The 47,910-nt window shown below is 31.9% G+C and carries 48 protein-coding genes, 2 pseudogenes and 1 riboswitch; of the genes and pseudogenes, 25 read left to right on the top strand and 25 right to left on the bottom strand.

Annotated features, from left to right (window positions below):
• Nucleotides 1-223: 223 nt before the first annotated feature.
• Complete coding sequence (locus ACFX4R_RS27665; RefSeq protein ID WP_377559295.1) at nt 224-379, bottom strand: aureocin A53 family class IId bacteriocin; 156 nt, start codon at nt 377-379, stop codon at nt 224-226.
• A gap of 287 nt (nt 380-666) precedes the next feature.
• Between ACFX4R_RS27665 and ACFX4R_RS27660 the strand changes: the two genes are divergently transcribed.
• The 3 genes from ACFX4R_RS27660 to ACFX4R_RS27650 are packed head-to-tail and all read left to right on the top strand — an operon-like array spanning nt 667 to nt 2,881.
• Complete coding sequence (locus tag ACFX4R_RS27660; protein WP_377571347.1) at nt 667-1,164, top strand: PH domain-containing protein; 498 nt, start codon at nt 667-669, stop codon at nt 1,162-1,164.
• Nucleotides 1,165-2,601 carry a PH domain-containing protein gene (locus ACFX4R_RS27655; protein ID WP_377571344.1) on the top strand — a complete coding sequence of 479 codons (1,437 nt, stop codon included), beginning with the start codon at nt 1,165-1,167 and terminating at the stop codon, nt 2,599-2,601. It abuts the gene before it with no gap.
• A complete protein-coding gene (locus ACFX4R_RS27650; RefSeq protein WP_377571340.1) occupies nt 2,564-2,881 on the top strand; it encodes a hypothetical protein in 318 nt (105 codons plus the stop codon). The genes ACFX4R_RS27655 and ACFX4R_RS27650 overlap by 38 nt, the downstream gene beginning before the upstream one ends.
• A gap of 258 nt (nt 2,882-3,139) precedes the next feature.
• On the opposite strand, the gene ACFX4R_RS27645 is transcribed toward ACFX4R_RS27650, so the two are convergent.
• Together ACFX4R_RS27645 and ACFX4R_RS27640 are read right to left on the bottom strand one after the other, a co-directional pair.
• Complete coding sequence (locus ACFX4R_RS27645; protein ID WP_377571337.1) at nt 3,140-3,697, bottom strand: L,D-transpeptidase; 558 nt, start codon at nt 3,695-3,697, stop codon at nt 3,140-3,142.
• Between the two features lie 347 nt (nt 3,698-4,044).
• A complete protein-coding gene (locus tag ACFX4R_RS27640; RefSeq protein ID WP_377571334.1) occupies nt 4,045-4,740 on the bottom strand; it encodes an AbrB/MazE/SpoVT family DNA-binding domain-containing protein in 696 nt (231 codons plus the stop codon).
• Between the two features lie 247 nt (nt 4,741-4,987).
• On the opposite strand from ACFX4R_RS27640, the gene ACFX4R_RS27635 reads away from it, so the two are divergent.
• A complete protein-coding gene (locus tag ACFX4R_RS27635) occupies nt 4,988-5,134 on the top strand; it encodes an anti-repressor SinI family protein (protein ID WP_377571331.1) in 147 nt (48 codons plus the stop codon).
• Nucleotides 5,135-5,165: 31 nt separating this feature from the next.
• Here ACFX4R_RS27635 and ACFX4R_RS27630 read toward each other — a convergent pair whose 3' ends face one another.
• Both ACFX4R_RS27630 and ACFX4R_RS27625 read right to left on the bottom strand, forming a co-directional pair.
• Nucleotides 5,166-5,288 carry an anti-repressor SinI family protein gene (locus tag ACFX4R_RS27630; RefSeq protein WP_274589226.1) on the bottom strand — a complete coding sequence of 41 codons (123 nt, stop codon included), beginning with the start codon at nt 5,286-5,288 and terminating at the stop codon, nt 5,166-5,168.
• A 19-nt stretch (nt 5,289-5,307) separates the two neighbouring features.
• A riboswitch (cyclic di-GMP riboswitch) is annotated at nt 5,308-5,392 on the bottom strand.
• Between the two features lie 141 nt (nt 5,393-5,533).
• A pseudogene (locus ACFX4R_RS27625) lies at nt 5,534-5,875 on the bottom strand (RNA polymerase sigma factor); the annotation flags it as partial.
• Nucleotides 5,876-6,066: 191 nt separating this feature from the next.
• Between ACFX4R_RS27625 and ACFX4R_RS27620 the strand changes: the two are divergent.
• The 4 genes from ACFX4R_RS27620 (at nt 6,067) to ACFX4R_RS27605 (ending at nt 7,696) form a co-directional block, all read left to right on the top strand.
• Nucleotides 6,067-6,225, top strand: coding sequence for a hypothetical protein (locus ACFX4R_RS27620; protein ID WP_155404447.1), 159 nt, complete (start codon nt 6,067-6,069; stop codon nt 6,223-6,225).
• A gap of 137 nt (nt 6,226-6,362) precedes the next feature.
• On the top strand, nt 6,363-6,698 hold the full coding sequence (locus ACFX4R_RS27615) for a helix-turn-helix transcriptional regulator (protein ID WP_377571327.1): 336 nt from the start codon (nt 6,363-6,365) through the stop codon (nt 6,696-6,698).
• Nucleotides 6,699-6,947: 249 nt separating this feature from the next.
• The gene (locus ACFX4R_RS27610) at nt 6,948-7,205 is read left to right on the top strand and encodes a hypothetical protein (RefSeq protein ID WP_377571324.1); all 258 of its coding nucleotides are present in this window, start codon (nt 6,948-6,950) and stop codon (nt 7,203-7,205) included.
• Nucleotides 7,205-7,696 carry a hypothetical protein gene (locus ACFX4R_RS27605; RefSeq protein ID WP_377571321.1) on the top strand — a complete coding sequence of 164 codons (492 nt, stop codon included), beginning with the start codon at nt 7,205-7,207 and terminating at the stop codon, nt 7,694-7,696. Before ACFX4R_RS27610 ends, ACFX4R_RS27605 begins: the two co-directional genes overlap by 1 nt.
• Before the next feature lie 803 nt (nt 7,697-8,499).
• Here ACFX4R_RS27605 and ACFX4R_RS27600 read toward each other — a convergent pair.
• The 4 genes from ACFX4R_RS27600 to ACFX4R_RS27585 all read right to left on the bottom strand — a co-directional run bounded on the left by ACFX4R_RS27600 (nt 8,500) and on the right by ACFX4R_RS27585 (nt 11,899).
• Nucleotides 8,500-8,985, bottom strand: a complete 486-nt coding sequence (locus ACFX4R_RS27600) for a hypothetical protein (RefSeq protein ID WP_377571318.1) — start codon at nt 8,983-8,985, stop codon at nt 8,500-8,502.
• A 248-nt stretch (nt 8,986-9,233) separates the two neighbouring features.
• Nucleotides 9,234-9,890 carry a DNA-binding response regulator gene (locus ACFX4R_RS27595; protein ID WP_098598711.1) on the bottom strand — a complete coding sequence of 219 codons (657 nt, stop codon included), beginning with the start codon at nt 9,888-9,890 and terminating at the stop codon, nt 9,234-9,236.
• Nucleotides 9,891-9,893: 3 nt separating this feature from the next.
• Entirely contained in the window at nt 9,894-11,267 is a 1,374-nt protein-coding gene (locus ACFX4R_RS27590; RefSeq protein WP_377571315.1) for an ATP-binding protein, read from the bottom strand.
• Nucleotides 11,267-11,899 (bottom strand): HAD hydrolase-like protein, encoded by a 633-nt coding sequence (locus ACFX4R_RS27585; RefSeq protein ID WP_071277399.1) that lies wholly within the window; start codon nt 11,897-11,899, stop codon nt 11,267-11,269. Before ACFX4R_RS27585 ends, ACFX4R_RS27590 begins: the two co-directional genes overlap by 1 nt.
• A gap of 928 nt (nt 11,900-12,827) precedes the next feature.
• On the opposite strand from ACFX4R_RS27585, the gene ACFX4R_RS27580 reads away from it, so the two are divergent.
• The 3 genes from ACFX4R_RS27580 to ACFX4R_RS27570 all read left to right on the top strand — a co-directional run bounded on the left by ACFX4R_RS27580 (nt 12,828) and on the right by ACFX4R_RS27570 (nt 15,845).
• A complete protein-coding gene (locus ACFX4R_RS27580; protein WP_377571312.1) occupies nt 12,828-14,111 on the top strand; it encodes a replication protein in 1,284 nt (427 codons plus the stop codon).
• Nucleotides 14,112-14,218: 107 nt separating this feature from the next.
• Nucleotides 14,219-14,953 (top strand): plasmid stabilization protein, encoded by a 735-nt coding sequence (locus ACFX4R_RS27575; RefSeq protein WP_377571310.1) that lies wholly within the window; start codon nt 14,219-14,221, stop codon nt 14,951-14,953.
• Between the two features lie 22 nt (nt 14,954-14,975).
• Complete coding sequence (locus ACFX4R_RS27570) at nt 14,976-15,845, top strand: hypothetical protein (protein WP_377571307.1); 870 nt, start codon at nt 14,976-14,978, stop codon at nt 15,843-15,845.
• A gap of 141 nt (nt 15,846-15,986) precedes the next feature.
• On the opposite strand, the gene ACFX4R_RS27565 is transcribed toward ACFX4R_RS27570, so the two are convergent.
• Nucleotides 15,987-16,688, bottom strand: a complete 702-nt coding sequence (locus ACFX4R_RS27565) for a MerR family transcriptional regulator (RefSeq protein WP_221779117.1) — start codon at nt 16,686-16,688, stop codon at nt 15,987-15,989.
• Nucleotides 16,689-17,705: 1,017 nt separating this feature from the next.
• Here ACFX4R_RS27565 and ACFX4R_RS27560 point away from each other — a divergent pair.
• Nucleotides 17,706-17,930: a helix-turn-helix domain-containing protein gene (locus ACFX4R_RS27560; RefSeq protein ID WP_221779116.1), complete on the top strand. Its 225-nt coding sequence runs from the start codon at nt 17,706-17,708 to the stop codon at nt 17,928-17,930.
• Nucleotides 17,931-17,971: 41 nt separating this feature from the next.
• Here the strand turns inward: ACFX4R_RS27560 and ACFX4R_RS27555 are convergent, their stop codons facing one another.
• The 4 genes from ACFX4R_RS27555 to ACFX4R_RS27540 all read right to left on the bottom strand — a co-directional run bounded on the left by ACFX4R_RS27555 (nt 17,972) and on the right by ACFX4R_RS27540 (nt 21,723).
• Nucleotides 17,972-19,126: a hypothetical protein gene (locus tag ACFX4R_RS27555; RefSeq protein ID WP_377571304.1), complete on the bottom strand. Its 1,155-nt coding sequence runs from the start codon at nt 19,124-19,126 to the stop codon at nt 17,972-17,974.
• A 459-nt stretch (nt 19,127-19,585) separates the two neighbouring features.
• Nucleotides 19,586-20,281: a hypothetical protein gene (locus ACFX4R_RS27550; RefSeq protein WP_377571301.1), complete on the bottom strand. Its 696-nt coding sequence runs from the start codon at nt 20,279-20,281 to the stop codon at nt 19,586-19,588.
• Complete coding sequence (locus tag ACFX4R_RS27545) at nt 20,278-21,411, bottom strand: FtsK/SpoIIIE domain-containing protein (protein WP_377571298.1); 1,134 nt, start codon at nt 21,409-21,411, stop codon at nt 20,278-20,280. Before ACFX4R_RS27545 ends, ACFX4R_RS27550 begins: the two co-directional genes overlap by 4 nt.
• Nucleotides 21,412-21,423: 12 nt before the next feature.
• The gene (locus ACFX4R_RS27540; RefSeq protein WP_377571295.1) at nt 21,424-21,723 is read right to left on the bottom strand and encodes a hypothetical protein; all 300 of its coding nucleotides are present in this window, start codon (nt 21,721-21,723) and stop codon (nt 21,424-21,426) included.
• A gap of 515 nt (nt 21,724-22,238) precedes the next feature.
• Here ACFX4R_RS27540 and ACFX4R_RS27535 point away from each other — a divergent pair.
• Nucleotides 22,239-22,781 carry a sigma-70 family RNA polymerase sigma factor gene (locus ACFX4R_RS27535; RefSeq protein WP_377571292.1) on the top strand — a complete coding sequence of 181 codons (543 nt, stop codon included), beginning with the start codon at nt 22,239-22,241 and terminating at the stop codon, nt 22,779-22,781.
• Nucleotides 22,765-23,856 (top strand): DUF4179 domain-containing protein, encoded by a 1,092-nt coding sequence (locus tag ACFX4R_RS27530; RefSeq protein WP_377571289.1) that lies wholly within the window; start codon nt 22,765-22,767, stop codon nt 23,854-23,856. Before ACFX4R_RS27535 ends, ACFX4R_RS27530 begins: the two co-directional genes overlap by 17 nt.
• Before the next feature lie 69 nt (nt 23,857-23,925).
• Here the strand turns inward: ACFX4R_RS27530 and ACFX4R_RS29465 are convergent.
• Nucleotides 23,926-24,101 (bottom strand): annotated as a pseudogene (locus tag ACFX4R_RS29465) (DUF8096 family protein).
• Between the two features lie 395 nt (nt 24,102-24,496).
• Here ACFX4R_RS29465 and ACFX4R_RS27525 point away from each other — a divergent pair.
• Complete coding sequence (locus ACFX4R_RS27525) at nt 24,497-25,345, top strand: ComEC/Rec2 family competence protein (RefSeq protein ID WP_483879962.1); 849 nt, start codon at nt 24,497-24,499, stop codon at nt 25,343-25,345.
• Between the two features lie 2 nt (nt 25,346-25,347).
• Nucleotides 25,348-25,569: a DUF3006 domain-containing protein gene (locus tag ACFX4R_RS27520; RefSeq protein ID WP_377559177.1), complete on the top strand. Its 222-nt coding sequence runs from the start codon at nt 25,348-25,350 to the stop codon at nt 25,567-25,569.
• 760 nt (nt 25,570-26,329) lie between these two features.
• Here ACFX4R_RS27520 and ACFX4R_RS27515 read toward each other — a convergent pair.
• The gene (locus ACFX4R_RS27515; protein WP_377559178.1) at nt 26,330-27,403 is read right to left on the bottom strand and encodes a SagB family peptide dehydrogenase; all 1,074 of its coding nucleotides are present in this window, start codon (nt 27,401-27,403) and stop codon (nt 26,330-26,332) included.
• Nucleotides 27,404-28,062: 659 nt separating this feature from the next.
• On the opposite strand from ACFX4R_RS27515, the gene ACFX4R_RS27510 reads away from it, so the two are divergent.
• The 3 genes from ACFX4R_RS27510 to ACFX4R_RS27500 all read left to right on the top strand — a co-directional run bounded on the left by ACFX4R_RS27510 (nt 28,063) and on the right by ACFX4R_RS27500 (nt 31,805).
• On the top strand, nt 28,063-29,256 hold the full coding sequence (locus ACFX4R_RS27510) for a MalY/PatB family protein (protein WP_377559179.1): 1,194 nt from the start codon (nt 28,063-28,065) through the stop codon (nt 29,254-29,256).
• A 15-nt stretch (nt 29,257-29,271) separates the two neighbouring features.
• Complete coding sequence (locus ACFX4R_RS27505) at nt 29,272-30,534, top strand: MFS transporter (RefSeq protein ID WP_377559180.1); 1,263 nt, start codon at nt 29,272-29,274, stop codon at nt 30,532-30,534.
• A gap of 62 nt (nt 30,535-30,596) precedes the next feature.
• Nucleotides 30,597-31,805, top strand: a complete 1,209-nt coding sequence (locus ACFX4R_RS27500; RefSeq protein ID WP_377559181.1) for an ATP-grasp domain-containing protein — start codon at nt 30,597-30,599, stop codon at nt 31,803-31,805.
• A 295-nt stretch (nt 31,806-32,100) separates the two neighbouring features.
• Here ACFX4R_RS27500 and epsC read toward each other — a convergent pair whose 3' ends face one another.
• The 4 genes from epsC to ACFX4R_RS27480 form a co-directional block, all read right to left on the bottom strand.
• Nucleotides 32,101-33,015 (bottom strand): serine O-acetyltransferase EpsC, encoded by a 915-nt coding sequence (gene epsC / locus ACFX4R_RS27495; protein WP_377571286.1) that lies wholly within the window; start codon nt 33,013-33,015, stop codon nt 32,101-32,103.
• A gap of 155 nt (nt 33,016-33,170) precedes the next feature.
• A complete protein-coding gene (locus ACFX4R_RS27490) occupies nt 33,171-34,208 on the bottom strand; it encodes a cysteine synthase family protein (RefSeq protein WP_377559183.1) in 1,038 nt (345 codons plus the stop codon).
• 468 nt (nt 34,209-34,676) lie between these two features.
• Complete coding sequence (locus ACFX4R_RS27485) at nt 34,677-35,375, bottom strand: alanyl-tRNA editing protein (protein ID WP_377559184.1); 699 nt, start codon at nt 35,373-35,375, stop codon at nt 34,677-34,679.
• 19 nt (nt 35,376-35,394) lie between these two features.
• A complete protein-coding gene (locus ACFX4R_RS27480) occupies nt 35,395-36,297 on the bottom strand; it encodes a GHMP family kinase ATP-binding protein (RefSeq protein WP_377559185.1) in 903 nt (300 codons plus the stop codon).
• 569 nt (nt 36,298-36,866) lie between these two features.
• Here ACFX4R_RS27480 and ACFX4R_RS27475 point away from each other — a divergent pair.
• The 4 genes from ACFX4R_RS27475 (at nt 36,867) to ACFX4R_RS27460 (ending at nt 43,531) form a co-directional block, all read left to right on the top strand.
• Entirely contained in the window at nt 36,867-38,255 is a 1,389-nt protein-coding gene (locus ACFX4R_RS27475) for an aminotransferase-like domain-containing protein (protein WP_377559186.1), read from the top strand.
• Between the two features lie 139 nt (nt 38,256-38,394).
• Nucleotides 38,395-39,708, top strand: coding sequence for an MFS transporter (locus ACFX4R_RS27470; RefSeq protein WP_377559187.1), 1,314 nt, complete (start codon nt 38,395-38,397; stop codon nt 39,706-39,708).
• A gap of 1,345 nt (nt 39,709-41,053) precedes the next feature.
• Complete coding sequence (locus tag ACFX4R_RS27465; protein WP_377571283.1) at nt 41,054-42,214, top strand: hypothetical protein; 1,161 nt, start codon at nt 41,054-41,056, stop codon at nt 42,212-42,214.
• Nucleotides 42,215-43,531 carry a hypothetical protein gene (locus ACFX4R_RS27460; RefSeq protein ID WP_377571281.1) on the top strand — a complete coding sequence of 439 codons (1,317 nt, stop codon included), beginning with the start codon at nt 42,215-42,217 and terminating at the stop codon, nt 43,529-43,531.
• Nucleotides 43,532-44,266: 735 nt separating this feature from the next.
• Here the strand turns inward: ACFX4R_RS27460 and ACFX4R_RS27455 are convergent.
• From ACFX4R_RS27455 to ACFX4R_RS27445, 3 genes are read right to left on the bottom strand one after another with little or no spacing between them, the layout of a single operon-like run.
• On the bottom strand, nt 44,267-44,728 hold the full coding sequence (locus tag ACFX4R_RS27455) for a hypothetical protein (RefSeq protein ID WP_377559289.1): 462 nt from the start codon (nt 44,726-44,728) through the stop codon (nt 44,267-44,269).
• 38 nt (nt 44,729-44,766) lie between these two features.
• Entirely contained in the window at nt 44,767-45,684 is a 918-nt protein-coding gene (locus ACFX4R_RS27450) for an ABC transporter ATP-binding protein (RefSeq protein WP_377571278.1), read from the bottom strand.
• Nucleotide 45,685: 1 nt separating this feature from the next.
• A complete protein-coding gene (locus ACFX4R_RS27445) occupies nt 45,686-46,372 on the bottom strand; it encodes an ABC transporter permease subunit (RefSeq protein WP_377559291.1) in 687 nt (228 codons plus the stop codon).
• A gap of 202 nt (nt 46,373-46,574) precedes the next feature.
• On the opposite strand from ACFX4R_RS27445, the gene ACFX4R_RS27440 reads away from it, so the two are divergent.
• Complete coding sequence (locus tag ACFX4R_RS27440; RefSeq protein WP_377559292.1) at nt 46,575-46,886, top strand: DUF2089 family protein; 312 nt, start codon at nt 46,575-46,577, stop codon at nt 46,884-46,886.
• Nucleotides 46,879-47,166: a hypothetical protein gene (locus ACFX4R_RS27435; RefSeq protein WP_377559293.1), complete on the top strand. Its 288-nt coding sequence runs from the start codon at nt 46,879-46,881 to the stop codon at nt 47,164-47,166. Before ACFX4R_RS27440 ends, ACFX4R_RS27435 begins: the two co-directional genes overlap by 8 nt.
• A 168-nt stretch (nt 47,167-47,334) precedes the next feature.
• On the opposite strand, the gene ACFX4R_RS27430 is transcribed toward ACFX4R_RS27435, so the two are convergent.
• Together ACFX4R_RS27430 and ACFX4R_RS27425 are read right to left on the bottom strand one after the other, a co-directional pair.
• Complete coding sequence (locus ACFX4R_RS27430; protein WP_377559294.1) at nt 47,335-47,490, bottom strand: aureocin A53 family class IId bacteriocin; 156 nt, start codon at nt 47,488-47,490, stop codon at nt 47,335-47,337.
• Between the two features lie 152 nt (nt 47,491-47,642).
• Nucleotides 47,643-47,798 carry an aureocin A53 family class IId bacteriocin gene (locus tag ACFX4R_RS27425; RefSeq protein ID WP_377559294.1) on the bottom strand — a complete coding sequence of 52 codons (156 nt, stop codon included), beginning with the start codon at nt 47,796-47,798 and terminating at the stop codon, nt 47,643-47,645.
• Between the last annotated feature and the right edge of the window lie 112 nt (nt 47,799-47,910).

Genomic DNA, 47,910 nt, shown 5'->3' with positions numbered 1-47,910 from the left:
TCCCAAGCCCATTTTACGTATTTTGAGCCTTTAGAAGCTAACCATCCTACAAATTTCAAGAATAATGACATTTGAAAAACCTCGCTCTAGTATAAGATTTATGTTTATTGATGTACTGTAACCCTTGCAGCTATTATTGGGGTAATAACTGCAAGAGTTATTTGCATAGAAATAGATTACTAACAAGTAACGCTGTCCTATGTAAAGTTAGAAATAAATACTATTATCCAAATCTTTTTTTAATTTCTTCGTAGATCCATGTAAAAGAATAACCAATGTTCAGCCAATCGTTAATTTGGCTTTTGTGGTCCCAAGCCCATTTTACGTATTTTGAACCTTTAGAAGCTAACCATCCTACAAATTTCAAGAATAATGACATTTGGAAAAAACCTCCTCTCTACAAAACTATTATTACCATATTACAAGAAAACTTCCAAGTCAACTCCATAAATGTAATTTTATATAATTATTTGTCTTTTTTAATCGTTTTTACATATATTTAACATGGTAATATGTTGTATTTATTTGTTTTTTTATGTAAAATCATGAGTGGCTATATATATCTAATATGTAAAAAGCCATTCTATAGAGAATGGCTTAAAGGCTATTGGTGGAGATATATAATTCATCAAAAAATAGATTAAGTTAAACAGGAGATTCAGCAAAATGTTAAAAATTAAAGGAAATAAAGTATCCCCTTACTCAATTAAAATATGGAAATATCATGTCTGGATAATGTATCTTATTCTTTATATCATTGGTTTACTTGTTCTTTCACTATCCCTATATAGAGAGTGGGGGAATTTGGTGTTTTGGTTAACCACGTTATTAATAATAGTTCTATTAGTTGTGAATCTTTTAGAAATAAAATTTATAGTTCCTTTAAGGTTTAAGAACTTTAGTTATGTTATACAAGGGGAGTATATATCTATAAGGCAGGGTGGTATTTTTAAAAAAAATACCATTATTCCAGTTAATAAAATATATTATGTTAATAGAAAAAGCGGTCCTTTATTAGAGAAATACTCTTTAGAAAATATCGTTGTAGGAACATTAGCAGGTGAACATGTTATTCCATGTCTTACAGAAGAAAAATCTAATGAATTACAACAAAAAATAATCGATATTTGTGAAATAGTAGAGTATGAGGAGGAAAAAAATTAATTGAATAATATCTCTTTTAGACGTAATAGTATATTTCTCCTTCCTTACTCATTATTTGTACTTACTCGACAATATATTATTTTTTTTGCTATGCTTTTTTCTATTGGAAGTCAATATAGAGAAAATATTATTTTTAAAATCATATTTATATTTTCTATATGCATGATTATTGTTAATATTTTTAGGATTTTTATAGATTGGATAACTTTCAAATACCTTGTAGATGGTAAAGCTATTTATATTGAAAGTGGACTTTTTTTCAAAAAAAAGATTAAGTTATCATTTGATAAGATACAAAATGTCATGGAAAAAACTCCATTTACTTTTAAAGTATTAAAAATGACTTCTTTGAAGATAGATTCAGGAGTTGATACTGACGATGGCAAAATTGAATTAAAAATGATAAAAAAAAGTGAATGTAATGACATCCTAGAAAAGGTTACATTACTTTCAAAAAAAGAAGAATACAATATTCATGATAAATGTGAAGAAAATGATATGATATATCAAATTAATAATAAAGAAATTTTCATAATGTCTATTACGTCATTGAAATTAATTTTATTTATTCCTTTTTTGATGTCAATTTATCATCAGATTTCTGAATACTTTACTACTACATTGATCGATAAATATATAGACAGTTTAAAAGATTTAGCTAATTTGACGACCTTATCAATTATATTGTTAATATTAATATTCCTTTTATCTCTAATATATGGATATGTAGTAACCTATATTAAATTTGGTAAGTTTTCAGTATCTAGAGGATATGATAGCTTATACATAAAAAGTGGATTTATCAATTTAAAATTCAATTCAATTCCAATAGATAAGATTATATCTTTAAATTTCACTACAAATATCTTCTTTAATTGGTTAAAATATCATAAAGTTAAAGCAATTACATTAGGTGAAACATTTAATACAGAAGCAAATAACGCTTTGTTATTTCCATTTATTAAGAAAGAAAAAACAAAATCTTTATTAGAAAATATTACTCCTGATTTGTTAGATACAATTCTTTTAAAAAAACTTTCGTGGAAATCTGGGTTTTTAAATTTAATTTCTTATTGTCCTTTCATCATTATTTTGACTGCTTTACTTATTTTACAAAACTCTTTAAGTTTATTATTTATATCCATTATAATTATTCTACTATATCAATACTTTAAACAAACAAAAAAAAAATATGGGTTTAATTATAATAAGAAGATTATAAAATTACAATTTGGATTTTTTGTAAAGAAAACTTATATAACAAGCTTTGATAATATAGAGCAAATAGTGATTAAACAAGGTATTTTACAAAAGTGTTTTGGTACTTGTAGTTTAATCATATTTATAAAAACTAATCAAACTAAATGTTTTAGGATTCAAAATATACTGTATAGCGATTGTGAAAAAATTTATAACTTATTCACCAACAAGGATTAATAAATTTATCCTTGTATTTATAGAGTTAAAAGAAGAAGAGAAAGAAAGTGTTATTTCATCTTATTCTTCATCGTCAATTACTGCTGTTGCTTATCATGCGGAAAAGTGTGTAGAGGAATGGTATAGGAAACAATATGGTGATGTAGAACCCCAAAATGACTGGAAGGAATCGTATTACGATTTCCTTGTTACTCCAAAAGACGGAAAACAGATTACAGTAACTATTAAATATAAAAGAGAGTTCTATCCAAAACAAGTAAGATCTCCCCTAAAAGATTAACATACTTTTGGAAGGAGTCTGATATTTACGAAAAACATGTTGTATTTGTGATAGATGATTTAAAAAATAATTTCCTTTCCAAAAGCATGGACTTAGAGTTTAATATTAATAAGAATACTAAAGTAATATTAGGGTATATTGGACCTGCAAACAGTTTTGTTCCTGTAAGTGAATATTAAGGTTAGTTCTAGCATAATACTGAAAATAACTAAAAAAAGAACAGAAACTCTATAAACTAATGTAGAGTTTCTGTTCTTTCTAATTCCTTTTTAAATGATAACCTTTAAACTTATAACCATATACGCTCGTAAGATCAACAAAGCTCTTATAGGAATACGTAATAGCAACCGGTGTGCCTATTTGGACTTTGTCATAAAGCTTTTCAATGTCTGCATTATGCATTCTCACGCAACCTTGACTCACATACTTCCCAATGCTACTTTCATTGTTGTTTCCATAAATGTCGTATGTATCACCATACGTACCATTTGCATTTAACCCTAACCAACGTTTTCCTAATGGATTGCGAGGATCGCCTCTAGGAATATGACCTGTATAATAAGGACGATTTTTAATCTTGTTCACGACTTTAAAAAAGCCAACAGGCGTTTTATCCCATGTTTTCGTTGCCACTGGATCAACGATTTCAATATAACCATTATGAAAATATGCAAGCTTGTTGTAGTACTTGTTAATGATGATTAAATCTTGATTCGCTGGTTTACTTGCAGCTTCTGTTTTCCTCTGATTTACTCCACATAATGCGACCATTAATAAGGTAAGAACGATCATTGATTTAATAAGAATGTCCTTCATAAAAACTCTCCTCTTTTTTATATTTTTATAAGAAACGAAAAAAGCACCTTCCAATTAGAAAGTGCTTTTTCGTCACAATCATTTATAAATAAAAACCTAGTTAATTTGCGACTTTGACATGCAGAGAAACGCTCTCTGACGAAATTAACTTTTGTTTTACGTGTAATTTCCCATTCGATGCAATTTTCAGGACTCTAGACAAATGCTCATTTTCTTACTTTTATTGGCTCCTGTTGAAAAAGCAAAGTAGTTTTCCTTCTATTACAAAATTATTAGTAACCTGAATTCAAATCATAAAAGAAGACCTCTATTTCTTCTGGATATAAGTTTTTAACTCTTATTTCGTTCTAAATAGCTTTCTTTATAACTAACTTATCTCCTATTATTTTAACTTCCAGAATGTCACCGTTATTAATGTTTAAGTAATCCCTTAGCTTTTTAGGTATGTTTAAACATTTATCTTTGTTTACTACGCGTGATTGCCCAGTAGAAAAAAGATTTCCTTCTGTAAAAAACTCATATTGGTGTTTTTTTGCAACAATGGTGTCTTGGTCTTTAGTAAAGAACTGTAATTGCATATTTACTTCTAAATTTAAAGATTTTAATAAAAAATTAGGAATCCTTATCTTTCCTTCCTTTATTTCAAGTAAAGATAACTTATTTAATTCAGGTTCCATAGATTCCTTTAGTACACTCGTGGATTTATTCGGTTTTCTTTTTTTGTAGAAAATAATACTCTTGTTAATTAATTTAACTCCTATTTTTTCACATAAGTTCATATCATGTATTTCGCGGAGTATCTTTGGAATTACAATGTAGCCTAAATGATCAATAGTTCTAATTAAATTGTTTAACTTCATTTTTTTCTTCAAAAATACTGGTGAAGCTTCAATCTGCTTTATAACAAAATAATTTTTGTAGTTAAAGAATTGTATTGTAGCAGATGGCTGAATATTAGCATGCTTTAAAAACAGGGGTGATATCTTCACCCTCCCCGTATTATCGATTATTAGGTAATCTTTAGGTAATTTGTTCTCTTTCACTAATAAAATTCCTTTCAAATGTAATTCTATAAACGAGGGTTAACTTTGAATCCACTTACCATTCATTTTTTATGTATTTATTAGCCTACATATGTTATTAAATGTTGATTTTTCATAAGCTAAATAACTAAATTAAGTCCCAAATATAAGAAACCGGTAAGCTAAAAGTAATAATTTTGTCATTATGGGTTATATCGGAAATTGATTTGTTTTATAATAGGACAAGTTATGAAGGAGGAATATTACAATGAATAATTTAAATCATGATACTACCCTTTGCCAGGAATGGCTAGCTTTAGTTAAAGAAGCGATGAATTCTAACGTTACTCAAGAGGAATTTAAGGAGTTTTTGAATAGAAAATCCCAAGAATTAAATGCCCATAAACAACATTAATTATAATTAATGTTGTTTATGGGCAAGGTATCTATTTGCTTTCTAAGAACTTCTTAATTTCCTCAATGGTTAATCCCAATTCCCTAGCTTCCTTTATAAGTTTGATCCATTCTTGATTTAGTTCTTGTGCTACTAATTGTCCTTTACTGTCCATAAAAATTACCTCCAGATATTCAGGGGGTTCAGCTTCCATAGCCACTTGACCTTAGACCTGTAGCTTTGCATCCTAACCTTTCAACTAGTTTGCCTTTATCTCAATATGTAAATTTATAAATATCTTACTATATAATGGGTGTCGAATTATGTCAAAATAAGTCTCGTCATTTATTTTTAAAAACCCTTTATAACATATTTTTAATTAATATAAACCGCATTACAGAAACTAAATAAAGAATCTAACTAACTATTGCCGTGCTTCGCATACATCTTTCCTAACAAAAATTTTTCTCGATGAAGCCTCGCCTTAACTGTTCCCACGCTAATATTTAAGGTGGTAGCAATCTCTCCATATGGTAAGTCTTTAAAATAAAAATAAGAAATAACATACTGGTATTTATCTGGTAAATACTTTATTCTTTTACAAAGCTCTTCATTTTCCAACCTCTCTATTATAAATTGTTCCAAAATGATTGTATTGTTGCTCTGTACGTATTGGGCCCTCTCTATATAGTTAGAGGATGCTATTGGTTTATTCTTTACTCTTCTTAAAAAATCAATACTCTGATTAACGGTAACACGATATAACCATGCATACGCTGAATTTTACTGTCTTTTCCTTCTATCTGTAGAAGCTGATAATACTTAATCCACACCTGCTGTACAATATCTTCGGCTATATGGGTGAATTTTATTGACTATGGAATTATTATCCTTTAAACTAAATACAAGTCACTCATTTGAGTGACTTGTATTTAAAGAGTGTGAGGGATTATATGACTAAAACACCGTCTGGATTTAAGCGTTTGAATGCTGATATTCCCGAAGAATTGTTCAAGGAATTTGCAAAGAGATGTATTGAAGAAGGTGTGAGCAAAAAAGAATTTCTTGTTCAACTTTTGGAGAAAGAACTCTTTAAAGATTCAAAGAAGTAAGGGGAAAAACAAAATAAAAGGGCACTTTCCCTGCCAGGAAAGCACCCCATGTAGAACTCGTAAGGACTTCTATTATAACATGGGTTTCCCTCAAAAAACAGGAGGCTCTTATCATCGATCAAAGTGAAAAACTTTTAATGGGAATTGAACATATTTTGAGTATGGCATGTGATTTAGTGGATGAAGTTGCTCAACTAAAACGTGTAGAAGAAGAATGCAAAATCCTGAAAGAAAAAGTATTTCTCAATCAATTTACCGTTGCTGAACAACAAGTTTTTGAGCTTGCTTTAGATGGATATTCTGGACGAGAAATGCAGTTAATTCCGTCTAAAGAAGAAGCCACAATTAAATCACAAAGACAAATTATTATACGCAAATTAGGTGTATCCTCAATGAAAGAAGCTGTTAAAAAATTTCAACATTTAGAGTACGAATCATCAAAAAACTTCTTCAATCTCGATAAACTGGTGTGACCTGCAGAGGAACTTCACATCACCAGAATATACACCATAAGTTACCTGTAAAGTGGACTTTATATCCACACTATATACTCAGAAAGGAACCTTAAAGCGTGCACCTAAGCAACTTTCGTGGTATCACGGTGAAGCTAGGCTCTGCCTAGCCCCACACACCCTGTGGGGGCAAAAACCCCTTATGCTCTTCAAGATGTTTTTTACGTTTTTTATGTTGATGCAATAAAAACACAGAAAAGGAGAACAAATATGGAGATTAAAGTGAGAAATGTATGTCCAGTTGCTGTGAGTAAATTAGATCGTTTAGCCAAAGAAAAAAGTCTTTCTCGACAAGCTTTTTTGAAAGAACAAATTGAAACATTATCGATTATGGAAGAAGTAGAAAAGCAAGAACAAGCTATTGATGAGTTGTATGATCGAACCATAGAGACCATGCAAAGATGCTCAGATGCGATGACAAATATGGATCGTACATTCAATAAACTCTTTGGGGAGGATGAAGAATAATGACAGCAAGCAAACACAGAAGAATGATTTCTTTAAGTGAAGAAGCTGATGAATATCTTCATAAACATATGAAAGAAAGAGGCTATCGTTTTCCTGGGGATGCCATTGCAGATATCATTCGAAAATATGAACGATTAAAAAATAATGAGCCCGATGAAACATTTTTAGATGCTGCTACAATTGATGCAATAGGTCAGGCTTACCTGAAAAGAGCAAATGGATTTTACCAGTACTTAGACGATGAGTTAAGTGAGATAAAAGAAACGACAAAGAACATACAAATAGACACTCGGGTATTAATGGAGCTCGTTAATAATTTATACGATCATTTAAATATTCAAAAGTTTAAGTCTACACAGTTCGATGAAACAGAAGCTACTAAGAAAGCGAAAAGAGTTGCGCTACACAAGATTCAAGAAGAAAAAATGCAGTTCAGAGAAAAAAGAAAACGGGAAGCAGCAGAAGAAATGGATCATTTATTTGAAGATTAATCTTAGAGTTTATAAAAGAAGGCCTTAGCCTGCTTTTATAAACTTCTCTTTTTTAGAATGAAGTCGCATAAAGACAGTTTGTACTGAAAGTTTTTTGACGAAAGTCTACTAAAAAAAGGACCTTCGTGATTAAAATAACTTTAATATAGATAACTTATTAGTTTTAAATCAGGTAATTGGATATAAGAGCATTTAAAGGTCAGTGAATCCCTTCAACAGATTATGGTATGAGAAACTATTCATAACCTCTTTAGCAGTCTTATACGAAACATATGAAGTTCGTGAATCTACCCTAACTTACATCTCCTCATTTTATTTTAAATACAGCAATGGAAATCCAATCAACTATGTATCCCCTTTTTCTACAGTTCATTTGTTCCACAAGAATGTTCTTTCCTATGTTAAAACTTTTCACTTATTTTTGTTTAGACTTTGTTTAATTGGAATAAACAGTAATAGAAAATAATTCACTGTCTTCTTCCTTAGTTAAATATCATGAAGATTGACTAGTAAGATTCTAGACGTTGAACATCACATTCTCTCTATAGATTAATTTGCTCATGAACAAGAATATAATGGAAACCAAAACATCATATAATAAAACATTGCATACTGGTGGATGTTCATCTGCCAACTAAATGAAAGGCATAAATAAAACAATTTTGGATCAAATACTTCACGGAATGTCGTGTGAATAGGCTGCCTCAATATACTTAATAAAAATTCAACACTAAAAAAACGAAAAAAAACAAGCACTTAAAGGAATAAGTACTTGTTTTTCAGCAACCATATATTTCATTAATTTATGAGGTTTCATGCTGTATCTCTTTCTGTTTTTGTACAGATAAAGGAATGGCATAAAAAGAACTTTGACAAAAAGAAAAGTGCGTTCGATCTTGTGCATCGTATCGGTCTTGAAGGTATTGAAAAGCTGTTTGCAAGTTCCAATTTACCTCTTTCATGTTCTCTTTGTTCACGATATAAGATTGATCTCGAGTAAATACTGATAACTTAAGAGGGCGCATTGTAGGTTTTCTGCATATTCTAAACTGATATTCGTGTTTGAGGAAATTATCACTAATTGTAATAGATTTTGCATTTTTAAAAATAATGACCATATGATTTTTCAGGAGAATTATACTATTCACACTGTTAGCAATACGTTGAGCATGAAGCGGTGTTGTACAGAACTCCCCTAACTCTACTTTGACAAAAAGGTCCTCGTATCTATATTCCACACCAACAACAAAGGAGTGTCTCTGATTTTCCACTTGCCTTTGATTGTACATGGCAGTCATCCTTCCTTTGAAACTATTTTAATGGCAAGAACTACCCTCTTTTATAGATTTTTAAGTACCTATTCTTGCTTCTTTTAATATTCAGTCAACAATATATATTTATAGTACAGTTTCTTTTATAAGCTGGGTAGTGCGTTTTTTTGTAGTACTTTTTAAAAAAAACACTAAAATTTATAGTCTTTTTTTGCTTGAAGACTATAAATTTTAGTACTTAAATAAAAAAATGACCATACATATGGTCATTTTTCTAATCCACCCGATTTGGCCTTTTCAATAGCATCTTTTATGTTCCTAACCGACAATTTCTTAAAAATGCTCTGAATTTGATTTTTAATAGTATTTTTAGACTTCGATAATTCTTCTTGCATACTCTGTCGAGAGTATCCCTTCTCCATCATATTAAATACAATTCGTTCGCTTTGGGTTAAATTGGTCAATTGTTGCTCATATTTTAAATCTCGATAATCTTCTAACATAGCTTCAATAGCTGTGAAGTTCCCAACATAAGTTGACCTTATAATATTAGCTATGTTATGCATATCTTTTTTTAAAATATAATTTACAGCTCCTGCTGCAAAAGCCTTAATTATGACATCTTTTTCGCTTAAACAAGTTAACATGATAACTTTCCACTTGCTATTATCTATAGATTGCATTTTTTTTAATTCATACGCAGCATGAATTCCATCCAGCTTAGCACCTGTTAAGTTAATATCTACAAGAAAAATATCTACTTTATCAATATCTCTAGCTAACCTTAAGGTATCTTCTTCCGTCGAGCCATAACCTACTAACTCGATATCCTTTTCAGCTTTAATAATAGTCTGAATGCTGTGCAACCATTCTAGATCATCTTCAATTAACACTACTTTTATTGGCTTACTCAAATCACTCATCCTCTATCTCTTAGTTGAGAAAGTCAGTTTGATATCTGTACCTACATTAACTTGACTAGAAATCTCTAGATTCCCATCACTTTTTACCATCACATCATAACAATAATAAAGTCCCCATCCAGTATTTCCGTCTTTTAATTTTTTCGTGGTAAAGAATGGACTCTTAACGTATTCCAAATTTTCTTTTGTTATTCCAATTCCATTATCAGATATGATAACTACGGCTTTTTTTCCTTTTTTATTTATTCTAACGTTTATAATGCCTTCTTTTTCTATTGCTTCAATGGCATTCTTAAACATATTCCAAAATACCTCTTTAGTTGGGGTTTTATCAAAAAAAGCATATACATCTTCGTCTAAGTATTCTTTAGTTATGACTATATGATTTTCAACAAACTCCACTTCTAATTCACTTATAACGCCATCTACTACTTCAGTAAGATTATTACGCTTTTTTACAATTGTAATGTCTTGTGTCTTACTGTTTATCTTTTCAACCATTTTCAGTAAATGATCAGATCCACTATCGACCATGTTAATCCCTTCAGCTGACAAATGATTTAACTCTGATGTATTTTCTTTAATCAACTTCATGCCTGTCACAATTCTAAATATTTGGTTTTTGATAGCGTGATTCATAAGGCTAACACCTGTTAGAATAGCTTTATTTGCTTTAATTTGTGTCTGCTTTTCATATTTAATCTTTATGCCGTTCATTGATCCAACACCCTCTTGCTTAAAGGCTCTCCATATAAAATAGCTGAAAGAGATGAGCATAAATACAATTACGTACCTCCAGTATTCGTGATGGTTATCAAATACACGTACAATATAATTTAATATAAGGGCTGACAACATAATTGGATGCATAATGGTAAAAGTTATAAAACGTATTTTTTTCTTGTATGGATCTGATTCTGTAAAATAGGAATAAAGGTGTATTATGTAACCAGTTATAATATAAGGAACTCCCCAATAAAACAGTCCTTTAAAATCAGGGACGATGTCAGGTACATAAGTGGTTGTAAATATCATGACGATAATAGGAGTAAACAAAATATACTTTAAGTTGTTAATAGTTTTATTAGAGAATCGCTCTGAATAGACTATTGCATGCATAAGAACTCCCCAAGGGCAAAAGTAAATAGAGAAAAAACCTGTAATAATTCTCGCATAATAAAGGAAAGTGTTAAGCCAATTAAAGTTCATATGATGCGTATTCAAAATAGGGATAAATGACTCTATGATAGCCCTAGAAAGGCCTGCAGATGATGCACATGCCAATAGCAGTGTCATCCACCTTAACGGAGGATATTTAGGATCATAACAATAACATATTAAAGCAAATAATCCACTGATAACAAATAGAGCAACCATTAAGTTACCCCATCTATTACATTCAAAATTTGATTAGGACATTTCACTAAGTAGTCTGGCCTACCTGTTATAAGAAGTTCTTCTAAGTCATATCCCCATGTAACGGATACAATTTTTATGTTACTTTTTTTTGAAGCAATAATATCCCTATGCTCATCACCTATAAGAATAGTCTCATCCCTTCTTAAGTTATGAGATTTAATATAGCTATTAATTGTTAAATTTCTTCCAAAAAACCTTTTAGATCTAATAATTTCGTCGAAATACTCCATATCATTTAATTTCAAAAACTTCTCAATATTTTCTTTTGAATTAGCTGAAATTAGTACAAGCTTAAATTCTCGATTTTTTAATTCTCTTAAAACTTCTTTCATTTCACTATTAACTTGTAAATATGGAACTGATTTCTTATATTCTTTAACAACATCCATAACTAAGCTAGGAACTTTAAAGAAAGATACATTATACTCTTTAAAACGTTGGCGAAAAGTTATTGATCTAATGTAATCCATTTTCTCTTGAGGCATTTTTTCATAACTATACTTGTCTGAAAAGCTGTTAAAAAGGTCGTATACTAACTGGGCTGAATTAACTATCGTTCCATCAAAATCGCAAATAACTGTCTTTATCACGTTTCCACATCCATTTTCATTAAACAATCAGAATAAAAGGCGAACATTTATTCATGTTATCTAATCGTAACAAACTATAAACTTCTTTAAAATAGCACATTTTTCCTTATTTTGTAATTAAATCCTTTATAAACAAACATTCCTTAGCACTATATAATCTACTTTTTTTAACTATATATGTAAAATATTTCTTCTGTTATTTCCCATCACATACAAATAAGGACTATTGACTCTTATTCAAGATCTTAAAGAATGTAATTAGCAATTACTAAATATGGAGGGAAAGTTGAGAAATACTCCTGCTAATAATTCTAAAAATATATAGTGTTTTCAAACAAAGTGACTACTTCACAATTCTTAATATCTCCTATTACTGTATCCCCGCCTTTATCTGCACTAAGTTTTGTAGTCTTTATTAAAAAATAGACTATAAAACTTAGTACTTTTACAAAGAAGAGACTATAAAAGTTCACACTACCCAACGAACCTGTTTAGCGCTATGCTAATATATGTATTACAACTCTCAGTGCAAAAAAAATACACCTTGAAAAGGTGATTTCTTCACCGACCTAGAGGTGACATCTAATAAATATACTCGTTTTGATATATTTTGCTAATTTTTATTGAATTATGAGACTAGTTAACGCTATAATAAAACTAACAAAAACGTGCGGATAGAAAAAAGACTTCAACTGTTTAAGTAGTGCGTCAACACTCTTAAACCGTTCCCCCTAAATACGGTAGGGAAAACACTTGTCGAAGTCTCTTGTTAATAGAGTTAGTTTTGTACAAAATAAAACTTATGGTTTTATTTTATACGAAATTGACATCTATTTCAAGGGCTTAGTTTATCTTAATCGAGGCATTGTTTTCCTTTTATAAGGGAGATAATGTCTTTTTTGTGTTCCTTAAAGGAGAAGATGAACAAATGACAAAGATATTGACTTGCTATTTACCCGATGTAAATACCTTCAACGGACGATTCAAATGGTTATGGAAAGAAACACCGACTCTTCGTAAAAAGAAAGAAGCGTTTTTAGAAACACTTCGTACGTACTTTAAACAACAACAAGAAGCCCTACATAAAGTATTCCCTAAAAAACGGATGGAAATGTTAGATTACGTGATTTATAACCTTGTTGCTACAGGTATTCAAGCGATTCACTCCAAAACACTTATGGAAAAGTTTGATGTATCCCAAAGTACCGTTTCTCGTTTTGTGAAATCGTTAAAAGCCACACCGTTTATGCTTGTGGCCCGTTATATCAAAGAAGATACAACAGGTGCTCATCCTGATAGCTATGTGTTTATCCTTAAAAGCCATAAGAACTTTGATCAAATTTGTGAGGAAATCTTTTTTGCACACGATACAACAGGTATTCAAACGCTTCAACAAGAAGAAATGACAACTCCTGTGACAACTCCTGTGACAAGTCCAGAACGTGCTGAAAACGTTGATACACCAAGCTTAGAGGGCGAAAAAACATCTTCCCCCTTTATTAACCTTGATTTACCTAAAAAGCATTTAAATAATCATTTAATATCTGCTTCACAGTCATTTGCTTATATCAAAGGTGTCCCTAAAAAAGTAAATAACGTGTATGCAGGGAAATATGGTCATCAACTAAAAGACTTTTATGCTCGTATTCAAAATGCAGCAAAAGCAGTAAAACGAGATACAAAGATTAAGATTGTCAAAGAACAAGTACATGAAGTTGCTTATACAGCCATTGTTGGTTTAGATAAATATGTCCATGAAGCGAATCACAAGGGTACTCCCCTATCATTGGATGAAATGTGCCGTCTTGTTTATCAAATTGCATTCAATCAATTTACAAATCTACTAAAAGGAAATACAGAACAACAAACATCTAAGTCAGACATACATACTGAAGCTAAGGCAGCTTTATTTACGCCTAAACAGATCATCCGTAAGGAATTGGTTCCTGCTTGGTTACAAGCTGAACAGGAGCAAAATGAGTGTACACAAGAAGAAACTATTTCTCTGGATCAACAGCTTGAAATGATTCAATTAAAGCAAGATTTAGGGCAAGAACTAACGCCAGAAGAAGAAAACTTACTCACAGAGCATAGTTCTATGTACAGTTCGTTAGAAATGGCACAGCTGAAGCAGGATCTAGGACAAGTCTTAACACCAGAGGAACAAGCTTTATTGCACCAACAGGACCAGTTAAAAGGCTCAGTTTCCTAATTCAAAAATGAAGAAATCCCTTGGAAGCTGATGTTTACTAAGAGTATGATTATTTAGAACATATTTCTAAATAATCAATATATAAATCTATGTAGGAGGAGATCACGATGCCACATAAAATGACCTTAACAGGATCTGCGACAGGACCATTACGAGAATATGACCGTTACGTTGCCTTTGATATGCGTGAAAAAGGTTCACCTGCTGCTCCTAAAGGACTGAAGAAGAGTACATTTATTTCGTATACCGTATTTGTTGCGAAGAAAGCCTTTAATAAAACCGGACTAACAAAAAAGAGTATTATGCATGAAAAAATCTTGATTCAAGGGGAACCCACGTTAGATATTCCCATTGACGAGTGCCCTGGGGAAATTGGTATCATTTGCTTCCAGATTACCGTTCTCCCGAATAAAAACGATAAAGAAGCCAATGAGTCAAAAGATAAGAAAGAAGCCCAACAAGAGGTTTCTAAGGCTCAACAAGAGGTTCCAGCTACTAAGCAGGAAGAAAAACAAGAGCCTGTAGCAAAAGAAGTGAACGAAACACCTGTTCAAGAGAAAAAGGCTGCGCCACAGAAGAAGCAGCAACCTATTCAGCCAAAAGGGACAAAGGATGTCGTGAGTTTTGATGATATTATCGTTCCTGAAGCCTTCTTAAAGACACGTCCAAACCCTGTGAAAACAGAAGAAGTCATTGAATTTGTGAAGCGTACAGGACACCTTGACAAGCCGTTAACGATTGAGAAAGAAACAAAGGTTTTAAAAGATGGCTATCGTCGTTATATTGTGGCCAAAACCTTGAAAATGGACAACGTTCCGGTTGTCTATGACCATCAAAAATAACGTACGATCTAAGGAGGTAGCTATGAATACCAAATATATGTCAGAGTTTGGACTCCAAACACGGGCTTATCATCTAAGCATGAGTTACCCTTTTGATCTAGATTATTTATCGCCAGATGATCGAAGATATAATATTTACGTGGCTACACTCATCCCAAAATTAAATATAGATGAAGATTCTGTCCAATTCTTTGAAGATTATATACGTTTTGACGTAATCGTTGGGACAGGAGAACATACTTCAAGAGAGACACTGGACATTTCTATTTTTTCGGATGATATGCCAGAATTTGATCACAGAAAATTTGAATTTGAGTATGAGAAGCCACGTAAAGCGATGGTATTCACAGGTTGGGAAAAAGGCCCTGTCGAATTAAATCTCCTTCATGTCTACCGTGAGGATTCAAAGTATTACCTAGATACAGAGAGTGTTTATATTGGACAGGCATTTGGAGAATATGGAGAGCGTCTTCCTGCTGAAGAGTTAATGTCAGATCCTACGTTACAGAAGGTAGAAGAAGCTATTTTACGTGACTATCCAGAAAAAGACCTAGCTCTTCTATTATTGGAGTTCAAATCACAGTTATTAGAGGAAATAGACAGTGAAGACGAGGATTTACTCGAACTACAAGAGATTACAAAGAATCCGCCTCTGGAATTAAATAATCAAATCATAGATGCAACGGAAGCAGCTCTAATCAATCATTTCAAACCTGAGTACAATAAGAAGTTCAACAATGGTTTTTCTCGTGTAGAAGATCACGGGTTACATTATCATTCCATCACTGTGCAGGTTCATCCTGATATTATGGGATTAAAGCTATTCTCAAAGGAAAAGACATACCTATCAAATGAGCGTATTGTCTCTTCTCCTTTACTCTCAAAGAATTAAAAAAGAGTCATTCCCTTCAAAAAGGTTATGAAAAGACTATAAAAAAATAATACAAAGTAAAAGACCCTCTTCTGCGAACCAAGAGGGTCTTTTACTGTATATTACTTCTTATTTAATTTCACATGACGGATAAACCATATATTAATTAACACTTTCATCACTTTGAACATATTGAAGAACTTTCTTATCTATATATGATTCAATAAAATCTTGTCTTTCTCCTAATTTTTCGGTTTTCTGCAGACCTAGAAAGCCACTTCGTATAAACCTTTCACTTTCCGGTTTTTGATTCCACAATTCAACAGCTTCTTCCCGTGCTTGAATCCTTATTTTCGCTTCAACCTCTCTCAACCTTTGCTGGTCTTGTTCAGACTTTTTAATATCTGGCAAGGTTCGCATTAATTGCTGGAGAGATAGTATTTCTTGAGTAGTATTTTCAGATATCTGTTTTATTTGCTTTTCAGTATGTTTAACAAACCCATCAAACAACTCAGCCATTGATTTTATTTTTTCTGTATTACCTTCTACTTGCTCTTGCAGTTCCTCTACTGATTCTTCTAAAAATGACTTAAGAGACTCATTTTTCTCAATCATTTCACTGGTCAATTCCTTGTTAAAATGCGCTTGAATCATTTTTAAAGAGTAATCATTTTCTTCTTTCAAACGTTTTGCTTCTAGCAGATCATTTAGATCCTGCTGACTAAAGCGCCGATGACCGCCCTCGGTTCGACTACCCTGTAGATTCATATATTTCATATATTTTCGCACATTGGATTGAGACCATCCTAGAATCTCTGCAACATCTTTTATTTGATAAGATAATTCTTCTTGTGTTTGCGACATAAATTAATCACTCCTTACCTTGTTCTACGCCAAGATTGCTATACTAGTTAACATTATATCAAATCTACTACTAAACTTTCTCGAAATTCTTCACAAAGTACTATCCAATTTCAAACAAACATAGTTTTGAATATATAATTCTACACAAAAGAAGATATAACCTTTTGTAATCTATAATTAATTTTGCACAACCTTGAGTGTAAATTCAACTTCAGTTGAACTACAAGGATAATACTGTTTTTAAACTTGCACGTTGTTGAGTGTAAGTTTAACTTTAGTTAAACTACGAGGATGATGTTGTATTAAAATTTATACATTTTTAAGTGTAAGTTCAACTTCAGTTGAACAATTTGTTTGTGAACTTGTATATATGAAGTGCAGGATATCTGATGGTAGTCCTCTTTATAGCGAAATTGTACTTATTTCTGTATTTAAAAAGTGCAAAATCCTCGCAAAACATGGCGTCCTGAGCGAAGTTGCATAAAATCCTTGTCAAACCAAGTGTAGAATCGCTCGGTTTTAGTAGATAAGGAGCTAGAGTGACTGTTTAATATAGACTCCATAGCTGGTAAGTTAAATATCACTGAAATAAAAAGTGGGCTAAGCATTCCAAATAATTGATTCATAAATTGTTTAAATTAATTGTATAAGTTATTTATTTAGAGAAAAGTGACATTTTATGGTCTACTACATATTCTTTGTACCGAAATCAAAAAAAGAGCCTTGCTTCTATTCTTAGAATCTAGGCTCTTTTCTATTTAAATACGAATATCCACAACAAAGACCGCCCATTATGTATCAGTGTATAAGGCGGTCTTAACTGTATTCATGCTATATGATTATTCCAAAAATGTCGACATTATTCTAAATCGAATCAATAAATCAAGATAGGAAGCTTCTTTTTTTACCTGTACTTTAGTTTATGCTATCTATAGAATTTAGTTGCCTATTTTTTTAGGCTTTTACGAATAGATTTTTTAAAACACGGCAACCCTTAATATAAAGGAGGTTGTTACTGTGTCTGATAAAGGAAGAAAAAGAAGCAAGTTAGGGAGATTCCTAGAGAAAAAAGGTTATAAGCAATCGGAATTAAGTAAAACAGCTAATCTAAATAGAAATACCGTTGCTAAAATCTATAATGATTCAAATTATATTCCCTCAGGAACAACTATAAAAAAAGTTATGAAAGCATTAAGGAATCTTGATCCAAGCTTAAAAGCTGAAGACTTTTTTGACATATAAAAAAGACACATTAAATGTGCCTTTACTGACCACTTTACAAATTATTTGTTTTTATAGTTTCGATGATCTAGATTAACTAAATAATTATCCATTCTACTATAGGGCAATGAAGTATAGGTCACTTCTTCTCCATTATGAGTTAGGGTACTGTGTTCAAATAAATTCGTATAGGACACTTTACTTCCATTAGGGTGTAAATTTAATTCGAGATATTCTTTAAAATTTATGGGTTCTGTTAAGTGAATACCTGTTGCGAATGTACTATAAACTGTTTTATTATCATTTTTCATAGGAATTGCTAAGTTTACGCAAGATGGGAAGTTTTCATTTCCCGTTACAATGAATGGATTATTACGTTCGATTCTTTTTGAGATATAAGCGACTCCATCTATACCCAATTCAGCTAAAGATTGCATTATTAATTGAGAAATAATATATTCACTTTTAAATTGACGATTATCTTCTTCAACTACAAAGGACGTTGCAATAACCAATGGGAAAAACTCAACTAAACTATTGAGGTTTTGTTGTGAAAAGCCATGTACTAAATTTTTAGTTATTGCTAAGTTCAGTATTTTAGTTTCTTTAGGAACTTGATAAGAAGATATGTTAAATTCCCTATAATCAGGTCTACCTAACTCTATCCAACAAACATATGAGGAGGCACCTAAATACATACATGGAACCCCAGCTATACTGAATCTCTGAGTAGCAACAATTCCTCTTTTATCAAAAGGTATATGCAAAAAATCTTCACGACTATACTGCCCTTTCCCAGACCTGGCCTTAAAAAACGACAGGGGTACATTGGCTATTTTATTATTAATCGGATCAGATAATATTCTAGTAGCTCCTCTCAATGCAGGGGAATAATCTAATGAGGAAACTATATAATTATCAGACGTGTAAGATTTTAAAACGTTATGTATAGTGTCTTTTGCTTTAGAAATATTAGCATCATAGTAATATTCGAGTGCTTTTTTTAATAATGAGATATTACTTCCGGTTTTGTTATAAATTGTAGTATCGACTTTCCCTTTTATACAATTTAAATATTCTCCTAATACAATATTTAAAGCCTTTTCATAATCACAATCGTTTTTAACTTTTATAGGTAATTCATATTTAAACCCCATTAAAGGCGTCATTCGGTCATAACTCGCCTTGAGCATTGCCCTAATGTCTTCTGAATTCATGGAATCCCCCCATTTCTTTCATTAATTCATTTTACCATTTTAAACTAATTTCTAAATCAGCTTTTCTTTAGAATATATGAATTTTGAATAACTTTCCTTTCTCATGATTTATAAAAAAATCTTTGTTTATTTCACCTTTAATTTATATAATGTATCTTTACGGTACACACAAAAACAGGAATCCTTGGCACATAATGGTTCCATCGAAGATTCTTTTCTTGGAGCATGCAGCTTTTTATATATTGCTGATTTATCAACGTTTTCTCAGTAGGTGGATGAGAAACTAATGTATAAGAATTGAACCTTGTATACATATGCTTTTTAGTGAAATATAGTCTCTGTGGAAAAAACATGATATTATTTACTTGCGGTTATACTTTCGTACTTTTATACTTGTGAACCCTAATGAAAAATCCACCTCATTCCCTATTTTGAGGTGGATTTTTTTATTCTTCATCATCAAGTGAGATTAATTTTAATTCCACTAGAAGAAGCCGATGTTCTTGTTTTTTCGTCTCTTTGTTGTTTTGCAGAACCCTTATATTTCTTCATCAATTCGTGAATAGTTGCTACCTGTATAATACGGATATGGTCAGAAGACACTGCATACCGAACAGGCGTAATCAAAATGATAGAAGGGAAGAGGGCTGCTCGGTCCTCTGGCTGCCATTGTAACGCTTTCCACTCATCCGAAAAGAAAAACTCCTCATATAAACTAATCTTCGCCTGTATTTTCTGCTCCGAATACTGATTTCGTTGAATTTCAATCCAAAAGGGAGATCCTTTAAAAATGCAAAATAGATCCGGTTCAATCCCTCCTTTTCGTCCGGTGGGCTTATCTTCGACAATGACCTGTTTAGGTGTGCTATACGTACACATTTGTTTATAGACATCCAAGATCGAAAGGAAATGTAAGATTTTTTGAGAGTTCTTTTTAATCTTGGCATCTACAGGTAAATAGACCGTAGGAGAATACTGCTGTGTGCGTTCAATTACTCCTAATCGATATAAACGTACCATAACGCTATTACACGCATTTACGGGCGATTTCAGCTGTTTAAAGAATAGGTCAACTAATGAGTCTCGATCCACAGCTCTAAACTGGTTAATAAACGCTATAATGTCTTTATCACGCTGAGATAAACGGAAACTCATCGCTGCTCCTCCTTCTCTAATAACCCGAAGATGGATTGAGATACCACTTCTAGTTCTGATTCAGGATCTTTAACGAGCGTTTTATAAGGAGTAAGTATTTCCTTACAAGCTTCTTCATCTAAAAAATAGGCTTGAAACTCTTTCACTTCATCAATTTTAATTTTCATGCGCCCCCTGGCTGCGGCATCAAGTTCTTCAGCACCGATTACTCCGGCAACTTTTGCATTTGTCGCATCGGCCTGCCTTCCAGAAATCCGAACCCTTAAGTTTGCTTTTAGTGCTGAATTCAACAAATCAGCGTCAGGACGCTGCATCGCAATAATGGTATGAACACCTAACGCACGGCCTTGGCTGGCAAACTGTTGAATCATCTCTACGAGATCCGTTTCTCTCTTCACGATGGACATTTCATCAATTACCACAACTATCCGAGGCAGCTTAAAAGGTAGCCTGCTGATATGTGTTACACCATGTTCTAACAATAAATCACCTCTTCGATACATTTCAGCTCGCAATAAAGCAAAAGGTTTTCTCATATCTTTGGCCTCAAAGCAAAGCGCATCAACATGCTCAATCCCATGAAATAGCCCTAAATCAGCTCGTTTAAGATCGACCAATACTAATCGCAACTCATCAGGCGATGTATATTTCACCCATGTTGTGAGGATCACACGCATGAGACTGCTCTTTCCTGCGCCAATTTCACCAGAAATCAGTAACGTTTCTAAATCCGCAAAATCCCATGAGACAGGGCTTCCATAGATATCTTGACCAATACATACGGGAAGCTCCATTTTCTCAATATGAGGATGAATGGCTAAATAATTATAATTGAGCATCTTAGGTAGGCTTTTGTGATGAACGGTAATACTAAAATTCTTCAGGCTGCCGTTTATTTCGATATTGCTGCCTAATACTTGTCGCAAGGCCCATCTTTTTTTATTTAAAAGTTCAGGATCAATGCCATTCAGTAGTGAAAAAGCATATCGAGTGTACGTATGATGGTGATCGATTCGATGGATCTTCGGAAATTGATAGGAGGTACGATCCCCACGCTTTATGACCCGATAAATCTCTGCCGTACGAAACGCTTTAATAAGCTTTCCACGCAATTTTAGTTTCTCAAACATCTAAAACCCTCCTCAAAACATAAACGTCGCAAAGAAGTAAAATAAGGCTCCATAAAAGGTGACAGGCAGGATAAAGCGCATTATCTTTGAAAACTGATCGACCAGATCAATCACACCCCACCGTTCTAATATTCGTTCGATGATAGCAATCCCTAAGACAATGCCTCCTAGAGTCAAAATAGTGGGGTCAAGCATAGCAAATGGACTAAAAGGGACAAAGGAATAAGCCTTGAAGGGACGAGGTCTCTTGAGAGGTGGTTTTGAGGATGGAGAAAATATTTTTCGAAAAATAAACCATTGTGTTTTTCTCATGCTGATACCTACTTTCATTCTTTTTATTTTTTCGCTTTTCATGTCTCAGTTATTTCAGCTCAACACATCCGGTCGCTCCCTTCGCCTCTTCGGCTCAGCTCCCTTACAGATTCCACGAAGGGCCTCCCTAGGCGTATACAGCTTGTATAACCGAGGTAACGATACTGAACTAGCTACTAAGTAGATAATGAAGTTAAGATTCTTTAGATACTATGTAGCTACTTCAGTATGCTTGCCTGTCCAGTCGAAAAATAAAAAAGAACCCTTACTGCAGTAAGTGAGGGGTAGCTGATTATGTAAGATGTAATGGGTTTTTATATGCTGAGGATTGTCCTATTGAATAATTGATTTTATAAAATAGACGAGGGGGTCCTGAGATCTCCTAATTGCTTATTTTCAGAGAAACAATGTTCACCTTATGAATAGTAAAATAAAAATAATGTAAAAAAAGAGAAGAATAATGAAACTTTTTCTATGTCGAGATGACTCTAATTAACGAGAGGAGGGATGGCACTGTGAAACATGATATACATACAGTAAAAAAAGCAATTAATGGAGAGGCTAGGGCTTTTGAAGAATTACTTTTCCGAGAAGATAAAATGCTTTATTATAAAGCTCTTTCGTACGTTGGAACAAAGGAAGATGCGCTTGATGTTATCCAAGAAACAGCATATAAAGCATTTCTCGCAATAGGTCATCTACAAAAGCCAGAATATTTTTCAACTTGGTTATTTAGAATTCTTATACGTGAGTGTTACAAGCTATTAAAGAAACGAGAACAAATTGTTCCTTATGAAGAACATGAATTATTAAAGAGATTAGATCAGAAACAGGAAAAAGAAATAGAATCTTTTCATTTAAGTGAGGCATTATCTAAACTTAAGTCATCTTATCAAACGTCTATTATCTTATTTTATTATCATGATTTATCCATTCAGGACATTTCGGATGTGATGGAAAAACCAGTTGGTACAGTAAAAACGTATCTACGTAGAGCGAAGAAACAATTAAAAATTGAGTTAGAAAGGAGTTATAAATTAAATGAAAGAATCTCATGAGCAGATAGAAAATTTTCCGAAAGAACAAGTTCGTTCAGCTATTCGATCAGGTATTGGTCAAGCAGAAGAACAAATCAAGGACAACAAAATAAGTTATAAGTATAGTCATAGAATCAGCAATAGAAAACGGAAAGGCTTATATGCTTTGTCCAGTGTGGCAGTCGCTTTTGGACTATTAGTTGCCTCTTCCTATCAATCCCCAGCTTTAGCAAGTACTTTGTCTCAGATACCTCTTATTGGTTCTGTTTTTGCAGATTCTAATTCTGTTGGATTAAAACAAGCTCAAAAACATGGACTGACCAGCCAGGTTGGAGAAACTCAAACTGTTAATGGAATATCTGTGACACTTGATGAAATTTTATACGATCAAAGTGGCATTAGAATTAGTTACATCATAAAATCCGACAAAAAATTAGAAGAATACTATTTTGGTGCTGGTATGGATTTCACCATAAATGGAAAATCACCTGACGGATCCTCAGGTTCCTATGGGGAAAAAGTTCAATCAGCAACAACTCGAACGGCCATTCAAGAGATAAACATATCTGAAGATATGCCAAATTCTTTTGAGCTTGGGTTAATCCTGCATGGTAAGAATGGAGAAACGTGGTATTTCTCAAATCCAGTCAAAAAAATCACGGATATTAAGAAGGTTCCTATCCATCATTTACAAAATGTGGACGGCATTGCTCTTAAAGTCGAAGATTTATCCTTAAGTAAAACAGGTATGAGTGTAGCTTATGAGAGTACTGAAAAAGGAGAGGACTTTGAACTAAGCAGAGCTGGAGATATAGAATTCCGAGTAATTGATCAAGATGGGAAGGAGATTGCAAGCCATTCTGGTGGGGCAGAAGGTCAAAGGGTGAAAGATAAACTAGTATTTAAAAGTAATAAAAAGTTTGATCCAATTAACTCACATGTTACTGAATTGACCGTTACTCCTTATTTATCTCTTCCAACAGAGGGTGGGGGAGTTGAATTTGGTGAAAAGGGCGAATCAAGGGATATAGGTTTCAAAGGTGGGTCTTTGAAACCAGTCAAATTTAAATCCTTTAAAGTGAAAATACCCAAATAAGTTTATTTAAAGAAAACAAAGAAAGAGAAGGATTGAAGCCTTCTCTTTTTACTATATGATTATCTATACCTAGATACTCTTCCTCCTGCCACAATTTCGACATTCGCACAGGAAAACGCCACCTTTTACTGAACTTCGAAGTAAGCTGAGTTACAGTTGTCGCATCGGCCACTAACTTTATCCGGAAATTCAACATAGTCATACACTTTATCAAGATCTATTTCTTGCTGTTGTTTCCCTTTCATATTAATTACTCTTTTCCAATTAACCCTTGTTAGGTTATTACAAGAATTGGAGGTGAAATTATCTTATATAAAATGAACATCAATTAGCTCATTTTATTTTTAATTATCTTTCCTTATACATAAAAAGCTTCATTTTTATCTATAGTTTACGAAGGGTGGACGATAAATTCATTTTCTTTTGAAATGTCAAGTTGATAAAAATCTTAAAACAGTCCATTTTACTACTATTTACCTCCGTATTGTCACGATACTTTCTATATAACGTGACTTTTTTCACTTTTATAAGTAAAAATATTCAATTTTGCTGTATCAACAGATGGTTTCATATAGTAAAATTAATTTTGCTATAAAAGAACACTACATATGAAAATACATTTGTAAAAGGGGATAAAACAATGAAGAGTCGTGTTATCAAGATTGTTTCTTCGCTAGCTATAGGAATAGGAATTGCTGTAGCTCCTGCTTCCTCATACGCAGCAACGCCTAAAACCATGAAAGTACACTACATTGATGTAGGTCAAGGAGATAGTATCTATGTTAAAGCTCCTAATGGCGAGGACATTGTTATTGATGGTGGAAACAAAGGGAAAGGAAATGCAGTTGTAAGTTATTTAAAGAAACAAAAGGTCGATGATATAGAAGTATTAATTTCAACTCATCCTGATGCTGATCACATTGGTGGGCTAGATGAAGTTATTAATGCATTCAAAGTAGAAAATGTTTATGCTCCCAAAGTAAGTAATAACACGCAAGCTTACAAAGACTTTTTAAATGCCGTGAAAAAGAAAAAATTAACGATTAAAACCGCACAAGCAGGTGTAAAGTTACCTGTTAAAGATGTAAATGCACAAATTGTAGGGCCTACCAGAATGTATGCCAACAGTGACTTAAATGACTGGAGCGCTATTGTCCATATGGCTTACCAAAAGAATACATTTTTATTTACAGGGGATGCTGAAACAAAAGCAGAAGCAGACATGATTAAGGCAAAGAAAACAATACGTGCAGATGTACTTAAAGTTGGCCATCATGGTGCCAAAACGTCTACAAGTAAGAATTTCTTAGATGCTGTAAAACCTAAGTATGCAGTCATCAGTGTGGGTAAAAATAGTTATGGACACCCTACTTCTCAAGTTGTGAACTTACTAAAAAACTCTAAAGCAAGTATTCTGCGAACAGACCAAAGTGGTACAATTATTATTACTGGGGATGGAACATCTTATTCTGTTAAAAAATCGAGGTAATTATGAAAAAGATAAAAGGTATTATTGATCGATTTGAAGAGGGATTTGCTGTTGTTGAAATCGAAGGAAAGACAAAGGACTACCCTAAAGATATTTTCCCTAAGAATACACAAGTTGGAGATGTCGTTTATATTACAGGTAATCAAGTGAAAATTGATAGACAAGAAACTCAGAAAAGAGCAAAAGAAATTGAAAGTCTAATGAATGAGATTTGGGAAGATTAACAGCTCATTCATTAGATCTTGTTCTGGCGTGAAAACTGTTCATTCTCGTCACACTAAGCCCCAATATTGAATATTTATTTTACAAAGTACAAAGCTAATAATTAGTCAAGTCTACTTTGTGTTTCTATTTTAATTACTTAGCTTGAATACATAGAGATTGTTTTTACCTAACCCGGTAGATATAAAAAACGCTTAAATTAACTTTTTAAGCGTTTTTTGCATTATTTCAATTCAATCCTTAGTACGATTCAGAGATAATGAGCTTATCTTCGACAAAAATACAAGGTTTTCTCGTTTCTGATACAAATTAGTTCTAAATTTATAAAACATTAATTATGTTTGAAGATATAACTCAAAAAATGACCATACTTCTTCCACACTTAACATACAATTCTTCATTTCCAAAAATTAAATGTTGCTTACCTGTTAATCAAATTATGAGGTACTTATCTACTTATCACCAAAAACTCATTTAGTGATTATTAGAGCTCTTATTATTTCGTTCCAGTAACTCTTAAAATCCTTATTGTTCTTTGTTTTCTCCTCTTTCTTAACAGGCTGTTTACTATTATCCATTCTATTTACCATACTCCTTCAATAGTTGTTTAATCAAGTAGGAATATAAATTTTTTTATATGAAAGTTGATAATGCTGCTTATTGAAAAGAAATTTTATTCAAACTTTAATAGAAGTGAGCCCCATTATAGATAAAGGCATCACTTCTACTTTAAATTAGTTTCGATTATTTTTGTTTGATATTTTATTTACGAGATATCAATCTATCTATAGTTCGCTGATCAATACCCTGTTTTTCGCCAATTCCAGCTCCTACAAAAAACAAGGCACTTTCTGTTCTACCATCAACCCCTAAAAACTTCTCTACCTCTGTATCTTGAAATGCTCCTGTAATCCATGTTTGATAACCTAGAGCTGTAGCACAGAGTTGAAAAGTTTGAGAAGAGTGACCTATATCAAGGAGAACATTTCTATACGCACGAGAATGTTGGTATTTCCACCAAGCTTTATCAAATCTTCCTGAGATAAATATACCTACGGCTAATCCTGCAGAGAAGTATTGATCGTATAATAAATCGATCATCTTATCCTCGAATTCGCCCTCTTTTAGGCGAGTGAGCTTATGATCTTGAGGTCTATAATGATATAAACCTGGTAATAGACCTTCTACATGAAAGACTAACAAATAAGCTTCTTCGGGATGCAATCCGCCACCAGATGCACTTGCCTTACGCATTCCTGTGGCAACTAAACCATTTTCAGAGAGCTCATTCCACTCTTCACCATGTATAAGACCAAATGACGTAAATAGTAATGTGGATAAATAATTTAATGGCATGGTTTCACCATTAAACACCCTACAGGTTTGTCTATCTTTAAGCACGTTAATAAATTTCCCTTCTTCATACAGAGAAATGTCCGGCTTAGGTAATTCAATTATCGTTCCCGGATGTTCAGTAAATAAATTAGGTTGTTTATCAATAATACCTTCACAAAAATCAAGATATTCATCTACCCATTCATCGGGATTGGAGAGTTTTTTTTCAGTAAGTGGAATATTCTGAGTTCCTTTATGAAAGATGTGTGATAAAACATCCCATCCCCACTTTTCTTCAGTAGGAATTTCTCTTACTAAAAGATTAGCTTCTAATAGTTCTTTATCAATAGAGTTGGTATCGGTAACTGATCCTTTTGACCATTCTAGGAGTCTATTTAAATAGTCAGATTCCAGAGCATACTGTTCATGGTTATTATAATCCCATAATACAAATTCTCCATTCTCAATTTGAATAAATAAATTAGGGTTTAACGTATACATTTTAATAATTCCTTCCTAAAAATATTTATATGTAAATTAAATTTAGACTAAATAAATTAATAATAACCAAGCTCCTGAGAATAGTGATTCAGTGGCTTGGTTATTTTCAGTTATGCAAATATTATTTGCTAGCTAATACAGGCATTAAAGCGCATGTACGTTTTACTTCACGAGTAACTTTTTTCATTTTAGGCCCCTCCCCCGTATATGTATTTTTACTTAGTCATGCAAACATTATTTGCTAGCTAATACAGGCATTAAAGCACATGTACGTTTTACTTCACGAGTAACTTTTTTCATTAAATCCAACTCCTTCTATTAATGTATTTATCTACCATGTAGACAACCTTATGATAACACAGAAAAACAAAAAATCAATATAAATAAACTAAAATTTTAAAATTATTAATATTTTCTGTCTTTTTAAATAACTTGTGCCAGATATGACAATTTAAGAAGTTTTAAACTTATATATTCTATATAAATGAAAATATAGGTTTTTATCCCAATTAATAATCACTATATTAACACAAAAAATGGAATAATAAACATAAATAAACTAATTATTTAAAATTATTAATATTTTCTGTTTTTTTATTGGGTTATTTGTAATATACTAAAAAAAGGTAATTTTTCTTATTTTAGGGAGGTATTCAATTGTGAAATATGATTTTAATGAGACTATCTTGAGGAAAGGTTACAATTCCAGAAAATGGGATGATGTTAAAGAATTATTTGGTGATGATGAGATTCTTCCTATGTGGATTGCAGATATGGACTTTAAAGTTTGTCCTCAGATTGTTGAAGCAATTACCAATAGAGCAAGTCACGGAGTTTTTGGTTATGCAACTCGATCTGACTCTTACTATTCTGCTCTTATAACCTGGTTGGAAAAGCGCCATTCATGGAAAGTAAAAAAAGATTGGATTACTTTTAGTCCGGGCGTATTACCAGCTTTAAAGTTAATAATCGAAACTTACACTAAACCTGGAGATAAAATTATTTGTCAGCCTCCAGTGTATCCTCCTATATTTGAAACTATTAAAGAAAGTGGAAGAGTCTTAGTAGAAAACCCCTTGATTTATGACGAACATAAAAGAAAATACTATATGGATATAGAAGATTTTTCGAGCAAAATTGATTCTTCAGTTAAGCTATTTATCTTGTGTAACCCACACAATCCAATAGGTAAAGTTTGGGATAAAGAAGACCTCATTAGATTAGGAGAAAAATGTCTAGCAAATAATATGATAATAGTTTCAGATGAAATACATTGTGATTTAGTTTTACCAGGATTTAAACATACTCCTTTTGCTACCTTGTCAGATAACTTAGCCAATAATTCTATTACATGTTTATCTCCTAGTAAAACATTTAACTTAGCTGGATTACAAACAGCCAATGTTATTATTCCCAATAAGGAGTTAAGAGAAAAATATGTTCATACATTAAATAGTTATTATCTCGCTAAAACCAATACTTTTGGAATAGTAGCATTAGAGGCAGCTTACAATAACGGGGAGAAATGGTTAAATGAATTAATTTTATATTTAAAGGATAACTTTGAATACCTTAAGAAATTTATAAACTATAATATCCCACAAATTAAGGTGATAGAACCAGAGTCTACTTATTTAGTATGGCTAGACTGTAGAAAGTTAGGTTTGAACGAAAAACAATTGGAAAATTTCATGTTGAAAAAGGTAAAGATAGCAATGGATGAAGGCTATATATTTGGGACAGAAGGTAAAGGTTTTGAAAGAATTAACATAGCATGTTCTAGACAGACATTAGAAGTAGCTTTAAACCGTTTAAATAATGCTGTTAAAAATCTAATGAAGGTGCCTAATTAATTGGGAGGATTATCAATGAATGTTTTTAAAGTATTTGGGCTATTTCGTCAATCTATTTTTAGAAATTTTTTCTTTGCATCATTAGCCTCCTTTTTAGGCGAAGGTATTGTAACTCTAACGATTATAGTTGTAACTTTGAAAGAAAGTAATTCTGTTATGTCTATAGGTTATATGCTTATATTGACTATATTACCATCTGCTATTTTAGGACCGATTATAGGGGCTTTAATAGATAAAACTAATAAAGCAAAGTTAAGTATTATTTGTTCGATTCTGAGAGCTGTGACTATTGTTTTACTCCCTATAGCTATGTATTTAGGTTTTTTTAATGTTTTTGTGCTTTATCTTTCAATTTTTCTCAGTTATATTGCTTGGTACATATTAATGCCTACTTTAGAAAGCATTATAAAAGATGTAATTGATGAAGATAATTATTTAAAAGGGGTGTCCTTTCTTCAGGCAGCATGGCAAGTGGGTATGCTGATGGCAGGGTTATTGGCGGGTAGTGTTATGAACATCGCTGGAGTAGAATTAACTTTAATGATCGCTTCTGTCACTTATATAGTAGGAGCAATCTTCTTTTATAAAATCTACAAAGTTTTTGAATATAAACCTATAAGTAAAATAGGGGAAACACATTCAATAGTACAAGAGTACTTTACTGATATAAAAGAAGGCCTCAACTATTTAAAGGGTAATAAAAAAATATTATTTTTTAGTTTAACATCTTGTATAGTTCTTCCCTTCTTCTATGCAATCAATATTCTTTTAGCACCTTTCAATTATCAAATGGTTACAGGAAATGAATTTACACTTGGATTTATTGATAGTGGCGCTGGTATCGGTAGTTTACTATCTGCAGCTTTTTGTTTAATCATATCTTCAAGAAAAAAGATATCTTTTTATTTGCTGTGCTCATTGTTATTACTTGGGGGCTCCACAGTTATATTTAGTATGCAAACACAATATTTTATGGCTTTTATATGTTATATAGTATTAGGCTTTTTTATAGGCAATGTAAAGGTATTATCTAAGTCTATTATATATAAGTACGTAAACGAAAAATATATTGGTAGAACTATGGGAACAATCTCAATGACAAGCTTAGTACTTACTATTATTTATACTTTACTTATAGGTTACTTAGGAGATATTTCTGTACATCTTGCTTATTTAATTACTTCGCTTTCTCTTTTGGTTCCGGCTCTATTTTGTTTATTAGGTAAAGTTCTAGACGACAGACAGATTAAGGTGGAAACTAAAATTAACGCGTCTTAATTGAATTGAAGAATTTTAAAAATCTTCAGTAAAAGTATATTTCTTTGAAGGAGAATAAATTCATGGAAAACCTTTCACCTGTTATTCTATTGGATAAGCCATATATCTCTGATTTATTGTTAGAAACGATTAAAGAATTAAATGTGCCAGCTTTTTTATGTAATAAAGATATTATACCTAATAAACAATACACTTCAATGTTTATTAGTAAAGAGCAATTAACAAATAAATTAAAGGAGAATAGCCTTGTATATTTGAATTCTGAAAATGCAATTTCCTGCTTACTTGATTATAGTTCAAACAAGGAATTTACAAAAACAACTCAACTTCTTAAGAATAAGGTTAAATTTCGTGAAATGACTAAAGATATGTATCCAAATTTTAATTTCAAAGGTATTAGTATAGAAAAATTAGCAAACTTAAATAGGAAGGATTGTATATTTCCGTTCATCTTAAAACCATCTGTTGGCTTTTTTAGCATGAATGTTTATAAAATAAATAATTTTGATGAATATAAAAATGTAATAAAGAATATAGAAAACGAGAGGAAAAAAGCTGAATTTCTCTACCCTAAGCATGTAATAGATAACAGTGAATTTATCATAGAAGAATATTTAGCTGGAGAAGAATTTGCAATTGATGCATATTACAATTCTGAAGGAAAACCAATTATATTAAATATCTTAAAACATCTTTTCTCCTCAGAGGATGATACTAGCGATCGTATATATTACACTCATAAAAATATCATTAATCAATACCTAAATCAGTTTACAAAGGAACTAGATAAATTAGGGAAGATATTTAATTTAAAAGGATACCCTGTACATGTAGAATTTAGGGTAATAGATAACAAAACAATAGTTCCAATTGAAATAAACCCCTTACGATTTGCAGGGTGGTGTACATCAGAGCTTATGAAATTCGCGTTCAACCTTAATCCATACGAATATTATTTCAAACAAAAAGAGCCTTCTTGGAATGAAATTTTTAAAGGAAGAGAAAATAATTATTATTCAATTAATGTTGCTGATATACCCAAAAGTATAGACATTAGCGATATTGTTTATGTAGATTATGAAAGATTTTCAACATCTTTTAGTAACTTATTACAAATGAGAAAAATAAACTATAAAGAATATCCTGTTTTTGCTTTTGCTTTTGCAGAAACAAGGAATTTTGAAGAAATGGTACGTTTTTTAAAAGAAGATTTATCAAAATACTTAATTACTAAGCAACAAAATTCGCTTGAGTCTAATATTTTTACTTGATAGTAGTATAAGAGATCATAAGACCGCAAAATTTTCTTGAAAGAGCACTTTGCAGCCCTATGATCTCTTGTTTTGATTAAATAAAAAACGAATTTTTTCTCTAAACCAGGTAAAATAAGATGGTACTCATGGTACCATCTTTCTGTAAATAAAATTAGATCAAATAGATTGATTCCACTGAAATAAATTTCGCTTTCTATACTACTTGTGAACTTTTTTAAATACTTATATTGCTATATATAAGTTTGAATAACTAATTGAAGATATTTTCAGGTTTTGAATCAGGATCCTTTTTTTATATCTTCATGGTATTTTTTATGATTGGTGCTGGTTGAGAGTTATAAACTTTAGAATGAGGAGGTACAGAACTAGTTATGCATACGTTTCCTCCAATTATAGAGTCATGTCCAATTACAGTCTTTCCTCCAAGAATCGTTGTTCCAGCATATATAACAACATTATCCTCTATGGTAGGATGTCGCTTTAATTCCTTTATGATATTGCCTTGGTGATCTACTGAAAAGCTTTTAGCACCCAAGGTTACACCTTGGTATATTCTTACATTCCTTCCTATTGTACATGTTTCACCAACCACTACACCTGTCCCATGATCAACGAAAAAACGCTCTTCAATCTTTGCCCCTGGATGAATATCAATTCCCGTTAACCGATGAGCATATTCTGACATTATCCTAGGGATTATTGGGATCCCTAGAATAAATAATTCATGTGATATTCTGTGTGTACTTATTGCCTCTATGGAGGGATAGCTAAGTAAGATTTCTTCCATGGTAATTGCTGCAGGATCTCCATCATAGGCTGCTTGAATATCACTTTGAAGTTTTTTTCTGATTTCTGGAAACTTATTTATTATTTTCATAACCATTTGATCTACTTTAAATTCATAGAAATCATTATTACTTTGATCTTTATCATTATTTATTAGTACTTTATTAATTAGATTTTTTAGCTCTAAAGCTACCATTTTTAATTTCTTGTCGATTAAAATATTGATTTTAGTATTATTGATTTGTAATTTACCGTAGGTGTTAGGGAACAGTGCAGAACGGTAGTGATGAAGTATCTTATATATTTTTTGTTTATCAGCAAACTTTATATTTTCTTCTATTTTAAAAAAACTTTTGTTTATACTTTCAAGTGAATTTGCAACCTTAGCAATTTCATTATTGAAATATTCATTTTCTTCCATTTAATTAAGCCTCCGCAAAAGTTACCAGATATATAATGAATACTTTTCAATCAATTTATAATGCTATAGATAGTTGGGAACACTATTTTATTTTCAAAAGGTAAACTGAATAATGTTCCCTAAAATTTATATATTTTATCTTCCTTTACTTAGTTTTACAGAACAGGCTCCTTTTCATCTTGTAGATATGCAAATGACCAATTTTCAACAATTTCTCCGTAGTTAACCATTTTCGGAGAACTAGGTACAAAGAGGTTACTCATACCTTTTTCTTTACGATAATCTTCATTATAAACAGTATGATGGTACCTGTCCCCTCTATCCGGAAATATAGTTAAAATATTCGTACCTTCTGGTACCTGCGAACTTATCCAACGAGAAACAGCATAAACAGCTGCGGAACTATTACCTGCAAAGATTTTTTCATGTTGAGCTAATTCTAAAGTAGCTGAGAAACATTCTTCATCATTGAGCCAATGAACTTCATCTATTATTGAAAAGTCTACATTGCGTGGTACTACACTATTTCCATGTCCACCTTGTAAACGATTAGGTATATCAGGTTGATTAAAAATCACACTGCCTACAGCATCCACGGCTACCACACGTAAATTTGGGTTATTTTCCTTTAAAGCACGTGCTGTTCCACAAAGTGAACCACCACTACCTGCAGAAGCTACTAGAATATTAATTTCAGGCAACTCTTTAAGGACTTCATTTGCTAAACTTTCATAAGCTCTTGGATTATCAATATTCTCGTACTGATGAGGACAGAAAGCATTAGGATTATTACGAAGAAGCTCATCTAATCTATCGAGACGGGCACTTTGCCAGCCACGATCAGACATCTCATGAACTGTTTCTATCTTACACCCCAGAGCTTTCAATTTAGCAATAGTTAGTTTATCAGTACGTGGATCAGTCACAATATGAACATCATGTCCTAAATAAGTACCTACCAACGCAAGTCCTAGCGCCATAGTTCCAGAGGAACTTTCAATGATTGGAGTGCCGTCTTTTAAATCTCCATTCTTTTTTGCCTCCATAATAATTTGTTTTGCAGCCCGATCTTTCATACCAAAAGGATTTAACATTTCTAATTTTGCATAAACTTTTCCTACGGCTGATTGGTTTAGCCTAAGTTCTACTAAGGGGGTGTTTCCAATTGCTTCTATTATATTTTCTCTAAACATCATTATCTTCCTTTCCAATTTTAAGCTTTTAAATTGATTATTAACTTTGTGAAGGTTTTTTAAATCGATATATAAATAAGGTAATATTAAGATAGCATTTGATTAACATCAGTTTCTTTTTTCTCTATTATCCCCCCCTAAAATTCCGGAAAAAACAATAATACTCCCCCTGAAAATTGTACTTATATACAAATATTGGCGGAGTGCTAATTTTGAAAAGAGACCGGCTAAGTGGATCAAGATATATGATAAATCCTACATGCTTAGCTTGTAAGGACTTTATTCCAGAAAAGGCTAAATACTAAAGTAGCATGTATTATTCCCATTGAAATAAGTATTCCCCACTGATTTAGAGGGAAAAATGAAAAGCTGCTATCTCCTGTCCAGATCTGCCAAATTATCCAGGGTATTAATAATAATGTACCTATACCTTCTGATGAAAAAATCTTCTTTTGTGAATTCTTCAATCTAATTTCCGTCTTCAATTGTTAAATATACTCTCTCTATACTTCTCCCCCTCGTGTTTCTCTTAACTGATATTTTGCCAATATCCTGCGTTTGCCTTACATGTGTACCACCACACGGAATGCGTATATCGCCACAAACCCACACTAGTGCTTCTGGTTCACCCTCTACGGGAAAGTTACTTATAGGAAGATTATCTTCCACTATTGAATTTGCAAGCCTTTCTACTTTATCTAACTCTTCACGATCAAGACGACGATCTGGACTAAAAAAGTCGAATCGAGCTTTGTCTTCAGCAATTCTACATCCTTTCACATGCATCTTTCCGAAAGTTTCAAATGCATAATAATAAACAAGATGAGCTGCAGAATGCATTCTCATTAGCTTATGCCGTCTTTCCCAATTAATCTTCGCTCGAACTTTCATTCCCTCGGCTAAATCTTTTACGGGTTCTTTTAAAATATGTACAATTTCTGTACCAACCTTTATAACGGGGAAATCTTTATGAAAAAATTGCTTCCCACCAATTTTTTGTGTATCAATGACTTCATAATCTTCAATCCATCCCTGATCACCGAGTTGTCCTCCACCCTCAGGAAAAAAAACTGTCTGATCTAAGAAAATTTTATTTCCATCTACTTTAGTAATAGTAGCCGTACATTCCTTCAGATAAGGTTCTTCGAGAAAAAGTTTCTGTACCACATAAATCCCTCCAATAAAATTATTTGGATAAACTTTCTTTACTTAATACATTAAATTCTTGGATTATTGCTTTTGGAAACAAACCTTCAAGCTTACTTTTAGCTAATTCAATTTTTGCATAATTTTTAAAATCAAATAACAAGGATATAATCGATCCACTATGGGCTACCGCAACTCCATAAGCTTCTAATTCAGGGATCAGATTAATAATATTATTCAACTCTTTTTTATAGTGCCGGCGTTGATTTACAAGAGCACTTATCGTTGTAGCCTCTCCTAAAAGTTGAATATCCCGATTTTTAATTCCACGTATTGCTAGATGATAGGCTTTAAAAATTTGTTTTTCTTCTTCTTGTGTATAGGGTATTCTCTTAAATTCAACTGTATCTACAGTACCTCCAAAATCAATAGTTACTAAACTCATGGGCATTATAGGACCTATCTCTTGAAGTAATTTTCCTTCAAAAAAGTCATACACCACTGAGGATTCATACATTACTCCATCTGAAGGCTCAATAGAAACGGAAATTTTTGATATTTGCCAAGGGGTAATGGGATAATTACAGAGTTTCGAAACTGCACGACATACTGCTACAATATCGGCACTACTACTAGCCATTCCTTTTCCTTCAATCAAATCCGATTCGATATTAAGGGAAACTCCCAAATCCTTATTAATTAATCCTAATTCTTTTATATAGCTAAGCAATATTTCTGCAGCCTTTGCAGCTTTTTTCTTGTAACTAGGGCTAACTATGATTTCTCCTCCACTTATAAATGTTGCTTCAACATTAGAATGCAGAGATACAGGAAAAGTGATCATAAAATTCTGACCATCGATACAACCCTGAACAAGCTCTCCACAGGTTCCGAATGCACTTTCTGTTACACTAAGTGTTTTGTTTAAACTTACTGGAATCATAAGAACGTCACCTTTCTCTGTAATTTAATATTATTTTTTATATTCAGTATCAGCAGAAGTTGACAGATGTAAGCAAATAGTTTTTTTAGAATAAATATAAGGTAAGTTGTCTTGAGATTAAAGAATTACTAGTAATAAACTTTCTGATAACAAAGATTAGTAAAAAATTTTTTTCGTAAATAGATTTTTAAAATTTCAAAAAATAATAATTTTAAATAAGATTTGTGGATTTTTAACGATTATTACTTAATAAACCATTAAACCATAATTAAATTCGAATATAAAATAACATAAAATTGTATTAGTTGGAACCAATGTAAATATTTACAAAACCATACTACATTAAAAAAAATAATATGTAAATTAAATTTTTTAAAATTTTTTAAATATTTTAAATATAATGAATTCCGATAGGAATTATTTATTTTCTTCTATATTAATGAGAGAAAAGGGTAAATTTTTTAAAATGATTGCTATTCTATTTTCACTGCAGAGAGCAATATTAAAGAAAATTATAATAGATTTATAGTTGATACAACCTTATAATTGTATAAAAAAGGAAGTGTGTTATGCCGATTAATTCTTTTGAAAACTATCCGATGAGCTGGAAGCCATCATTTGATAAAACTAAAAAACCAATTTATCAATCACTGGCCGGACAATTAAAACAAGACATTCTAGATGGGAATTTATTACCAGGGACAAAACTTCCGCCGCAGAGGGAGCTGGCCGATTATTTAGACTTAAATTTAAGTACCATTTCAAAAGCTTTTAAAGTGTGTGAATTAAAGGGGCTATTAAGTGCAAGTGTTGGGAGTGGCACATTTGTATCCTATGATGCGTTATCAAATGCATATTTACTTGCAGATACAAAACCAAAGCATTTAATTGAAATGGGAGCAACGCTACCTGATAATGTTTCATATGAGCCACTAGTCCTCCAACTGAAAAGTATGGTGCAAGATACGGATTACGAAAAATGGTTTGGATATGGTCGGACAGGAGAAAGTATTTGGCAAAAAGATGCAGCTATAAAGATAATCCGAAGAGGTGGGTTTGAAACAACAGTTGATCAAATCTTATTTGCAAATGGCGGTCAAAATGCAATAGCTGCCATACTGGCGGGTCTTTGTCAGCCTGGAGATCGTATTGGTGTTGACCATCATACTTATCCGGGCTTAAAGACTGTTGCGGCAATGCTAAGTATACAATTAGTACCGATTAAATCAGAGAATAATCAATTTAATCCAAAAGCCTTTGAACACACATGTAAAAATGACAATATTAAGGGCGTTTACTTGATCCCAGATTATCATAATCCAACTACTTCCTGTATGTCTGTTGAGAACCGAAAAAGGATTGGAGCAATTGCAATAAAGTATAATCAGTTCATTATTGAAGATGCGACTTATCATCTACTCAACCAAAATCCACAACCAGCAGTCGCATCATTTGCCCCAGAGCAGGCCATCTATATTGCAAGTTTATCGAAAGCAATAGCACCGGGTCTACGACTAGCGTATGTAGCAGTGCCACGTCAATTTAAAGAACCAATTTCAAAGGCGCTTTATAATTTAAATATTTCAGTTTCACCTTTGCTAGCAGAACTCGCAGCGCGAACTATAGTATCTAATCAATTTGAAACCTTAATAGATGGGCATCAGCAAGAAGCAATTCGTAGAAACCAACTTGTGAACCGATATTTGGCAGACTATACGTGTTTAGGTGTAGATACAGGAATTTTTCGTTGGTTATTATTGCCAGGAAAAATGACAGGCGCGGAATTTGAATACCTAGCTGCACAGCAAGGGGTACAAGTGTATGCAGCTGAACGTTTTGTAGTTGGCAATAGTTGCCCAGAACGAGCTGTAAGAGTATCTGTTTGTGCGTCAGAAACACTTGAAGAGCTTGAACAAGGATTGATTATTCTTAAACGTTTACTAAAAGATATTATCTAATATTGTTCGCCATACAATTATTATATTGTATGGTTCTTTTTTACATGTTAAGATTATTTAAACCTATTTGGATAAACATGGAATGAGGATAGGGAGTATAAATATATATAGTTTGCTTTCTAGAAAGGGAGGTTAGATTATGTTACATAAAGATAGTGTAAAAGAGTTAGATAGACAATCAACTTACATTCATTCTGCAGAAAAACAAGCACAGCTGTACAAGAGAACATTATTAATTGTAGGTCTTTCACAAATCTTTGGAGGTGCCGGTCTTGCTGCGGGGGTAACTGTAGGAGCACTTCTTGCCCAGCAAATGCTTGGAACAGATGCAGTAGCAGGGTTACCGGCTGCTATATTTACTCTAGGATCAGCAGGAGCTGCTTTAATAGTAGGAAGGCTGTCTCAGCGATATGGACGCCGTGTCGGGCTTGCGACAGGTTTTATAGCTGGGGGAATTGGATCAATTGGGGTTGTCATTGCAGCAATTATAAATAGTATCTTTCTTCTATTCGTTTCTCTACTTATTTACGGAGCAGGGACAGCAACCAATTTACAAGCTCGTTATGCAGGGACAGATTTAGCCAATTCAAATCAACGAGCAACTGCTGTAAGTATGGCTATGGTTTTCACTACATTTGGAGCAGTTGCAGGACCAAACTTAGTAGATGTAATGGGAAAGTTATCATTAGCTATTAATGTTCCAGCACTTGCAGGACCATTCATTTTAGCAGCTTTCGCTTATATTTTAGCTGGGCTTGTATTTTACGTACTGCTTCGTCCGGATCCCTTACTGATAGCAAAGGCAATAGAAAAAAATAGACAAGAACTTGACAATCAAAATAATTCAGCACTTCCTCGACATGCAAATAATAAAAGAGGAATAATCATTGGTGCTACAGTTATGGTACTTACTCAAACCGTCATGGTTGCTATTATGACCATGGCGCCTGTACACATGGAACATAATGGCCATGGTTTAAGTGCAGTAGGAATTGTTATTGGTGCTCATATAGGTTCCATGTATCTCCCTTCACTAGTCACAGGAATTCTAATTGATAAAATAGGTCGAACTGCAATGACTATTGCTTCTGGAGTCACTTTACTTTTGGCAGGTCTTGTAGCAGCTATGGCAACAAGTGGGTCGATGGGTCTCATGGTGATTGCTCTTTCTTTACTTGGACTAGGATGGAATTTAGGTCTGATAAGTGGAACTGCTCAAATTGTTGACTCTACAGAACCATTAACACGCGCTAAAACTCAAGGGACCATAGATGTCTTAATTGCATTAACAGGTGCATCAGGTGGTGCTCTATCTGGAATGGTTGTTGCTCATTCAAGTTATGCAATCCTATCATTAAGTGGAGGTATTTTATCTCTAATATTAATTCCAGTTGTAATATGGGCCCGTGCTGGCAAAAAAGAAATTATACTTAAAGTAAATAAAGAACTTTAAATACAAAATGAGTAAATTAATTAGTTTATCTCTAATTAGATTAATAGGAAGATAAAAAGGACTTTTAATTTTAAGGTCCTTTTTTATTTCTATAGAAAATGCATCTCATATATAGTTCTTATGACCAGTTTCTTCTATATTATATTGTTTTTATTAAAATAAAAATTTACGTTCTTCTATTAAACGTAAAAAGCTTCTTTATCTCTGTTCTACAAAGGCCAATCAATTAAATTAAGAAACTCAATTTTCTTTAAGTTCTTCATAATTTCTCAAATTTTATATACTTAGTAGAAAAAGCTTCTTCCTTCATAACTTTTACAGTTGTAAATTCTTTTCTTTTCTATCGGTTATAAGCTTCAATAAATTCTTGACTGACTTTAGCTTTAGGCCGTCCAAACGATATACCCTTATTCAATGCAGCACCAGTCCCCCTCCCGTTGGCGCTTGCAAATACGATTCTCTTTAGGCCATCCAAGACATAATTTGCAGAACTAGGTCCGCAATAAATGTTCTGAGATTTTTCTTATACTGAGTAGTATCTAACAAAGACATATCCAAGACTACAATGTCTGCCTCTATCTTCTTTATTATCGCACTCCACTCTTGTAAGATTGCTTCCTTATTAAGACTAAAACGATCTAGTGAAGGGATGTAAAGAATATTTCCTTTACAAATCATTCGTTTTAGTATTTGATATTGTTCTCGATTGAATTTTCCCACTTTATTTATTGATAAAAATATCAAGAGGAGAAATGTCCACTTCCTATATAGATTGAAATTGACGCCCTTTACCTTGACCTTGGCTACTCACACATATATATCCAAATCTTCGGTTTTCCATTTTTCTACTCATTTTTTCCTCTTATTTCACCAAAAATATCCGTAAAAGTGTATGGATTTTAGAAGACGTTCGTAATTCATTTTCAAACTTAAACGAACGATAGAAATAATAGATTTTTCATACAAACTAACAGTCCGTAAAAGTATACTTTTTCGAACAATCTTCGTTGATAGAAGCAATTTCTGAAAATTCCTTTTTATAATTCAAGTCTTACCTTTTATATAGTAGCAAAAAGAGCCGAAATTCATCTAAGATCTTGGTTTTTTTTGTTATTAAAAAGTTGCTTGAGTTGAAAGCGAAATATAACAATAATGCATATTTTAAATACTATTCCTCTTTTTATGTAGTTTTTGAGTATAGATTAGCTTTTGTAGAGTTTTATCATAGTATTTGGTATATGGAAAATAAATACATAATCAGTCGCATAAAAGGAATCTTAACAGGTGAAAATAACCACGATTTAATCAATCCAGAAAAATCATAAAAAAGAAAAGGGGTAAAGCCATGGATCAAATTAACAAGATAATTGATAATGACGGACAAATATTAGATGCCACCTTATATCGAGAACAAGCTCGTACGGAATTATTACGTAATCGTTCAAATGGGGATATTGGGTTTCAAGATGAATATGGCTACGTTATTGACTATGATAAAGAAGAAAAGCCCACTACACTTGGCGAAGGAACGTTACATACAGCAATTGCGATTATAGCAATTACTACTGGAAATTACAAACAAGACACATGGGAAATAACTGAGGCCAATTATAAAATATTAGGTTTATTAAATACTTTACTACAAAATAGTTGGGGGAATAGAGACATATACGATCATCCTATACGTCACCAAGCCTTATATGAATATAGTGCAAATGGACAACAGTTAAGGGCAAGCCCATTAACAAAAGATAGTTTTGGTGCAATTATAGCAGCAGCTTACTATGCTTACAAATGTCCAAACAGTAACAGTGAAATTCGTATAAAATCACGTGAGTTAATAAATAAATGGGGAGAATATTTGACTCGTTCCCAGTGGAGAACACATTATAATTACATACCAGGTGAGTTTGAATATGAAGTAATAGATGGTGAAAAAAAATATAAGAATATCTATAGTAAAGATGGCGGAAGAGTCATGTATAAAGGTCCAGAGGCTTTTCGGTTAATGCCCCATGAGATCTATGCTGTAAAAAACGTTGCTAATCTAATGGGTATACCTACCGTTCATTGGGCTATTTGGTCAAATGGGATGCCATCAGATCTCAAGCAAGTGATGCTTGATGTTGTCGCTCCATATATTGCAGAAACAGCCACAAAGGGCTTTAGATATATTTTGAAGCACCTAAATTATGAAATACCGTATAGCATTCCATTGGGACCAAGTAATTGGAAACTAGGTAAAGTAGAAGGTATTTATAAAGTTGATGTAGACTCAATAGGGATTGGGAATAGTTTCCATAGATTACTACTTAAATTAATTCGTGAAATTATAAGCCTTGATAATTATAATAGTTCCCAAGCATCTGACCTACTCAAAACTGCAGTAAATCAAATTTCAGAACTCTTAGAAGCCTTTTCAGCAAACCTCTCACGAGAAAGTTGGAATTCAGTTTTAACAGTAGGTTTGCAAAGGGTGATTCCTTGGCTAGACGGTTCTAGTTAGGTGGAAGCAGCAATCTTTGTTGGAACTCAAAAATTACTTCAACTCGCAAAGGCAGGACCGGATATTATTAGTTATACTGTTTGGTCTTTTGCTATGGAGTTTGAAGCTCGACCAGAGATTAGAGATGTTTTAAGAATATCAACCTTAGAGTTCTTCGATTTCTTGAAAGGAGACGAAAATCCAAATGGACTCTGGGCATGGTTAAGCCAAAATGATATGGAGGTACAGCAGCAACTTAAACTATTCGAGACTAATGACCAAAGACGCTGGTGGAAGTTTGCATATGGTTCGACAAAGTTTAATCAATGGGTTTCAGAACCTGACCATGAAAATGCTGAGGGAAGAAAATCCCCACGACTAGATTATTTAGTACTGGATGGACTAAATGAAAAAGGTGCACCATTAGGTGTGGTCAATATTCCAACCGATTGGTTTGAAATGTTTAAAAAATCATTAGATACAGCTTTTAATAATTTCAAAAAACAAGTCTTAGAATCCTTTAAGGCGGGCTCTTTCTCGAGAGGTGCATATAACGAGTTTGGTGAATTCATCCAGGAAACTTGGTACAACACCATTCAGTATAGTAAAAGAAAAACGTACAGAGGTGAAGGCACTTTGGAATATTTAGTCTGGGATTCAGTAGATGATCTGATAGAACATTTGCAAGTGCTACCTAAGGGAGAATGGCAGGAGGAATATTGGAAGAAACATTCACAACGATATTATAAAGGTATCTGGTCTGACAAATCAGCTACAGCAGAGAAGATGGTTTTTCGCGAAATTATAAATAACAGTAATATCCAGTCAATAGAAACTTGGAATGGTTGGGGGGGGCAACCGAAGAAATACTGGAAAACTATTTATATGAGTCCTCAACCTTTTGCTGAAAAGGTTTTTGAAGTCTCTGTTAATTCTAAAACTGATGAATTAGTTCAAGAAATATGGAACCAAGCATTAAAAAAATACTCTAAATGTATCTGGTCTGACTCTACAGGTGCCCCCGATAAGGCGATTTATCAAAAGATAATTACAGATGATACAATGACGATAGAATATTGGAATAAAGGATTTACAAAATATATTAAAGAAACCTATTCTGGTTCTTCAGAGAGAGAAGACAAATTAAGATGGAAATTTGTTCTAAATACAGATGATGAGGTTATTCAAGAAGTATGGGACAAGCATAAAAAATATGGAAAAACCATTATAAATAAAGCTGGAAAGGTAATACATGTTGAAGGGGAAATTCCACCAAAGTCTTTGCCTGATTGGTGGCCAAATATGAATGCTATTAATTGGAATAACATTCAAATATAAGACAAATGATATTTGAAATAAAACGGTTAGTTAAGTAAATATTAAAGTACTTTATATATTTTCAAGTTTTATCATTCACTCTAGATGATGACAAAATGGTTATTTTTCTATAATGTATGTAAATGATTAAACTAATTTTAATAAAGTATGTTTAATATTACCTAACGATATAGTGGAAATTAAAGCTAAACATAACTATCTTTATGTAAATTGGCTCTGTATACCATATACACCTTAAAATAGAAACACTCCCCTATGCGAGTAAGCGAGTTTCTGAGGAGAGTTGATTAGTGCTGATGCTTACACATCCTTTGTAGTTTGTTCGAATTAATGTACGTTATTGGTAATAGGCAAAAAACTATTTACTTTGTCATAATTAAAGCTTTAATAACTTCATTGCAGTAATGTTTAAAATCGTGATTTTTACTATTAGTTTCAATATTGTTTTTTCTCATTTCTAACACTCCTTTAGTTCTTTTAACCGTTCGTTATTTCATATTTGTTACCTATATTGTATCTAAACCCAACAACCTTGTTACTCACCTGCGAGAGTAACTTTTTAATGAATTCCTACGACTAAAGAATGAGAATAGAAATAACAAAAAGAATCTCTTTTAGAGAGATTCTTTTTTATTTACTACCTAGAAGGTATATTATGGTAAATAGAAGTGTATATCACATACATTGCTATAAACGAAAAGCAGTAATCATAACTTATTTAATGGTTCAACTTTTTCAATTTAACACTTCGTGAGTATTATCTCTTAGAATTTTTCTTTTATGGAAATAAGTAAAGATTATAGAAATAATTAAACATAGTGCTCCTGGAGAAAATACAAATGAAAAAATTGTTCCTAAAAATATGAGTTTAAGACTTGTAGTTGAATTCTCTTTCTTTTTTAATTTTAAGACATAAACTATAGTAAGGATTACACTTAGTACAAATAGTAAAATAATTAACCATCCATAACTGTTTGAAAAACTTATGACCTTTTTAATTATATCCATTATTTGGTTTACGTCTGAATTATTTAAACTAGAATCATTTTGAAAATTTTCTTTGAGTTCGTTTAAATATGATGGTTTTTTAGAAATTATATTAAAATTAATTACTGAGATTATTAAACCAATTGTAACTAATACATTTAAGATTAAACCTATAATACAAAATATAAATCCTGCAGCGTTTTTCTTCATTATTAATCTCCTTAATCAGTAATAAGAGTTTTTAAAATTTATTCTATAGATAAGAAAATTTCTTCTAATTCTACTGTTTCTTGACCAAAATTATATATCTTAAATCCATCAATAATTAACGCATTTAATACAATTGGTATGTCATCATAGTTAGCTAAATCTATAATTGTTTTATCGGTAAAATTGTCTAAAATCTTGATTTTTTTTGTTATAGATTTAGGTATATTATTTTGGTTTAACGAAGGTATTGATTGTACGTTTATTCTTACTTTGGAACTGAATTCTTGTCTTAATTGTGCGATTGTTCCTATTCTTTCGATTTTTCCTTTGTGCATTATAGCAATTCTATCGCAGACTTTTTCTATTTCGCTCATATTATGGGATGTAATGAAAACAGTAACATTTTTATTTTTGAGTTCCCTAATAATACTTTGAATATGCAAAGCAGATTCAGGATCTAACCCTGATGTAGGTTCATCTAGTATGATAATACTTGGATTACCTAATAAAGCCTGTGCAATACTGATTTTTTTCTTCATGCCAAAAGAAAATGTTTTAATTTTTCTTTTTCCTGTAGCTCCTAAACCTACATAATTTAGTAAGTTATTAATTTCAGAATTAGAATATCTTAGACTCTTTAATTCACTCATATATTTTATAAATTCTTTAGCAGTCATATGTTGGTACAGATTTGATGTATCAGGCATTACACCTATGCTCTGTTTAATAGAATTTAAGGACGTATCTAATATTTCTTCAATCCAAAATTGTCCTTCTGTTTTTCTGTTAATACCCGTAAAAGTATTAATTAAAGTAGATTTTCCTGCACCATTTCTTCCTAGAAATCCAAATACTTCACCTTTTTGAATTTCCAAAGATAAATTTTTGAATATATAGCTTTTGTCAAATTTTTTTCCTAATTTAGATATTTTTATTGCAGTAGTGTTATTTTCCATATTAAAAATCCTTTCTATTAAACAAAATAATTGAAATAGCTATAAAAAAGAAAGAAATAATCAAAGGAATTATCATTAAAAATGACTGATTTATAATCGTATAATAAGGCAATATGTATTTAAAAATATACATAGTTGATGAATCATCTAAAGAGCTATATATACCAAGTAGAGGTAAAAATATACTTATAAAAATTGCAATGAATAGTGATGCTGTTGGTCTAACAATAATTGTAGAAATAAGAATATTAAGTGCTATTGGATAGGTAACAAATATTATTAAAGTTATTAAATCTATCCAAAACCAATCTTTTGCTATTAAAGATATTAAAATAAAAGAGATCAATATAGTAAAAGCCCAAAATAGAAATACACCCAAAAATTTTCCTAATATGATTTTTGATCTAGAAATTTTAGTTACTAATAAACGTACTGTTTGAGTTTCTAATTCACGATTTATAACGTCATGAGAAATCATAAAGACAAATAAAAAACCAAATAACAAAAGTAAAAATGAAATAGCAGACGTATAGGTACTTCCCCCTTGGCTTAAAGCTGTAGTAATTGATAATTTATTTTTTAGAACATTAGCAGTATAAGTAGATACTGTTATAAGAAATAAAATTATGACTACAGATTTAAAACTTTTAAAAGATGAAATAAATTCTTTCCTTGCAATTGCTAACATATAATAATCACTCCTAATAAAAGGTAAAAATTCCATATTGTTAAAATTATCAAAGTTATAAAATAAAGTCAAATATTTTTTGTTTTTTTTTTAATTTTGTTAAATTAATTTTAAAAAAGTTAAAAAAAACACTTGTTTTACACCTAAAAAATGGTTAAAATGGTGACAAATCAGAAAAATAATTGCTGGGGGAATGATCATTTTGGGTGAAGTTAATAAAACTAATGGTAATGATTGGGTTTTAAATTTATCTGATGAGGATATAGAATTCATAAGAAAGTTTGTAATAAATTCTGGTTCTTTAAAGAAAGTAGCCAAACTTTATGAAGTATCTTATCCAACAGTAAGATTAAGACTAGATAGAGTAATCCAACATATTAAGGTTTTTGATGATCAGCCTAAACCATTTGATTCTTATATAATGAAGTTAGTAGTTGAGGAAAAGATAGATTTTGATGTAGGAAAAGAAATTTTAAATAAACATAAAAGTATTATGGAGGAAAATAATGAATAATTTTATCGGGTTTCTTATACCAATTTTTGTGATTTTGTTTCAATATTTTTTATCAACAAGACAAAATAAGTGGTTAGGTGCTTTAATACCTATTATCTACGTTATAACTATTATTTACTTTATTTCTTTAGGAAGATTAGAATTATCGTTTCTAAATTTTCTTCTATTCTTAGCTGGTTTAGTAGCGATACTAGGTTTATGGAATAAAGGTAGAACTGATTTAAAAAATAAGCAAAATAAAGAAATTAAAAAAATGAAGACTAAAGATATAAAAAAGTAATAAAAATTTGTTTATTTCAATGTTACCAGGGTATAGTGTAACTAATGATAATTTTAATAGTAATAGCTCTTGCAGCTATTATTGGGGTAATAACTGCAAGAGTTATTTGCATAGAAATAGATTACTAATAAGTAACACTGTCCTATGTAAAGTTAGGGATAAATACTATTATCCAATTCTTTTTTTGATTTCGTCATAGACCCAGACAAAAGAATAACCAATGTTTAACCATTCACTAATCTGGCCTTTGTGATCCCAAGCCCATTTTACGTATTTTGAGCCTTTAGAAGCTAACCATCCTACAAATTTCAAGAATAATGACATTTGAAAAACCTCGCTCTAGTATAAGATTTATGTTTATTGATGTACTGTAACCCTTGCAGCTATTATTGGGGTAATAACTGCAAGAGTTATTTGCATAGAAATAGATTACTAATAAGTAACACTGTCCTATGTAAAGTTAGGGATAAATACTATTATCCAATTCTTTTTTTGATTTCGTCATAGACCCAGACAAAAGAATAACCAATGTTTAACCATTCACTAATTTGGCCTTTGTGATCCCAAGCCCATTTTACGTATTTTGAGCCTTTAGAAGCTAACCATCCTACAAATTTCAAGAATAATGACATTTGAAAAACCTCGCTCTAGTATAAGATTTATGTTTATTGATGTACTGTAACCCTTGCAGCTATTATTGGGGTAATAACTGCAAGAGTTATTTGCATAGAAATAGATTACTAA

The sequence above is a fragment of the Priestia sp. YIM B13490 genome, from assembly GCF_042787735.1.
In the GTDB taxonomy this organism is placed as follows: Bacteria; Bacillota; Bacilli; order Bacillales; family Bacillaceae_H; genus Priestia; species Priestia megaterium.
This window is presented reverse-complemented; position numbering and strand designations above follow the sequence as displayed.

Coding starts and splice junctions, on each gene's coding strand:
- ACFX4R_RS27490 (WP_377559183.1), bottom strand. CDS start 34,208: ATGTTTAGAGAAAATATAATAGAAGCAATTGGAAACACCCCCTTAGTA.
- ACFX4R_RS27545 (WP_377571298.1), bottom strand. CDS start 21,411: ATGTTTGAGAAACTAAAATTGCGTGGAAAGCTTATTAAAGCGTTTCGT.
- ACFX4R_RS27605 (WP_377571321.1), top strand. CDS start 7,205: ATGACAGCAAGCAAACACAGAAGAATGATTTCTTTAAGTGAAGAAGCT.
- ACFX4R_RS27660 (WP_377571347.1), top strand. CDS start 667: ATGTTAAAAATTAAAGGAAATAAAGTATCCCCTTACTCAATTAAAATA.
- ACFX4R_RS27600 (WP_377571318.1), bottom strand. CDS start 8,985: ATGTACAATCAAAGGCAAGTGGAAAATCAGAGACACTCCTTTGTTGTT.
- ACFX4R_RS27570 (WP_377571307.1), top strand. CDS start 14,976: ATGAATACCAAATATATGTCAGAGTTTGGACTCCAAACACGGGCTTAT.
- ACFX4R_RS27515 (WP_377559178.1), bottom strand. CDS start 27,403: ATGTATACGTTAAACCCTAATTTATTTATTCAAATTGAGAATGGAGAA.
- ACFX4R_RS27555 (WP_377571304.1), bottom strand. CDS start 19,126: ATGAATTCAGAAGACATTAGGGCAATGCTCAAGGCGAGTTATGACCGA.
- ACFX4R_RS27475 (WP_377559186.1), top strand. CDS start 36,867: ATGCCGATTAATTCTTTTGAAAACTATCCGATGAGCTGGAAGCCATCA.
- ACFX4R_RS27480 (WP_377559185.1), bottom strand. CDS start 36,297: ATGATTCCAGTAAGTTTAAACAAAACACTTAGTGTAACAGAAAGTGCA.
- ACFX4R_RS27620 (WP_155404447.1), top strand. CDS start 6,067: ATGACTAAAACACCGTCTGGATTTAAGCGTTTGAATGCTGATATTCCC.
- ACFX4R_RS27445 (WP_377559291.1), bottom strand. CDS start 46,372: ATGTTAGCAATTGCAAGGAAAGAATTTATTTCATCTTTTAAAAGTTTT.
- ACFX4R_RS27590 (WP_377571315.1), bottom strand. CDS start 11,267: ATGGTTGCTCTATTTGTTATCAGTGGATTATTTGCTTTAATATGTTAT.
- ACFX4R_RS27525 (WP_483879962.1), top strand. CDS start 24,497: ATGAAGAGTCGTGTTATCAAGATTGTTTCTTCGCTAGCTATAGGAATA.
- ACFX4R_RS27610 (WP_377571324.1), top strand. CDS start 6,948: ATGGAGATTAAAGTGAGAAATGTATGTCCAGTTGCTGTGAGTAAATTA.
- ACFX4R_RS27505 (WP_377559180.1), top strand. CDS start 29,272: ATGAATGTTTTTAAAGTATTTGGGCTATTTCGTCAATCTATTTTTAGA.
- ACFX4R_RS27455 (WP_377559289.1), bottom strand. CDS start 44,728: ATGAAGAAAAACGCTGCAGGATTTATATTTTGTATTATAGGTTTAATC.
- ACFX4R_RS27635 (WP_377571331.1), top strand. CDS start 4,988: ATGAATAATTTAAATCATGATACTACCCTTTGCCAGGAATGGCTAGCT.
- ACFX4R_RS27465 (WP_377571283.1), top strand. CDS start 41,054: ATGGATCAAATTAACAAGATAATTGATAATGACGGACAAATATTAGAT.
- ACFX4R_RS27595 (WP_098598711.1), bottom strand. CDS start 9,890: ATGAGTGATTTGAGTAAGCCAATAAAAGTAGTGTTAATTGAAGATGAT.
- ACFX4R_RS27630 (WP_274589226.1), bottom strand. CDS start 5,288: ATGGACAGTAAAGGACAATTAGTAGCACAAGAACTAAATCAAGAATGG.
- ACFX4R_RS27430 (WP_377559294.1), bottom strand. CDS start 47,490: ATGTCATTATTCTTGAAATTTGTAGGATGGTTAGCTTCTAAAGGCTCA.
- ACFX4R_RS27435 (WP_377559293.1), top strand. CDS start 46,879: ATGAATAATTTTATCGGGTTTCTTATACCAATTTTTGTGATTTTGTTT.
- ACFX4R_RS27615 (WP_377571327.1), top strand. CDS start 6,363: ATGGGAATTGAACATATTTTGAGTATGGCATGTGATTTAGTGGATGAA.
- ACFX4R_RS27550 (WP_377571301.1), bottom strand. CDS start 20,281: ATGAGTTTCCGTTTATCTCAGCGTGATAAAGACATTATAGCGTTTATT.
- ACFX4R_RS27580 (WP_377571312.1), top strand. CDS start 12,828: ATGACAAAGATATTGACTTGCTATTTACCCGATGTAAATACCTTCAAC.
- ACFX4R_RS27665 (WP_377559295.1), bottom strand. CDS start 379: ATGTCATTATTCTTGAAATTTGTAGGATGGTTAGCTTCTAAAGGTTCA.
- ACFX4R_RS27530 (WP_377571289.1), top strand. CDS start 22,765: ATGAAAGAATCTCATGAGCAGATAGAAAATTTTCCGAAAGAACAAGTT.
- ACFX4R_RS27645 (WP_377571337.1), bottom strand. CDS start 3,697: ATGAAGGACATTCTTATTAAATCAATGATCGTTCTTACCTTATTAATG.
- ACFX4R_RS27450 (WP_377571278.1), bottom strand. CDS start 45,684: ATGGAAAATAACACTACTGCAATAAAAATATCTAAATTAGGAAAAAAA.
- ACFX4R_RS27520 (WP_377559177.1), top strand. CDS start 25,348: ATGAAAAAGATAAAAGGTATTATTGATCGATTTGAAGAGGGATTTGCT.
- epsC (WP_377571286.1), bottom strand. CDS start 33,015: ATGGAAGAAAATGAATATTTCAATAATGAAATTGCTAAGGTTGCAAAT.
- ACFX4R_RS27500 (WP_377559181.1), top strand. CDS start 30,597: ATGGAAAACCTTTCACCTGTTATTCTATTGGATAAGCCATATATCTCT.
- ACFX4R_RS27565 (WP_221779117.1), bottom strand. CDS start 16,688: ATGTCGCAAACACAAGAAGAATTATCTTATCAAATAAAAGATGTTGCA.
- ACFX4R_RS27470 (WP_377559187.1), top strand. CDS start 38,395: ATGTTACATAAAGATAGTGTAAAAGAGTTAGATAGACAATCAACTTAC.
- ACFX4R_RS27575 (WP_377571310.1), top strand. CDS start 14,219: ATGCCACATAAAATGACCTTAACAGGATCTGCGACAGGACCATTACGA.
- ACFX4R_RS27540 (WP_377571295.1), bottom strand. CDS start 21,723: ATGAGAAAAACACAATGGTTTATTTTTCGAAAAATATTTTCTCCATCC.
- ACFX4R_RS27425 (WP_377559294.1), bottom strand. CDS start 47,798: ATGTCATTATTCTTGAAATTTGTAGGATGGTTAGCTTCTAAAGGCTCA.